54 protein-coding genes (2 of these 54 cut by a window edge) are annotated in these 56,873 nt (G+C 63.6%); 40 read left to right on the forward strand and 14 right to left on the reverse strand.

Annotated elements, in window-relative coordinates; all coding sequences use genetic code 11:
* A protein-coding gene (locus tag LY632_RS08005; RefSeq protein WP_234090621.1) for an SDR family NAD(P)-dependent oxidoreductase crosses the window boundary here: on the forward strand, positions 1-215 show its 3' end. Its footprint begins 520 nt before the window's first position; only the last 215 of its 735 coding nucleotides appear in the window; its start codon lies off the left edge, out of view; it ends in the stop codon at positions 213-215.
* On the opposite strand, the gene LY632_RS08010 is transcribed toward LY632_RS08005, so the two are convergent.
* Together LY632_RS08010 and LY632_RS08015 are read right to left on the reverse strand one after the other, a co-directional pair.
* Positions 212-1,012: an NTP transferase domain-containing protein gene (locus LY632_RS08010; protein ID WP_234090622.1), complete on the reverse strand. Its 801-nt coding sequence runs from the start codon at positions 1,010-1,012 to the stop codon at positions 212-214. The genes LY632_RS08005 and LY632_RS08010 overlap by 4 nt on opposite strands.
* 4 nt (positions 1,013-1,016) lie before the next feature.
* Entirely contained in the window at positions 1,017-2,021 is a 1,005-nt protein-coding gene (locus tag LY632_RS08015; protein WP_234090623.1) for a phosphoribosylglycinamide synthetase, read from the reverse strand.
* Between the two features lie 88 nt (positions 2,022-2,109).
* Here LY632_RS08015 and LY632_RS08020 point away from each other — a divergent pair, with 88 nt between their 5' ends.
* Complete coding sequence (locus LY632_RS08020; protein WP_234090624.1) at positions 2,110-3,573, forward strand: hypothetical protein; 1,464 nt, start codon at positions 2,110-2,112, stop codon at positions 3,571-3,573.
* Here LY632_RS08020 and LY632_RS08025 read toward each other — a convergent pair.
* Positions 3,570-4,466 (reverse strand): haloalkane dehalogenase, encoded by an 897-nt coding sequence (locus LY632_RS08025; protein WP_234090625.1) that lies wholly within the window; start codon positions 4,464-4,466, stop codon positions 3,570-3,572. The genes LY632_RS08020 and LY632_RS08025 overlap by 4 nt on opposite strands.
* Positions 4,467-4,534: 68 nt before the next feature.
* Here LY632_RS08025 and LY632_RS08030 point away from each other — a divergent pair, with 68 nt between their 5' ends.
* Positions 4,535-5,170, forward strand: a complete 636-nt coding sequence (locus LY632_RS08030; protein WP_234090626.1) for a class I SAM-dependent methyltransferase — start codon at positions 4,535-4,537, stop codon at positions 5,168-5,170.
* A gap of 27 nt (positions 5,171-5,197) precedes the next feature.
* Here the strand turns inward: LY632_RS08030 and LY632_RS08035 are convergent, their stop codons facing one another.
* Entirely contained in the window at positions 5,198-7,909 is a 2,712-nt protein-coding gene (locus LY632_RS08035) for a ribonuclease E/G (RefSeq protein ID WP_234090627.1), read from the reverse strand.
* Positions 7,910-8,355: 446 nt separating this feature from the next.
* Here LY632_RS08035 and LY632_RS08040 point away from each other — a divergent pair, with 446 nt between their 5' ends.
* The 5 genes from LY632_RS08040 to LY632_RS08060 all read left to right on the forward strand — a co-directional run bounded on the left by LY632_RS08040 (position 8,356) and on the right by LY632_RS08060 (position 15,231).
* Positions 8,356-9,225 (forward strand): N-acetylmuramoyl-L-alanine amidase, encoded by an 870-nt coding sequence (locus LY632_RS08040; protein WP_234093190.1) that lies wholly within the window; start codon positions 8,356-8,358, stop codon positions 9,223-9,225.
* 56 nt (positions 9,226-9,281) lie between these two features.
* Entirely contained in the window at positions 9,282-11,783 is a 2,502-nt protein-coding gene (locus tag LY632_RS08045; RefSeq protein WP_234090628.1) for a penicillin-binding protein 1A, read from the forward strand.
* Between the two features lie 64 nt (positions 11,784-11,847).
* Entirely contained in the window at positions 11,848-12,975 is a 1,128-nt protein-coding gene (gene prfB, locus LY632_RS08050; RefSeq protein ID WP_234090629.1) for a peptide chain release factor 2, read from the forward strand.
* A 65-nt stretch (positions 12,976-13,040) separates the two neighbouring features.
* On the forward strand, positions 13,041-13,805 hold the full coding sequence (locus LY632_RS08055) for a class I SAM-dependent methyltransferase (protein WP_370636483.1): 765 nt from the start codon (positions 13,041-13,043) through the stop codon (positions 13,803-13,805).
* Between the two features lie 19 nt (positions 13,806-13,824).
* A complete protein-coding gene (locus LY632_RS08060; RefSeq protein ID WP_234090630.1) occupies positions 13,825-15,231 on the forward strand; it encodes a nitronate monooxygenase family protein in 1,407 nt (468 codons plus the stop codon).
* 3 nt (positions 15,232-15,234) lie between these two features.
* On the opposite strand, the gene LY632_RS08065 is transcribed toward LY632_RS08060, so the two are convergent.
* Together LY632_RS08065 and LY632_RS08070 are read right to left on the reverse strand one after the other, a co-directional pair.
* On the reverse strand, positions 15,235-15,555 hold the full coding sequence (locus LY632_RS08065; protein ID WP_234090631.1) for a hypothetical protein: 321 nt from the start codon (positions 15,553-15,555) through the stop codon (positions 15,235-15,237).
* A gap of 82 nt (positions 15,556-15,637) precedes the next feature.
* Positions 15,638-16,663 carry a D-glycerate dehydrogenase gene (locus LY632_RS08070; protein WP_234090632.1) on the reverse strand — a complete coding sequence of 342 codons (1,026 nt, stop codon included), beginning with the start codon at positions 16,661-16,663 and terminating at the stop codon, positions 15,638-15,640.
* Between the two features lie 94 nt (positions 16,664-16,757).
* On the opposite strand from LY632_RS08070, the gene LY632_RS08075 reads away from it, so the two are divergent.
* Entirely contained in the window at positions 16,758-17,231 is a 474-nt protein-coding gene (locus LY632_RS08075; protein WP_234090633.1) for an SH3 domain-containing protein, read from the forward strand.
* A gap of 39 nt (positions 17,232-17,270) precedes the next feature.
* Here LY632_RS08075 and LY632_RS08080 read toward each other — a convergent pair whose 3' ends face one another.
* Together LY632_RS08080 and LY632_RS08085 are read right to left on the reverse strand one after the other, a co-directional pair.
* Positions 17,271-17,720, reverse strand: coding sequence for a hypothetical protein (locus LY632_RS08080; protein WP_234090634.1), 450 nt, complete (start codon positions 17,718-17,720; stop codon positions 17,271-17,273).
* 90 nt (positions 17,721-17,810) lie between these two features.
* The gene (locus tag LY632_RS08085; RefSeq protein WP_234090635.1) at positions 17,811-19,007 is read right to left on the reverse strand and encodes an acetyl-CoA C-acyltransferase; all 1,197 of its coding nucleotides are present in this window, start codon (positions 19,005-19,007) and stop codon (positions 17,811-17,813) included.
* Between the two features lie 174 nt (positions 19,008-19,181).
* On the opposite strand from LY632_RS08085, the gene LY632_RS08090 reads away from it, so the two are divergent.
* From LY632_RS08090 to LY632_RS08215, 26 genes are all read left to right on the forward strand, one after another.
* Positions 19,182-20,615: a coniferyl aldehyde dehydrogenase gene (locus LY632_RS08090; RefSeq protein ID WP_234090636.1), complete on the forward strand. Its 1,434-nt coding sequence runs from the start codon at positions 19,182-19,184 to the stop codon at positions 20,613-20,615.
* Entirely contained in the window at positions 20,612-21,865 is a 1,254-nt protein-coding gene (locus LY632_RS08095) for a hypothetical protein (RefSeq protein ID WP_234090637.1), read from the forward strand. Before LY632_RS08090 ends, LY632_RS08095 begins: the two co-directional genes overlap by 4 nt.
* Before the next feature lie 116 nt (positions 21,866-21,981).
* On the forward strand, positions 21,982-22,356 hold the full coding sequence (locus LY632_RS08100; RefSeq protein ID WP_234090638.1) for an NADH-quinone oxidoreductase subunit A: 375 nt from the start codon (positions 21,982-21,984) through the stop codon (positions 22,354-22,356).
* Between the two features lie 55 nt (positions 22,357-22,411).
* The gene (locus LY632_RS08105; protein WP_234093193.1) at positions 22,412-22,942 is read left to right on the forward strand and encodes an NADH-quinone oxidoreductase subunit B family protein; all 531 of its coding nucleotides are present in this window, start codon (positions 22,412-22,414) and stop codon (positions 22,940-22,942) included.
* Positions 22,939-23,727 (forward strand): NADH-quinone oxidoreductase subunit C, encoded by a 789-nt coding sequence (locus LY632_RS08110; protein WP_234090639.1) that lies wholly within the window; start codon positions 22,939-22,941, stop codon positions 23,725-23,727. The genes LY632_RS08105 and LY632_RS08110 overlap by 4 nt, the downstream gene beginning before the upstream one ends.
* Positions 23,727-24,272, forward strand: coding sequence for a hypothetical protein (locus LY632_RS08115; protein WP_234090640.1), 546 nt, complete (start codon positions 23,727-23,729; stop codon positions 24,270-24,272). Before LY632_RS08110 ends, LY632_RS08115 begins: the two co-directional genes overlap by 1 nt.
* A complete protein-coding gene (locus LY632_RS08120) occupies positions 24,269-25,480 on the forward strand; it encodes an NADH-quinone oxidoreductase subunit D (RefSeq protein ID WP_234090641.1) in 1,212 nt (403 codons plus the stop codon). The genes LY632_RS08115 and LY632_RS08120 overlap by 4 nt, the downstream gene beginning before the upstream one ends.
* A gap of 269 nt (positions 25,481-25,749) precedes the next feature.
* Complete coding sequence (locus tag LY632_RS08125) at positions 25,750-25,932, forward strand: hypothetical protein (RefSeq protein ID WP_234090642.1); 183 nt, start codon at positions 25,750-25,752, stop codon at positions 25,930-25,932.
* Positions 25,925-26,593, forward strand: coding sequence for an NADH-quinone oxidoreductase subunit NuoE (gene nuoE, locus LY632_RS08130; RefSeq protein WP_234090643.1), 669 nt, complete (start codon positions 25,925-25,927; stop codon positions 26,591-26,593). Before LY632_RS08125 ends, nuoE begins: the two co-directional genes overlap by 8 nt.
* A gap of 109 nt (positions 26,594-26,702) precedes the next feature.
* Positions 26,703-26,843, forward strand: a complete 141-nt coding sequence (locus LY632_RS08135) for a hypothetical protein (protein WP_234090644.1) — start codon at positions 26,703-26,705, stop codon at positions 26,841-26,843.
* Positions 26,843-28,135, forward strand: a complete 1,293-nt coding sequence (gene nuoF, locus LY632_RS08140) for an NADH-quinone oxidoreductase subunit NuoF (protein WP_234090645.1) — start codon at positions 26,843-26,845, stop codon at positions 28,133-28,135. The genes LY632_RS08135 and nuoF overlap by 1 nt, the downstream gene beginning before the upstream one ends.
* Positions 28,132-28,863 carry a hypothetical protein gene (locus LY632_RS08145; protein WP_234090646.1) on the forward strand — a complete coding sequence of 244 codons (732 nt, stop codon included), beginning with the start codon at positions 28,132-28,134 and terminating at the stop codon, positions 28,861-28,863. Before nuoF ends, LY632_RS08145 begins: the two co-directional genes overlap by 4 nt.
* Entirely contained in the window at positions 28,856-30,871 is a 2,016-nt protein-coding gene (gene nuoG / locus LY632_RS08150) for an NADH-quinone oxidoreductase subunit NuoG (protein WP_234090647.1), read from the forward strand. The genes LY632_RS08145 and nuoG overlap by 8 nt, the downstream gene beginning before the upstream one ends.
* Complete coding sequence (gene nuoH, locus LY632_RS08155; RefSeq protein WP_234090648.1) at positions 30,868-31,920, forward strand: NADH-quinone oxidoreductase subunit NuoH; 1,053 nt, start codon at positions 30,868-30,870, stop codon at positions 31,918-31,920. The genes nuoG and nuoH overlap by 4 nt, the downstream gene beginning before the upstream one ends.
* The gene (locus LY632_RS08160) at positions 31,917-32,381 is read left to right on the forward strand and encodes a hypothetical protein (RefSeq protein ID WP_234090649.1); all 465 of its coding nucleotides are present in this window, start codon (positions 31,917-31,919) and stop codon (positions 32,379-32,381) included. The genes nuoH and LY632_RS08160 overlap by 4 nt, the downstream gene beginning before the upstream one ends.
* Positions 32,378-32,887 (forward strand): hypothetical protein, encoded by a 510-nt coding sequence (locus LY632_RS08165; RefSeq protein WP_234090650.1) that lies wholly within the window; start codon positions 32,378-32,380, stop codon positions 32,885-32,887. The genes LY632_RS08160 and LY632_RS08165 overlap by 4 nt, the downstream gene beginning before the upstream one ends.
* A 1-nt stretch (position 32,888) precedes the next feature.
* Positions 32,889-33,377 carry an NADH-quinone oxidoreductase subunit NuoI gene (gene nuoI / locus LY632_RS08170; protein WP_234090651.1) on the forward strand — a complete coding sequence of 163 codons (489 nt, stop codon included), beginning with the start codon at positions 32,889-32,891 and terminating at the stop codon, positions 33,375-33,377.
* A 144-nt stretch (positions 33,378-33,521) separates the two neighbouring features.
* The gene (locus tag LY632_RS08175; RefSeq protein ID WP_234090652.1) at positions 33,522-34,142 is read left to right on the forward strand and encodes an NADH-quinone oxidoreductase subunit J; all 621 of its coding nucleotides are present in this window, start codon (positions 33,522-33,524) and stop codon (positions 34,140-34,142) included.
* 88 nt (positions 34,143-34,230) lie between these two features.
* Positions 34,231-34,536, forward strand: coding sequence for an NADH-quinone oxidoreductase subunit NuoK (nuoK, locus tag LY632_RS08180; protein WP_234090653.1), 306 nt, complete (start codon positions 34,231-34,233; stop codon positions 34,534-34,536).
* A 6-nt stretch (positions 34,537-34,542) separates the two neighbouring features.
* Complete coding sequence (gene nuoL / locus LY632_RS08185; protein WP_234090654.1) at positions 34,543-36,603, forward strand: NADH-quinone oxidoreductase subunit L; 2,061 nt, start codon at positions 34,543-34,545, stop codon at positions 36,601-36,603.
* Entirely contained in the window at positions 36,603-38,180 is a 1,578-nt protein-coding gene (locus tag LY632_RS08190) for an NADH-quinone oxidoreductase subunit M (protein WP_234090655.1), read from the forward strand. The genes nuoL and LY632_RS08190 overlap by 1 nt, the downstream gene beginning before the upstream one ends.
* Entirely contained in the window at positions 38,180-39,643 is a 1,464-nt protein-coding gene (nuoN, locus tag LY632_RS08195) for an NADH-quinone oxidoreductase subunit NuoN (protein WP_234090656.1), read from the forward strand. Before LY632_RS08190 ends, nuoN begins: the two co-directional genes overlap by 1 nt.
* Complete coding sequence (locus tag LY632_RS08200; RefSeq protein ID WP_234090657.1) at positions 39,640-40,350, forward strand: biotin--[acetyl-CoA-carboxylase] ligase; 711 nt, start codon at positions 39,640-39,642, stop codon at positions 40,348-40,350. The genes nuoN and LY632_RS08200 overlap by 4 nt, the downstream gene beginning before the upstream one ends.
* A 14-nt stretch (positions 40,351-40,364) precedes the next feature.
* Positions 40,365-41,150 carry a type III pantothenate kinase gene (locus LY632_RS08205; RefSeq protein WP_234090658.1) on the forward strand — a complete coding sequence of 262 codons (786 nt, stop codon included), beginning with the start codon at positions 40,365-40,367 and terminating at the stop codon, positions 41,148-41,150.
* 70 nt (positions 41,151-41,220) lie between these two features.
* Positions 41,221-42,801, forward strand: a complete 1,581-nt coding sequence (locus LY632_RS08210) for a ribonuclease J (protein WP_370636570.1) — start codon at positions 41,221-41,223, stop codon at positions 42,799-42,801.
* A gap of 15 nt (positions 42,802-42,816) precedes the next feature.
* The gene (locus LY632_RS08215) at positions 42,817-43,098 is read left to right on the forward strand and encodes a DUF1467 family protein (RefSeq protein WP_234090660.1); all 282 of its coding nucleotides are present in this window, start codon (positions 42,817-42,819) and stop codon (positions 43,096-43,098) included.
* A gap of 8 nt (positions 43,099-43,106) precedes the next feature.
* On the opposite strand, the gene LY632_RS08220 is transcribed toward LY632_RS08215, so the two are convergent.
* A complete protein-coding gene (locus LY632_RS08220; protein ID WP_234090661.1) occupies positions 43,107-45,737 on the reverse strand; it encodes an ATPase in 2,631 nt (876 codons plus the stop codon).
* Between the two features lie 70 nt (positions 45,738-45,807).
* On the opposite strand from LY632_RS08220, the gene LY632_RS08225 reads away from it, so the two are divergent.
* Genes LY632_RS08225 through LY632_RS08240 form a run of 4 tightly spaced genes read left to right on the forward strand, consistent with a single transcriptional unit; the run spans position 45,808 to position 49,742 of the window.
* A complete protein-coding gene (locus LY632_RS08225; RefSeq protein ID WP_234090662.1) occupies positions 45,808-46,107 on the forward strand; it encodes an Hpt domain-containing protein in 300 nt (99 codons plus the stop codon).
* 33 nt (positions 46,108-46,140) lie between these two features.
* Positions 46,141-47,355: a hypothetical protein gene (locus tag LY632_RS08230; RefSeq protein ID WP_234090663.1), complete on the forward strand. Its 1,215-nt coding sequence runs from the start codon at positions 46,141-46,143 to the stop codon at positions 47,353-47,355.
* Between the two features lie 23 nt (positions 47,356-47,378).
* Positions 47,379-48,356 (forward strand): hypothetical protein, encoded by a 978-nt coding sequence (locus LY632_RS08235; RefSeq protein WP_234090664.1) that lies wholly within the window; start codon positions 47,379-47,381, stop codon positions 48,354-48,356.
* A 3-nt stretch (positions 48,357-48,359) separates the two neighbouring features.
* Positions 48,360-49,742 (forward strand): HAMP domain-containing sensor histidine kinase, encoded by a 1,383-nt coding sequence (locus LY632_RS08240; protein WP_234090665.1) that lies wholly within the window; start codon positions 48,360-48,362, stop codon positions 49,740-49,742.
* Between the two features lie 36 nt (positions 49,743-49,778).
* Here LY632_RS08240 and LY632_RS08245 read toward each other — a convergent pair whose 3' ends face one another.
* Together LY632_RS08245 and gltX are read right to left on the reverse strand one after the other, a co-directional pair.
* Positions 49,779-51,062, reverse strand: a complete 1,284-nt coding sequence (locus LY632_RS08245; protein WP_234090666.1) for a citrate synthase — start codon at positions 51,060-51,062, stop codon at positions 49,779-49,781.
* 34 nt (positions 51,063-51,096) lie between these two features.
* Positions 51,097-52,524, reverse strand: a complete 1,428-nt coding sequence (gltX, locus tag LY632_RS08250) for a glutamate--tRNA ligase (protein ID WP_234090667.1) — start codon at positions 52,522-52,524, stop codon at positions 51,097-51,099.
* Between the two features lie 41 nt (positions 52,525-52,565).
* Here gltX and LY632_RS08255 point away from each other — a divergent pair, with 41 nt between their 5' ends.
* Positions 52,566-54,803, forward strand: a complete 2,238-nt coding sequence (locus LY632_RS08255) for a ComEC/Rec2 family competence protein (RefSeq protein ID WP_234093195.1) — start codon at positions 52,566-52,568, stop codon at positions 54,801-54,803.
* A gap of 48 nt (positions 54,804-54,851) precedes the next feature.
* Here the strand turns inward: LY632_RS08255 and lexA are convergent, their stop codons facing one another.
* The 3 genes from lexA to moaC form a co-directional block, all read right to left on the reverse strand.
* On the reverse strand, positions 54,852-55,532 hold the full coding sequence (gene lexA / locus LY632_RS08260; RefSeq protein WP_234090668.1) for a transcriptional repressor LexA: 681 nt from the start codon (positions 55,530-55,532) through the stop codon (positions 54,852-54,854).
* 84 nt (positions 55,533-55,616) lie between these two features.
* Entirely contained in the window at positions 55,617-56,807 is a 1,191-nt protein-coding gene (locus tag LY632_RS08265) for a molybdopterin molybdotransferase MoeA (protein ID WP_234090669.1), read from the reverse strand.
* Positions 56,804-56,873 carry the end of a cyclic pyranopterin monophosphate synthase MoaC gene (gene moaC / locus LY632_RS08270; RefSeq protein ID WP_234090670.1) on the reverse strand. Its footprint extends 401 nt past the window's final position, so 70 of the gene's 471 nt are visible here — the last part of the coding sequence; its start codon lies off the right edge, out of view — the gene reads right to left on this strand; its stop codon occupies positions 56,804-56,806. Before moaC ends, LY632_RS08265 begins: the two co-directional genes overlap by 4 nt.

The raw sequence follows: 56,873 nt of genomic DNA on the forward strand, positions 1-56,873 counted from the left end.
AGCTCGCTCGAACGCACAAGCAGGCGGTGGCAGTGTCATTGCATCCGGGGACGGTCGATACGGCCCTGTCCGAGCCGTTTCAGGCCAATCTGCCCGACGGCCAGCTGACGCAGGCCGACACGGCTGCGCGAAATCTGCTGACAGTGATCGAGAAACTCACGCCAGCCTGCAGCGGACACCAATTCGACTGGAGGGGCGAGCGGATACCGGACTAATTGTTTCGCACCGGCTTCCGGCTTGGCAGCAGTGCTTCGCACACGGCATAAGTCCGCTCGTTGTCGACATCGATGGCGAGACCGCCATCGGCGAAGAAGGTCGCCTCCATGGTGATGCCGAACCGCTTGCCGACGCGGCGGATCGCCGTGGGGGCGGATACCAGCTTGAGGCCCATCAGCAGGATGTTGAAATAGCCGAAGGCGCGGATCATGCGGTCGCGGTTCTTCTGGAACTGGCCGCCTTCGCGGAACGCCTCGGCTGCGACGAAGGCCTTGCGATTGGCGAGGCCGTAGATGTTGCAATTGGCATAGCCGCCGTCGCGGAACTGGTAGAAATTGCGCTGCCCTTCGCTGTGCGCGGCGCGGACATCGGCTTCGCGGGCGAGTGCCAGCGTGGCATCGACCCGGCTCAGCGCGCTGCGGATTTGCTCGAAACCTTCCGCGCTGAGCAGCACATTGTCCGCCGTGGTGATGATGAAGGGGCCTTCGTCATCGCCCGCTGCCGCTGTCACGCTGTCGACGATCCCGGTATGGGAGTCGACAAAGCGGATCGGCACGCCGCGCTCTGCGAACTGCGGCAGGAGCGCGCTGACTTCGCCCTGTGCCTCGGGCTCGATGGCGATGCGGATATCCGCCAGGTCGGGCTGCGCCGTGACCGTATCGAGCACCCACTCGATCAATGGCCGCCCGCAGATCGGGGCGAGGCACTTGTGCGACACGCCGGCCCGCTCGGCCAGCGGGTTGACGACCCCGGCGCGTTGGGCGGCGAGAATGATGACGATGGCTTTCGCGGTCACAGACTCAGCCCGTCAGCCCGTGGCGGCGCAGGCTCTCGGCCAGGATCGTCTCGATCAGCTGCTCCTGCGTCCACCCGGCCAGCACGGCGGCCTTGCCGAACACCTTCTGCGACCAGAGGTTGCAGTTGAGGTTGAGCTCGAGGAATGTCACCTCGCCTGTCTCTTCGTTGACGCGGAACTCGAAGCGGCCGTAGTCGAACGGGCGATAATCGTCCCACGCCTTGCGAGTGTAGTCCGCGATAACCTCGGTCATCTCGGGGTTCTCGAACGGATCGAGCGAGTATTTCTGGCTCCGGTCGACGAGGTCGCGCTTCTCATAATAGGTCCGCAGGTGCGACGGATCGGCCTGGCGGAAAATCATCATCGGCAGGATCTGCGGCTCGCCATTGACGGTGATGACCGGCACTTCGACGTCGCTGCCGTCGATGAAGGGTTCGACGATGGCATCGTGACCCAGCCCGTGCACCCCGTCGATGGCAGCCTTGACGCTGGCCCAGTCGGTCGCGTCATGCACGCCCCAGCTGGCCGAGCTGTTGTTGGGCTTGACCACGAAGCGCTTTCCTTCCGGGCATTTGGCCGGGTCGATGGGGGCACCCCGGCGATAGATTGCCCAGGGTGCGGTCGGCACCGCGGCATCGCGTACCGAACGCTTGGCCAGATGCTTGTCATCCGACAGGCCGCGCACGATCGGGCTGGCCCCGAGATAGGCGATCCCGGCCCGCTCGCACAGCAGCGGGCACAGCATTTCCGAGTTGAAGAAGCCGGCCCGGTTGAGCAGCGGGAAGACGAAATCGACATCTGGCTTGTCCCACAGGATGTCGAAATTGTCCGAGATAGTGAGGTTGAGCCCGAGCCCGGTCAGCACCTGCGACATTTCGCGGTGATAGAAGGCATGGTTGCCGTCTTCCGGGCTACCGGTGCCGTCCCACAGCGCGTTCTTGGCGAGGAACAACACGCGCAGTCGCTCCTTGGCGGCGGGATCGATGGTGAGGGGGGTAAGCTGTGACAATTGCGTGGAACCCGCGATATTGGAGTGAAAGCGCCGCATAGGTCTGCTAGGCGGCGCTTCCAAGCCGAATTTGAAAAGCCCGACCGCCGTGACCGCAGATTTCCCCGATATCCTGCCTGCCTATCGCGGCAACCCAGCCGCCGCCGATCTGATTGCCTTGCTCTCTTCCGGAGGGGACGCGCGAATCGTGCTCGACCCTGAAAGCGGGCTCAATCGATACCTTTCCGCGCCCTATCCGCGCCGCACGTTGGCCTTCGCCTCCTCGACCGCCAACGACATATCGGCTGCCGCGTTCGAGCATCTGCTGGCGCGGCAGGCGGCGGGAATGGCAGGTTATGCGGAGCAACTGGAAGGGCTCGGGCGGCGGGTGCTGGCCGCCTATAGCGTGACCAGCGCGGCCAGAGTGGTTTTTGCGCCTTCCGGGACCGATCTCGAGTTCGTGGCGCTGGCGGCGGTGGCCGGGCGCGGCAAGGCCGGCACGCATAATATCCTGCTGGGCGCGGACGAGGTCGGCAGCGGCTGCATCCATTCGGCACAAGGGCATTACTTCGCCAAGGAAACGGCGCTGGGAACGGCAACCGAGGTGGGCGAGCCGGTAGAGGGTCTTGGTCCGGTCTCGCTGGTCGACATCCCCGTCCGCTGCGGCGAGGGCGAGGCGCTGGGCAGTGCGGAAATCGCCGGACAGATCCGGACCGAGTTGGTCATCGCGCGCGGTCAGGGCAGACATGCGTTGTTGCATGTCGTCCACGGCTCCAAGACCGGGCTGATCCTGCCCAAGCTGGCGGAACTCGACGCGCTGATCGCCGAATTCGGTGAGGACATGACGCTGGTGGTCGATGCCTGTCAGGCGCGGATCACCTCGCAGGCGCTGCGCGACTATCTGGACCGCGGGGCGATCGTTTTCATCACCGGGTCGAAATTCATGGGCGGCCCGCCGTTTTCCGGCATGGCGCTGGTGCCGGATAGCATCATCGCGCGCGCCGCGCCGCTCCCGGCCGGTTTCGCGACGATCTTCCGCCGCGCCGAGTGGGGCGAGGGCTGGCAGGGCCGCGAGCAACTGGAAGACAGCGCCAACCCCGGCCTCGCGCTGCGGCTCGAAGCATCGGTGTTCGAGCTGGAGCGGTTCCAGGCGCTGGCCTTCGCCGAAGTAGAGCGGGTGATTCGCGTGTTCCAGCGCGCCATCGGCAGCCAGCTGATCGAGGGGCAGGGCTTCGCCATGGTGCAGCCCTATCCACCCGGCCGCGAAGGGCAGGCGAGCGAGCATCCGCTGGAGATGCAGACGCTGGCCACGCTCGATATCAGCCGCCACCCGCAGGCGCGCACCTTCGATGATGCACAGGCGCTCTATCGCTCGCTCGACAGGCTGGGATTGCGGCTCGGCCAGCCGGTCAAATGCGTCCGTTTGCCGGAAGGCGGCTGGGGCGGAACCTTGCGCGTTGGACTATCGATGCCGCAGGTGACCGAACTGTCGGCGCTCGATGACGGCGCTTTGGAGACGGCTCTGTCGGAACGGATCGGCCGCTTTGCCGAAGCGCTGAAGGTGCCTGCCTAAACCCCCGCCTTGCGCGCCGTATCGAGGATCGCATCGACGAAGCCTTGCGGATCGTCCTCCTGGATGAAGTGATGCCCATGCAGCGTGCGGTGCAGATCGTTGCTGCGCGCACCCGGCACCCGCTCCAGAAACGCCGCATCGCCGCCGCGGGTGATGGGATCCTGGTCCGAAAAGGCGCAGGTGAACGGCCGCTCGAACTGCTCCAGCACTTTCCATGCCTTGCGCTGGTCGGGCACGGCGACATTCTCGCCCAGTGGCACCAGCGAAGGGAAAATGCGCGCCCCGGCCTTGCTGGCGCGGTTGTGGAACGGCGCGTCATAGGCTGCGACTTCGGCGTCGCTCAGTGTGCGGGTGGTGGCGCGCTGCAGGATCTTGCCGATCGGGAAGATCGGGCTGTATTTGGAGAAGGCGCGCCATTTGGCAAAGGCCGGCGGCGGTTCCTGCCCGGCCGGCAGCCCGCCATTGGAGAGGACCACGCCGGCAAACCGTTCGGGCATGGCTGCAACCAGCCGCAGCCCCACCAGCGAGCCCCAGTCCTGGCAGGCAAGGATGACGTTGCGGAGGTCCAGCGCCTCGACCCAGTCGCGCATCCAGGCGACGTGACCGGCATAGCTGTAGTCGGACTTGGCCCCCAGCTTGTCCGACTTGCCGAAACCGATCAGGTCGGGTGCGAGCACGCGATAGCCCGCCTCCACCACCGGCGGAATCATGAAACGGTAGAGATAGCTCCAGCTCGGCTCGCCATGCATCATCAGCACCGGTGACGCATCCGGCGGGCCCTCGTCCACATAGTGGAGCCTTATGCCGCCGGGCAGCGCGTGGTAATGCGGCGCGAAGGGATAGTCCGGCAGACTGGTGAAGCGTTCTTCCGGCGTACGAATGATCTGCGGCATCTGTCCTCTCCCCTTTGCGGGCAATCTCTGCCACACAGTGAGGCAAGGGAGAAGGGGGAGAGATAGCGATGGGCATAGGGGAATGGTGGGACCGGCACGGCGTGCCGCGGGTAATCAAATTCGCTTGCGGGATGCCCGCGATCATGAAGCTGCGCAGCCAGGTGGTGCCGCTCGCCAGCGGCGGAGTGTTCGAGCTCGGCTGCGGCGGCGGGATCAACCAGCAGTTCTACAATGCCGCCGCCATCACCCGATACGCCGGGATCGACCCGGGCGGCAAGTTGCTCGAATACGCCCGCGTCGAAGCGGAGAAGAAGGGATGGCAGGCCGATATCCGTGACGGGATCGGCGAGGCTATTCCCTTCGAAGACAACAGCTTCGACACTGTTGTGTGCACCTATACAATGTGCTCGGTGCAGGATCAGGCGCAGGTCGTGCGCGAGATGCGGCGTATTCTGAAGCCAGGTGGACGACTGCTGTTCCTCGAGCATGGCCGCGCGCCGGATGCCGATGTGGCGCGGTTCCAGGACAGGCTCGAGCCGTGGTGGAAGCCCTTTGCCGGAGGCTGCCACCTGACCCGCCCGGTAACCGAAGCGGTCAGGGCAGGGGGCTTCGCGGTCGAACCGATGGGTGCGCGCTACCTGCCCAAGACTCCCAAGTCGATCGGCTGGAACGAATGGGGCGTAGGGGTCAAGGCAGGAGCCTGATCCCCACGCCCACTTATTCGCCAGCGTTTACTCGCCGAAAGTGCGCTGCCACCAGCCGCCGCGGCGCGGCGCCGCATCGGCTTGTGCAGGAGCTTCTGCCGCAGCCGGGGTTGCTTCTTCAGGTGCAGCCTCGCTGGCAGGTTCCTCTGCGGGGGCTGTTTCCTCGGTCTCGGCCTTCTTGCGGCGGGTCCGCTTGGGCTTGGCCGGAGCTTCCCCGGCTGCTTCAGCTTCGGCCGGAACCCCCTCGGAAGGAGCTTCGACTGCAGCCGCGGCCTCACCCTTCTTCTTGCGCGGAGCCCTGCGCTTGGGCTTTTCTTCGGTAACTTCTTCCGCAGCAGCCGCCTCGGCTTCGGCAGCCGGAGCTTCCTCGGTGGCCGCATCGGACTTCTTGCGGCGACTGCGCTTGGGCTTGGCCGGTTCTTCAGTTTCGGCCGGAGTTTCGGCTAGCTCGGCAGCGGCTGCAATTTCCTCGCCAGCTTCGGATTCGGCGTTGTCGCTATCGCCATTGGCATCGCTCGAACCTTCGGCGTCACCGCGACCGCGCCTGCGGCGGCCACCGCGGCGGCGACGCTTCCTGGGGCGCGCTTCGCCATTGTCGTCGCGAGCGGTTTCGGGCCGGTCCTCGCCATCGTCAGCGTCATCACTGTCCGCGTCATCAGCGCTTTCGTCAGTACGATCGTCACCGCGTTCCTTGTTGCGACCACGTCCGCCCCGACGGCGACGGCGGCGCTTGCCATTGCGGTCGCCATCCTCGCCGTCGCCTTCATGGCTCTGGCTACGGTCGTCTTCGTCCTCGTCCTCGTCCTCGGGCAGGTCGTCATCGTCCTCGATCACGATCGGGTCGAAGCGCGGCGCCTGTGCCGGGCGGGGTCCCGAACTGCCGACGCTCATCTTTGCGCCCTCTTCCTCGCCTTCGGGGATGACCTCGACGGTTACGCCGTAGCGTTGCTCGATTTCCTGCAGGTCGGCGCGCTTGGCGTTGAGCAGGTAGATGGAGGCTTCCATGCTCGCCTTGAGCGTGATGATGGTGCCTTTGCCCTTGGCCGCTTCGTCCTCGATCAGGCGCAGCGCGGAAAGGCCGGCGCTGGAGGCGGTACGAACGAGGCCGGTCCCGTCGCAATGCGGACAGTCGCGGGTGGTCGCTTCGAGCACGCCGGTGCGCAGGCGTTGGCGGCTCATTTCCATCAGGCCGAAGCCCGAGATGCGGCCAACCTGGATCCGCGCCCGGTCGTTCTTGAGCGCATCCTTCATCGCGCGTTCGACTTTGCGGATGTTGGAATTGTATTCCATGTCGATGAAGTCGATCACGACCAGCCCGGCCATATCGCGCAGGCGTAGCTGGCGGGCGATCTCCTTCGCCGCTTCGAGATTGGTCGCGGTGGCGGTCGCTTCGATCCCGTGCTCCTTGGTCGAGCGGCCCGAGTTGATATCGATCGAGACGAGCGCTTCGGTCGGGTTGATGACGAGATAGCCGCCGCTCTTGAGCTGCACCACCGGGTCATACATCGCCCGCAACTGGTCCTCCGCGCCATAGCGCTGGAACAGCGGCATCGGATCGGAATAGGGCTTCACCCGCCGTGCGTGGCTGGGCATCAGAAGCTTCATGAAGTCCTTGGCCGACTTGTAGCCGGCTTCGCCCTCGACGATGACTTCCTCGATTTCCTTGTTGTAGATGTCGCGGATCGCACGCTTGATCAGGTCGCTGTCCGAGTGGATCAGCGCCGGCGCGCTGGACGACAGCGTTTTCTCGCGGATCTCGTCCCACAGGCGGGCGAGATAGTCGAAGTCGCGCTTGATCTCCGGCTTGGTGCGCTGCAGCCCTGCCGTCCGGACGATCAGCCCCATGGTCTTGGGCAGGCTAAGGTCGGACACGATTTCCTTCAGGCGCTTGCGGTCGCCTGCACTCGAAATCTTGCGGCTGATCCCGCCGCCATGCGACGAGTTCGGCATCAGCACGGTGTAGCGGCCGGCGAGGCTGAGATAGGTGGTCAGGGCAGCGCCCTTGTTGCCACGCTCTTCCTTGACGACCTGCACCAGCATCACCTGGCGGCGCTGGATGACATCCTGGATCTTGTAGCGGCGGCGCAGCGCCTGGCGTTTGGCGCGGACTTCGTCGACTTCCTTGGCACGGGCACGCCCTCCCTTGCCACCCTTGCCCTGGCGGCGGCCGCGAGCACCGCGGCGATGACGCGGCTGTTCGCCATCCTCGTCGGAGGACTCGTCCTCACCATCTTCGTCGTCATCCTCGTCGTCGCCATCATCGTCTTCGAACTGGCCTTCTTCGATGGTGGCGACATCGTCTTTCTCGGACGTGTCGATTTCCTCGAGGCCGTCCTCGGCGAGGTCTTCGACCAGCGCTTCGGCCGACTGGCGGTCCTCGGCGTCGTATTCGTCGCCGGGCATCTCGCCGCGCTCTTCCTCTTCGGCACGCAGGCGGGCTTCTTCCTCGGCCGCTTCGGCCTCCTCGGCCAGTAGCGCTTCGCGGTCGGCCTGGGGGATCTGGTAGTAGTCGGGATGGATTTCGCTGAAGGCGAGGAAGCCATGGCGGTTGCCGCCGAAATCGACGAACGCCGCCTGCAGCGACGGTTCGACCCGCGTTACCTTGGCGAGATAGATGTTGCCCTTGATCTGCTTGTGTTCAGCAGATTCGAAATCGAATTCCTCAATCCGGTTGCCTTTGAGCACCGCCACCCGGGTTTCTTCCTGGTGGCGCGCATCGATTAGCATGCGCGTTGACATTGAATTTTCTCCATGCGCGCCCTGGTGCGGACCACGTCCGGGCCGCTGCGCGCAGATATGTGTGGGAACCGCCCCGGCGTGCGCCATGAGCGGAAGGGTGTGACCGGCCCGGATGCATACTCTGCATCGAAGCACGGGATTCTGTGTCTACGCCAACGAGCCTGCGCTGCTGTTGCGCCTGTCCGGGATGGGCAGCCCCCGTCGCCACGGCGCGGCAAGCGGTAGCTTGCGAGCCGGTATGCGGGGGATGGAGTCTCATCTGGTGTATCAACCTGTCTTCATTGGCCATTCGCTGGAAAGCGAACGGGGCCGAAGCGGGAGCCTGGGTACGCTTCAAGCGACACTATCAGGCAAACCTCCGGTCCCGCACGTGCTAGCATCGCGGGACAACTCGGGCAACTATATTGCGCAGTTAGCTGCGATAGACTTAACACCGCACCCAGATGATGTCGCTACGCGTCCAACTCTGGCTGGTGTTCCTCTTGCCCGTTGCCATCATGGCGGGCCTCTACGCTCTTGGCCTGAGCATACCGGTACCGCATCTGGGCCGCAGCTATGTCATCACCATCGACCTGCCCGATGCCAATCGCAATGTGGATCTGCCGAAGATTTACGGCCCGCAGGACCGTTCGCGGCCACTGGTAATCATCGATCCTGGGCACGGCGGGAAAGATCCGGGGGCGAGCGGGGTCGGGGTCCGGGAAAAGGACCTCGTTCTGGGCCTCGCGCTGGCGCTCAAGGATGCGCTGATAGAACAGGGTGGGGTCCGTGTGGCGTTGACCCGCGAGGATGACCGCTTCCTCGTTCTGCCTGAACGGCCGGAGATTGCACGCCTGCTCGACGCCGATCTGTTCATCTCGATCCATGCCGATTCCGCCGGCGAGATCAGCGGCATCAGCGGGGCAAGCATCTACACGCTGTCTTCCAAGGCTTCGAGCGAGGCGGCCGCGCTGTTCGCCGAGCGCGAGAACAACGCCGACCGCGTCAACGGCGTAGAGATTGCCGGGCAAAGTCACATTGTCAGCTCGATCCTGATCGAATTGGCGCAGCAGCGAGTTCAGGAAGAATCGGCCGAGTTCGCCGGTTTGATTGTCAGGGAAGGGCGCGGAACGCTGGGCTTCCATCCGCAGGCCCGGCGATCGGCCTCACTGGCGGTCCTGCGCGCGCCTGATGTGCCTGCGGTGCTCTACGAGTCGGGATACATCACCAACCCCGCAGACGCCGCTCGTCTTACATCTCTGGAAGGCAGACGCGCCTTCGCCGAGGTAATGGCGCGGGCCATCCGCATCTATTTCGCCCGGCAGACCCGCGAATAACGCGATGAAAGCCTATGGCGCGCCTCCGAAATGGCGTGCTAGGGCTTGCGCCAATCATGGTCGACACATCAGCCTTGCAGAACTTTCGCTATCGCATCCGGCGCGAGGCATCGGGCGCGTTCAACTGGGCCAAGCGCCAGTGGCATGAAAGCCGCTGGTTCCGGTGGGGCGTCATCTTCCTCGGCCTGGCGCTGGCAGGATGGCTGGTGCTGTGGGCACTTCTTGCGAAGGACCTGCCGGACGCCAAGACGTTGCTGGAATACGAACCGCCTTTGCCGACTGTCGTGCGCGGCATCGATGGCGAGATCGTCCATTCCTACGCCCGCGAGCGACGTGTTCAATTGCAATACGCGGATTTTCCGCAACAACTGATCGAAGCATATCTCGCGGCGGAGGATAAGACCTTTTTCAGCCATGGCGGGATCGATGCCGGTGGCCTGGTCGGCGCGGTGTTCGACTATATGAGCAAGCTCGGCTCGGGCGAGCGCGCGGTTGGCGGCTCGACCATCACGCAGCAGGTGGCAAAGAACATCCTGCTGACGAACGAATACTCGATCACGCGCAAGCTCAAGGAGATGCTGCTCGCCCGCCGCATCGAGGGTGTGCTGACGAAGCAGGAGATCCTCGAGCTCTATCTCAACGAAATTCCCCTCGGACGCCGGTCTTTCGGGGTTCAGGCCGCTTCGCGGGCCTATTTCGACAGGGACGTCGGCGATCTGGAATTGCACCAGGCGGCCTTCCTCGCGATCCTGCCAAAGGCACCGGAGACCTACAGTCGCGCGAAGTTTGCCGACAAGGCATTGGCCCGGCGCAATTTCGTGCTCGACCAGATGGTCGAGAGCGACTTCATCACGCCGGCGCAGGCAAGCGCTGCAAAGGCCAAACCCTTGGGCATCGTTACCCAGCGTAGCGAGCGGTCGGCCGATGCGGGCTATTTCCTCGAGGAAGTCCGTCGGCAGCTGATCGCACAGTTCGGCGAGACTGCCGATGACGGGGACAACAGCGTCTACGCTGGCGGGCTATGGGTGCGCACTTCGCTCGACATGGATATGCAGGACGCCGCCCGCGATGGATTGCGCCAGGGCCTGATGGGTTTCCACGGCGGACGCGGCTGGCGTGGACCGCTCGCTACGATCGACCCGGATAAGGGTGACATGGCGCAGCAGCTTGCGAGCTCCAATCTCTCGATCAACTTTCAGAACTGGCGTATCGGTGTCGTCACCGCCCGCGCCGGCAGCAGCGCAACGATTGCCTTCGCTGATGGAAGCACAGCGCCGCTTGGCGGGTTGCCGGACGCGATCAAGGTCGGCCATGTCACAGCGGTATCGCCTGAAGGCAATGGCTACCGGGTCCGCGCGGTGCCGGAAGTTTCCGGAGCGGTCGTGGTGCAGGACCCGATGACCGGTCGCGTGCTGGCCATGCAGGGCGGCTTCGACAGCCGACTGGGTTCCTTCAACCGAGCCACCCAGGCAGAGCGGCAACCGGGATCGACGATCAAGCCTTTTGTCTATGCGACGGGTCTGGAGAACGGCTTCACTCCTTCGACCCAGGTCGAAAATTCGAGCTACTGCTACTACCAGGGCTCGCAACTCGGCGAGAAGTGCTTCCGGGGCGGGCGCGGAGGGCAGTATCCGCTGCGCTACGGGCTCGAGCAGTCGCAGAATATCATGACCGTCCAGATTGCGATGGAATCGGGCATGCCCAAAGTGATCGATACCTTCAAGGACATGAATATCGGTGAGTATCCGCCCTATCCTGCCTTTGCGCTGGGGGCAGGGGAGACCACCCCGTTGAAGATGGTGACCGCCTATTCAGCGCTGGCCAACCACGGACGGCTCAACACGCCCAGCCTGATCGATTTCGTGCAGGATCGCAGCGGCAAGGTTATCTGGCGCGCCGACAATCGTGTGTGCACCGGCTGTGCAATGGACGAATGGGACGGCAAGCCGATGCCGCGGCTCAAGCCTGCGGGCAAGCAGGCCATGGATCCGCGGACCGCATTCCAGGTCATGCATATGCTCGAAGGCGTAATCGAGCGCGGCACCGGCAGGCGGCTCAAGGATCTGGGCCTGCCGCTTTTCGGCAAGACCGGGACCACCACCGGGCCGACCGACACCTGGTTCATCGGCGGCACCCAGCAATATATCGTCGGCGCCTATGTCGGTTACGACCAGCCACGCAACCTAGGTGGTTACGAGGGCGCCTCGCTCGCTGCGCCGATCGTGAAGCGGGTCATCTCCGACACGCGCAAGCGCTGGCGCGATGATCCGGCGATTGCCCCGACAGGTGTCCGCATGGTCCGTGTCGATCGTCGCACTGGCAAGCAGGTCTTCGAAGGCTGGCCGACAGAAGGCGAAGACTCCGCTGTGATCTGGGAGGCCTTCAAGCCCGACACCGAACCACCGCGGTCGACTGCTGCCGACGAGATCGAAGCGCGCCGCAAGGAAATCCTCGAGATCATCCGCCGGGGCAGTTCATCGAACGCCCGGGCCCAGAGCGAGGCCAGGGAGGCCGAAGGGCTCGAGGACTTTGTCGAAGAGCAGGGCGGGATTTATTAGCGCCCGCACTTTCGCTAAGCGTCCGCGCACCACCTGACTGCCAGAGTTTCTGAAGGAATTTTCCATGCGTGCCGAAGGGCAGGCCCATATCGACCGGATCAATGCCGCGCTATCGCTGGTGCGCCAGTCGCTTGACTGGGACCGCGCCCTGCGCCGTCTCGACGAGCTCAACGCGCGCGTCCAGGACCCCAAGCTGTGGGACAACCCCAAGGAAGCCCAGGCGATAAGTCGTGAGCAGAAGCTGCTGGAAAACGCCGTCGGGACCGTCAACCAGATCACACAGGAGATGGCCGACGCCATCGAATTCGTCGAACTGGGCGAGGCCGAGGGCGATGATGAAGTGGTGGCGGAAGGTCTCGCCAGCCTTGCCGCGCTGGCCGACCGCGCGGACGCCGACAAGGTCCAGGCACTGCTCTCGGGCGAGGCCGACGCCAATGACAGCTATATCGAGATCCATGCCGGGGCCGGCGGAACCGAGAGTCAGGACTGGGCCGAAATGCTCATGCGCATGTACGCCCGGTGGGCCGAAAAGCGCGGCTACAAGGTCGAGACGGTCGAATACCAGGCCGGCGAGCAAGCCGGCATCAAGAGCGCTACACTGCTCATCAAGGGCGAGAACGCCTACGGCTATGCCAAGACCGAGAGCGGCGTTCACCGCCTTGTCCGGATCAGCCCCTACGACAGCTCGGCCCGGCGCCACACCAGTTTCAGCTCGGTCTGGGTCTATCCGGTGATCGACGACGAGGTCGATATCCAGATCAACGAAAGCGACCTCAAGATCGATACCTACCGTGCCTCGGGCGCGGGCGGCCAGCACGTCAATACCACCGACTCGGCGGTGCGCATCACCCATATGCCGACCGGGATCGTCGTCGCCAGTCAGAACGACCGCAGCCAGCACAAGAATCGCGCCACGGCGATGAACATGCTGAAAGCGCGCCTGTTCGAGCGCGAGATGGCGGAACGCGAGGCAGCGGCGAGCGGCGAATATGCCGAGAAGACGGAGATCGGCTGGGGCCACCAGATCCGCAGCTACGTCCTGCAGCCCTACCAGATGGTCAAGGATCTGCGCACCGGCGTCACCTCCAGTTCGCCGGACGACGTTCTCGATGGCGCGCTCGATCCTTACATCTCCGCCGCGCTGGCGCAGCGGGTGACGGGCGAAAAAGTCGATATCGACGACGTGGAATAGTATCGACTGCAGGCGGCAATTCGCCTTTTGCCTGGCGACATTTCACCCGCTAGGAGATCAGGACGATGAAGCTGTTTCACGCGCCTTTTCTCACCGCACTCGTGGCTGCGTCGACCATGGCCGGATGCGATCGAGGCCCCGCACCTGCTGACGCTGACCGCCCCGAGACCGCGCTGGAATTCCCATTGCCCGACCGGCCCGTTTCCGAGCTCGGCCGGAACGAATTCAGCACGGAGACCCAACGCGACTCCGTTGATGAAGCGCGCAAGGTCATGGACTTTGCACAGATCACCCCCGGTATGACCGTGGCCGATATCGGCGCAGGGGAGGGGTATTACACCGTACGCCTGGCGCAGCGTGTGGGGCAGGACGGACGTGTGTTGGCGCAGGATATCGACCAAGAAGCACTCCAGCGGCTCGGCCAGCGGGTCGAGAAGGAGCGGCTCGACAATGTCTCGATCAAGCTCGGCGGGATCGACGATCCGCGGCTGCCCGAGAACAGCTTCGACCGTGTCTTCATGGTCCACATGTATCATGAAGTGACCGAACCTTACGCCTTCCTGTGGCGGCTGTGGCCGTCGCTCAAGGCGGGCGGCAAAGCGATCGTGGTCGATGTCGACCGGCCGACTGACCAGCACGGGATCGATCCCTTCCTGCTCAAATGCGAATTCGAGCAGGTCGGCTTCGAGCTGGAGACGTTCCGCGATTCCCCCGAACTGGCGGGGTACTATGCAGAATTTCGCCGAGCGGCTACGAGGCCGGAGCCGGGTGCAATAAAGCCCTGCAAAGGGGCAGCAGCCAAGTCCGCAAAAGTCAGCGCGGCAAAGTAACGCAGGAATTGGAAATTAAATGACATTCAAGGGTTTGCAGCCGATTGTGTATGGCGGCAAGGAAGTGTGGCCGCTGGTCGAAGGCGGCAAGGGCGTGTCGGCGACCAATCACATGAGCTCGGGCGCATGGGCCGCAGCCGGCGGCATCGGCACGGTCAGCGCCGTCAATGCCGACAGCTATGACGAAGACGGCAATCCGATCCCCCAGGTCTATCCGCAGGCGACACGCAAGGAACGTTTCGAACAGCTAGTTCGCTATGCGATTGATGGCGCGACCGAGCAGGTCAACCGCGCTTACGAAATTGCGGACGGCAGGGGCGCGATCAACATCAACGTGCTGTGGGAACAGGGCGGTGCGCAGCAAGTGCTCGAAGGCGTACTCGCGAATTGCGGCGACAAGATCACCGGCGTGACCTGCGGGGCGGGTATGCCCTACAAGCTGGCGGAAATCGCCCAGCGCTTCAACGTTCATTACTTGCCGATCGTCAGCTCGGCCCGCGCCTTTCGCGCCCTTTGGAAGCGCAGCTATTCCAAGGTGCCCGAATTGCTCGCAGCGGTGGTTTACGAAGACCCCTGGCTCGCCGGTGGACACAATGGTCTCTCCAATGCCGAGGACCCGACCAAACCGGAAGATCCCTATCCCCGGGTCAAGGCGCTGCGCGAAACCATGCGGGCCGAAGGCGTGAGCGAGGATACCGCCATCGTCATGGCCGGCGGAGTGTGGTTCCTGCGTGAATGGAACGACTGGATCGACAATCCCGAACTCGGCAAGATCGCCTTCCAGTTCGGCACGCGCCCGCTGCTGACGCAGGAAAGCCCGATCCCGCAGGTGTGGAAGGACATGCTGCGCACGGTCGAGCCGGGCGATGTGCTGCTGCACAAGTTCAGCCCCACGGGTTTCTATTCCAGCGCGGTCAAGACGCCGTTCCTCTATGACCTGATGCACCGCAGCGAGCGGCAGATTCCGATCTTCAAGCGCGACGAGGAAGAAGGCACCGTGCCGCTCAGCGATCACGGCAAGGCCAAGTATTTCTGGGTCCACCCGGGCGATCAGCGCAAGGCACAATCGTGGATGCACGAGGGTTTTACCGAGCCGCTCAAGACGCCGGACAACACCGTGGTCTTCGTTACGCCTGAAAGTGCGGAGCAGATCCGCGCCGACCAGCAGGGTTGTATGGGCTGTCTCAGTCACTGCCAGTTTTCGAGCTGGAAGGATCATGACGATCACACGACGGGACGCTTGGCCGATCCGCGCAGCTTCTGCATCCAGAAGACGCTGCAGGACATTGCCCATGGCGGCGACCCGGACAACAACCTCGCCTTTGCCGGTCATGCGGCCTATCGCTTCAAGCAGGACCCGTTCTATTCCAACAACTTCACGCCGACAGTGAAGCAGCTGGTCGAGCGGATTCTGACGGGGGATTGAGGACTAGACGCAGTCGCCGAAGGTGGGCTTCCCGTCGCGGGCGAGCATCTCGTCCATGTCATTGTCCAGCTCGGCAGGTTCGACCTCGCGAAAGGCACCGTAGAAGTCGTAATCGTCGCCTGCGTCGCACAGGTCGGGGCGCCCCTTCTGGATGTTCTCGTCGTCTTTGAAGGCGGTGAGCCAGTCCCCCGTCCCGTCGGTATTGCGGATGATGTAGGCGTCGATCCGCTCTACATATCCCTTCAGCCGCAGCTGGTAGTCGGGATCCAAGCCGGCATGGCAAAGGCGGCCCTGTTCCTCGGCAAAGTAGATAAAGCCGCCCATACACAGGACGCCTGAGCCGGCTGGTACTTCCGGCCTCGTTGCTGATATGCAGCCGAGTGAAACTGCGAGCATTAGGAAGAACTTACGCATGACTGACGAGCGCGTCGAGCACCTGGTCCGGCGGCCTGTGCCCGTCGGCCCAGAAGCGGATATTGGCGATGACCTTCTCGCCCGAGGCCTCGCGACCCTCGGCGGTGGCGCTGCCGATATGGGGGAGGGTCATCACATTGGGATGAGCCAGCAGGCGCGGATCGACATGCGGCTCGTCTGGGTAGACGTCGAGCCCTGCGCCTACGAGCTTGCCGGCCTCCAGCGCTGCGATCAGCGCTTCGTAATCGACGAGGTCGCCGCGGGCCGTGTTGATGACCGCCGCACTCGGTTTCATCAGCGCAATCCGGCGGGCATCGATCATGTGGTGCGTGTCCGCCCCGGCAGGACAGTGCAGCGAGAGGATATCCGCCTCCGCCACCAATTCATCGAGTGTTTCGACATAGCGCGCGCCGAACATGCTCTCGACCGCGCGGGGTAACGGCTTGCGGTTGTGGTAGGCGATCTCCAGCCCGAAGGCGCGGGCCCGGTGGGCAACGGCCTGGCCGATCCGGCCCATGCCGACGATCCCCAGCACCTTGCCCCCGATCTGCCGCCCCAACATCGCAGATGGGGCCCAGCCGGTCCATTCGCCCCGCCGGATCAGCGCGACTCCGTCCCGAATGCGCCGCGGCACGCCGATGATCATGGTCATGGCGAGATCGGCGGTATCGTCTGTAAAGACCCCCGGCGTGTTGGTGACCATGATCTTGCGCTTCGCCGCAGAGGCAAGGTCGATATGCTCGGTCCCGGCGCCGAAATTGGCGATCAGCTTCAGCCGCTCGCCCGCGCCTTCGATCAATTCGGCATCGATCCGGTCGGTGACGGTCGGGACCAGCACGTCGCAATCGGCCATGGCCGTAGCCAGCTGTTCGCGCGTCAGCGGCACATCATCGGGATTGAGCGTGGCGTCGAACAGTTCAGCCATGCGGGCCTCGATCGTTGGCATCAGGTGGCGGGTCACGATGACCCGGGGCTTGCCCTCGACGCGGCGGGTGGTGGTGTTGTGCGTGTCGCTCATCTGTCCCGTGATTGAACACTGGCGCGATTTCGGTCAAGGCGCGGCGTGCAAACTCTTGCGGGGAAGGGTTTGTTTACCATAAGGCTAGCCCGCAATGTTCCGGAACGCCGCTTTACTCCTGCTTGCCTTTGGTCTTGGCGCCTGTGGTTCGGCCAATGCGCAACAACAGGAAACGCCCTATTGGGCTACCATCGACACGACGGAGCTCAACATGCGGGTCGGGCCCAGCACCGAATACAAGATCGAGTGGGTCTATCGCCGCAAGGGCCTGCCGCTGAAGGTGCTGCGAGTAAAGGACGATGGCTGGCGCTATGTCGAGGATCACGAGGGGGCGAAGGGCTGGGTCAACAAGAACCTGCTCGATCCCGAGCGTGGTGCGTTGGTGATCGGCGAAGACCCTGCGCCGATGCGCGCGGCCCCGACCGACAATTCCTCGCTCAAATGGAGCCTCGCGCCCGGCGTGGTCGGCCAGCTGGGACCATGTGAGGCCGGCTGGTGTGCCTTCAGCGTCGGCAACCGCGAGGGCTATGTTCCCGCAGACCGCCTGTGGGGCGCGGGCGAACCTTGAGCAAAGGGGCGGCCACCTTGGCCACCCCTTCGTTCCGGATTACTCGGCCGGTTCCTGCGCCGGAGCAACGGGGGCTTCCTCAGCAGCGGTTGCTTTCGGCTTGACGGTAACCGACCCGCCCTTGTCTGACGTCGCGGTAAACGAACCATCTGCCGCAGGGGCGCTTTCCGTATAGCACTCTTCTTCGGCTCCTTCAGCCTTCGGCGTGAAGCAGGTCTTGCCGTCCTTGACCGCCCAAGTGCCTTCGGCAACGACCTTTCCGTCCGCGTCCAGATCCGAATAGGTGCCATCGGCGTTGATGATCGAAGTGCCGACCGAACCGTCTTCACCCGTGACCTCGTAGGTGCCCGGACCCGAACCATTCGCCACAGCCGGGGCCGCCGCCGTTTCTTCCGCTGCCGGTTCGGGCGCGGGTGCAGGGGCCGGCTTGCTGCAAGCCGCCACCGCAACCAATCCCACCAACAGTGGTGTTACCAGAACATTCTTCATGACAAGTCTCTCCCATCCCCAATAGGCGACCCGGCGGAGCGAATAGCACGCCTGGCGAGAGGAGAGAAAAGGATTCGGTGCCGGCAGGCCTCAGACCAGCTCGACCGCCACCGCCGTCGCTTCGCCGCCGCCGATACAGAGCGAGGCGACGCCGCGCGTTTTGCCCAGGCTCTTGAGCGCATTGAGCAGGGTCACGATGATGCGGGTGCCGCTGGCCCCGATCGGGTGACCTAGCGCGGTAGCACCGCCATTGACGTTGATCCGGTCGTGCGGGATGCCGATGTCGCGCATGGCGAACATGGCAACGCAGGCGAAGGCTTCGTTGACTTCCCACAGGTCGACATCGTCGACCGACCAGCCGGCCCGCTCGAGCACCTTGTTGATCGCGCCCACAGGGGCAGTGGTGAAGTCCTTCGGCTCCTGTGCATGGGCGGCGAGCGCGACGATCTTCGCCACCGGGGCCTGGCCATTGGCGATGGCGAGGCTTTCGCGGGTCAGGACGACAGCGGCGGCACCGTCCGAGATCGAGGAGGAAGTCGCCGCTGTGATGGTGCCGTCCTTGGCAAAGGCCGGGCGCAGCTGCGGGATCTTGTCGGGCTTGCCCTTGCCGGGCTGCTCATCGGTGGCAACCGTCACTTCGCCTGCGCGGGTGGTGAAGGTGACGGGCACGACTTCGCCATCGAAAGCGCCGCTGGAAATGGCTTCGTTGGCGCGGCGCAGCGACTCGATGGAATAGTTGTCCTGCTCTTCGCGCGTCAGCTGGTAGTCATTGGCGGTGTCCTGCGCGAAGGTGCCCATGGCGCGGCCTTCCTCATAGGCGTCTTCCAGCCCGTCGAGGAACATGTGGTCATAGGCGGTATCATGCCCGATGCGCGCGCCGCTGCGGTGCTTCTTGAGCAGGTAAGGGGCGTTGGTCATGCTCTCCATCCCGCCGGCGATGACATAGTCGACCGAACCGCTGGCGAGCGCCTCGGCACCCATGATAACGGTCTGCATGCCGCTGCCGCAGACTTTGTTGACGGTGGTTGCCTGAACCGACTTGGGCAGGCCGGCCTTGAGCGCGGCCTGCCGCGCCGGCGCCTGGCCGAGCCCGGCAGGAAGCACACAGCCCATATAGGCGCGGTCGAACTTCTCGCCCGGGACGCCCGAACGCTCGACCGCCGCCTTGACGGCAGTGGCGCCCAGGTCGGTCGCGGAAACATCGGCCAGCGCGCCCTGCATCCCGCCCATCGGAGTGCGGGCATAGGAGAGGATCACGACCGGATCGGATGCGGAAAACTGTGCCATGGCTGGGGGCCTTTCATTGCGGGTTCCAGATTGCCGCCGTCCCTAATGCTGCACTGCGGCAATGGCAAACAGGATACGTTTGCAGGCGGCCAAGCGGCGCTCAAAGGCGCACTTGTCTTTGGCGAGTGGATGGGGGAGATAGGTCCCAAAGCGAAACCCGAGAGGAGAGTCCCGATGGCAGACGACAAGAAGGCGCAGATGGAAGCGATCCTGCAAAAGCAGCGCGCATCCTTCACAGCGGCCCGCCCCGAACCATTGAGCCAGCGCCGCGACCGCATCCAGCGCGCCATTGCGATGTTGGTCGATCACGGTGAGGAATTGGCCCGGGCCATGGCATCGGACTTCGGCAACCGCAGCCACGAGGCCTCGATGATCACCGACATCACCGGTACGATCGGTTTCGGCAAGTATTGTCTCAAGCACTTGGACAAATGGGCCAAGGCCGAGAAGCGTTCGGTGCGTTTCCCGCTTGGATTGCTGGGGGCCAAGGCGGAACTGCGTTATGAGCCCAAGGGTGTGATCGGTATCCTCTCGCCCTGGAACTTCCCGGTAAACCTCTCCATCGGACCGCTGATGCAGGTCCTGGCCGCCGGCAACAGGGCGATGATCAAGCCGAGCGAGTTCACCGAGCGGACCAGCGAGCTGACGGCAGAACTCGTGGCGAAGTATTTCGCCGAGGAAGAAGTTGCGGTAATTACCGGGAGCCCGGAAGTTGCGGCCGCATTCTCGTCGCTGCAGTTCGACCACCTGGTATTCACCGGCTCGACCGCGACCGGGCGCCGGGTGATGGAGGTGGCGGGGCGCAACCTCGTGCCGGTGACTCTGGAGCTGGGCGGCAAGTCGCCGGTGTTCCTTGGCCGCAGCGCCAATTTCGAGCAGGCGGGCGAGCGTATCGCATTGGGCAAGATGCTCAACGCCGGGCAGATCTGCCTCGCGCCCGACTATATGTATGTACCCGAGGACAAGGAGCAGGATGCGGTCAACTCGGTGCGTCAGGCGGCGCACAACATGTATCCGACGCTGCTCGACAATGATGACTACACCTCGATTGTCACCGACCGGCATTATGACCGGTTGCAGACCATGGTCGCCGATGCGCGCGACAAGGGCGCCGAGGTGATCGAGGTCAATCCAGCGAACGAGGACTTCTCCTCCACCAATGCGCGCAAGATGCCCCTTACCATCCTGCGCAACGTCAATGACGATATGATGGCGATGCAGGAGGAAATCTTCGGCCCGGTGCTGCCGGTCAAGACATACAAGAACATCGATGAAGCGATCGATTTCGTGAACGAGCGCGACCGGCCTCTGGGCCTCTACTACTTCGGCGCGGACAGCGGCGAGCGCGAGCACGTGCTGAAGCGGACGATTTCGGGCGGGGTCACTGTCAATGACGTGATCATGCATGTTTCGATGGAGGACCTTCCCTTCGGCGGGGTCGGGCCGAGCGGGATCGGCTCGTACCACGGGCCGGAAGGTTTCAAGGAATTCAGCCACGCCCGCAGTGTTTATACCCAACCCAAGGTGGATGTTGCCAAGCTTGCCGGGCTCAAGCCGCCCTATGGCGACGTCACCCGCAAGACCATCGCCCGGGAGATGAAGAAGTGAGACATGCCGCGCTGGCGCTGCTGCTGACCACGTGCCTGGCGGCACCTGCAAGCGCGGGCGAACTGATCCCGCCGATCGAGGAATGGCAATTCGTCACCGAGGAGACGGGCCAGCTTGCGACGGTCGAGGAATTGCAGGCGCTGGCGGAGAGATACCCCGATAGCGCGTCGGTCTACCGCCGGCTGCTTGGCGCGCAACTTGAAGCCGGCGATCCGGAGGCCGTGGATACGGCGCTCACCCTGGTCGAGCGTGGCTATGCCTTCAGCGATGCCGGAGCCGATGCAATTGCGGCAGCGATTGGCGACGAAGAAACGAAGGAGTTGTTCCTCGCTGTCAATGAAGTGAGTAAGGAGCGAGTTGGGAGCAGCACACTCGTCGCGAACGTTCCCGCCGATGCCATGCTGGTGGAAGGTGTCGCAGTCGACCCCGTCAACGGCCGGCTCATGGTCAGCACCGTGGTCTCGCGCAAGCTGTTCCGCCCCGACGACGGCGGGGCGTGGGAAGCAATTGAAATCGAAAATGCAGGCAGCCTTTCCGCAATGGTGCCAGACCCGGACCGAGGCCTGATCTGGATTGCCTCGGGCGAGTTCGACGAGACCCCTGGTGACCCGGCCTATGCCGCCGCGCTCGGCTTCGATCCGGCCACGGGCAGGGTTGCAAGAACGCTGTATGCCAACGGGTTCGTTCCGCTCGGAGATATCGCGGTGGGGGACGATGGCCGCGTTTTCGCAGCCAACCCGGTCGCGGGCGAAATCCATTACGCCGATCCTGACAGTGAGGAAGGTTTTCGCGCGCTAGTGGGAGCAGGTGTGTTTCGCTCGCCGCAGGGGATGGTCAAGGTTCCGGAGCAAAACCGGTTGATCGTCAGCGATTACAGCTACGGTCTTGCCATGCTCGACTGGGACAGCGGCAAGCTCTGGCGGATCGGCAATGCCACCGGCGAATGGCTCGATGGGATCGATGCGCTGCTGCGGTATGGCAACAGCCTGATTGCGGTCCAGAACGGTCTCCAGCCCAAACGTATCGTCAAGCTGGACATGACCGAGGACTGGCTGGCGGTCACCAAGGCAACTGTGCTCGAAGCCGCCAGTCCCGACTGGACCGAGCCGGTCGGCGCGACGATTGACAGGGATCGCCTGCTCTATGTCGCAACCGGCCAGTGGGACGTTTTCGGCGAGGGCGGGGCGGTGCGCGAGGGCAACCAGCCAAAGCCGACCGATATCCGCGCTATCGACCTTTCCGGGAATTGACCGGAACTGGTGTGATTTGCACGGTTTGGTGAGGGATTTGCGGGCTTCCCGGCCTTGCGCCGCGCGCCACAGCGGCCTAGGGGCGGGCGCAACTTTGCCCCTAAAGGGAATCGCCTGTGGTCGATCTGTCGCAATACCTGCCGATCCTCATCTTCCTGTTCATCGCGGTGGCGCTGTCGGCGCTGTTCGTGTTCCTGCCCATGGGTGTCTCGTACCTGACCGGTACGCACCAACCCAATGCCGAGAAGAACAGCGAATATGAATGCGGCTTTCCGGCTTTCGAAGACCCGCGCAGCCAGTTCGATGTGCGGTTCTATCTCGTCGCAATTCTCTTTATCATCTTCGACCTTGAGGCCGCGTTCCTGTTTCCCTGGGCGGTCAGCCTCGATCTGACCGGCTGGGCCGGCTGGACCACGATGATGATCTTCCTCGGCGAACTGGCCATCGGCCTGGCCTACGCATGGAAGAAGGGCGCGCTGGAGTGGGAATGATATGAGTACCGCCAACACGACACTGGCCGGGCTGACGCCCGCCACCATCGGCCAGATGCCGACCGCCCGTCCGGGCGAAGTGCGGCAGCCCGACGCCGCCTATTTCCGCGCGCTGCAGACCGAGGTCAACGACAAGGGCTTCCTCGTCACCAGTACCGAGGAGCTGTTCCAGTGGGCCCGCACCGGCTCGCTGTGGTGGATGACCTTCGGCCTCGCCTGCTGCGCGGTCGAGATGATCCACGTCAACATGCCGCGCTATGACATGGAACGCTTCGGCGTCGTTCCGCGCGCCAGCCCGCGCCAGTCGGACGTAATGATCGTGGCCGGCACGCTGTGCAACAAGATGGCCCCCGCACTGCGCAAGGTTTACGACCAGATGTCGGAGCCGAAGTACGTGATCAGCATGGGCAGCTGCGCCAATGGCGGCGGCTATTACCACTACAGCTACTCTGTCGTGCGCGGCTGCGATCGTATCGTCCCCGTCGATATCTATGTGCCCGGTTGCCCGCCGACAGCTGAGGCGCTGCTTTACGGCGTGATGCAGCTCCAGCGGAAGATCCGCCGCGAAGGGACGATTGAACGATGAGTGTCGTCCACTCCGCACCCCGTATCGCCTCCAACGAAGGTGTGCTCGACACGCTGACCAAGGCGCTTGGCGACATGGTCGTTGCGTCGAAGGAAGAGTATGGCGAGATCGTCATCACTGTCGCGCGCGACCGGATCGAGGACGCGCTGCGCGATTTGCGGGACAATCACGCCTACCAGCAGCTGGTCGAGATGGCCGGGGTCGACTACCCGGATCGGCCTGAGCGGTTCGAAGTGGTCTACATGCTTCTGAGCCTGACGAAGAACCACCGCATCATGGTCAAGCTCAGCGCGGCCGATAGCACCCCGGTACCGACCGTCACCACGCTGTGGCCCAACGCCGGCTGGCTCGAGCGCGAAGTGTTCGACATGTACGGCGTGCTGTTCAGCGGCAATCCGGACCTGCGCCGCATCCTGACCGACTACGGCTTCGAAGGGCATCCCTTCCGCAAGGACTTCCCGCTTACTGGTTATACCGAGCTGCGCTATTCCGAAGAAGAAAAGCGCGTTGTCTATGAGCCGGTCGAACTTGCGCAGGACCTGCGGCAGTTCGATTTCCTCTCGCCATGGGAAGGCCCGGACTATGTCCTGCCTGGTGACGAGAAGGCGCGGGTAACGCCGCCCGATCCGGGTTCTCCTCCCGTCGATACGCCCAAGACCACGGAAAAGCCTTCGCAGACGGGTGCCGGCGCCAAGACCGATGCCAAGGCTGCCGAGACGAGCGAAGCCGATCCCCCTGCCATGGAGGAAGGTGAGGGTGAAGCGAAGGACGGCGGGAAGGACTGATGCTGCCTGCGCGTATCCTTTTCCTGGCTGTAACGGGCGGGGCTTTGACCCTGACGGCCTGTGCACCTGAAGGTGCGCAAGAAAGCGCTGACGACTTTGCCAGCCGGATTGGTGCGTCCGAGGGCGCATCCTCTCCGACTACGGCAGAGGTCGAAGCCATGGCCAATCAGCCCAACGCCCCCGTTTCGCAAATCCCGGCAGGCACGGATGTGAAGTTCCTTCAGCGTCTCGGCGATATCGCCAATGTCGACCTCGGCCCGCGCACCGGTGGCTGCACTTTCCAGGAAGTCGGGCGCGAGGTGTTCTATGTCTCGGGCCACTCGCTGGGCGGCAAGGGCGTGGTCCGCGTCGGGGGCCAGCTGGTGACGGTCGATGCCAAGGGCGGCCTCGGCCCGATCTGGGCAGGCACCACTTACTCCGCTCCCGGTATCAGCATCAGCGTGGCCCCCGCGGCCGGCAACCAGGCCCGGCGTCCGGCCAATATGGTCGTGACCGACGCCAAGGGCGAAACCCAGAGCTACAGCGGCGATTGGATCTGCGGATGAGCGTGCAACTCGAAGAGTCCCCGACCACCGGCGACGAGGTCATCAGCAACTACACCATCAACTTCGGGCCGCAGCACCCGGCGGCGCACGGCGTGCTGCGCATGGTGATGGAGCTTGATGGCGAGATCATCGAACGGATCGACCCGCATGTCGGCCTGCTCCACCGCGGGACCGAGAAGCTGATCGAGCACAAGACCTACCTCCAGGCGCTGCCCTATTTTGACCGGCTCGATTACTGCAGCCCGCTGTGCATGGAGCACAGCTATGTGCTCGCGATCGAGAAGCTGCTCAATCTCGAAGTGCCGATCCGCGCGCAATATCTGCGCGTGCTGTTCGCCGAGCTGACCCGCATCTGCAACCACATGCTCAACATCGGGGCGCATGTGATGGATGTCGGCGCGATGACGCCGAACCTGTGGGTGTTCGAACTGCGCGAGGATTGCCTCAACTTTTTCGAACGCGCCAGCGGTGCGCGCATGCACAGCGCCTGGTTCCGTCCCGGCGGTGTGCACCAGGACGTGCCCGAAAAGCTGCTAGTCGATATCGGCGACTGGCTCGACACCCGCCTGCCGGAACTGTTCGGCGACGCCATGAGCCTCGTCATGGACAACCGCATCTTCAAGCAGCGCAATGTCGATATCGCTGTCGTCAGCAAGGACGATGCCGTCGCCTGGGGCTTCAGCGGCCCGATGATCCGTGCAGCGGGCATCCCGTGGGATATCCGCAAGAGCCAGCCCTACGAAGTTTATGACCGGATGGAGTTCGACATTCCCGTCGGCACCAATTCGGACTGCTATGACCGCTTTATGGTGCGGGTGAAGGAAGTCTACGAAAGCGCCAAGATCATCAAGCAGTGCATAGCCCAGATGCCTTCAGGCCCCGTTGCCAGCACCGACGGCAAGATCTCGCCCCCCAAGCGCGGCGAGATGAAGCAGTCGATGGAAAGCCTGATCCACCACTTCAAGCTCTACACCGAAGGCTTCAAGGTCCCGGCAGGCGAGGTCTATGTCGCGACCGAAAGCCCCAAGGGCGAATTCGGCGTCTATCTCGTCAGCGATGGCACCAACAAGCCGTATCGCTGCAAGATCCGCCCGACCGCTTTCAGCCACCTCCAAGCGATGGACTTCATGTCCAAAGGCCACATGCTGCCCGACGCGACGGCCATCCTCGGCGCGATCGACGTGGTGTTCGGGGAGTGTGACCGGTGATGCTGCGCCTTCTCAAATTCGCCCGATCACTTCCGCGGCCGCTGCACTACTTTTTTGCGCTGCTCAGCAATGGCACCCATGCAGCGCCCAATGCGAAGGCCAGGAACAAAGGTCAGACCCATGGCTGATCGTCATCTAGCCGCCAAGCTACCCGGGTTTTGCGAGCCATTCTTCGTCATTGCGAGGAGTCGCAGGCGACGCGGCAATCCAGAGGGCGAAATGCTGGATTGCTTCGCTGCGCTCGCAATCACGAGTGGGGGGCGACGCGCATGATCCTCCGCGAACTCTTCATCTTCATCGCGGCGTTCGCGGCATTCGCTTCGGCGGTTGCAGCCTACCTTGCCGTGTTTCATGGGGCATCGAGCCTCAAGGAAGTCCTTTCGACGGCGGGTGCCGCTGTCATCGGCCTCTATGTCGGCCGCTATCTGCAACACAGGTTGAACCATGGCTGATCGTCATCTCGCCCCCGATACCCCCGAACTGCGCGCGCGCTGGGGTGGCTTTGAATTTACGCCTGAAGTCAAGGCCAAGGCCGACTGGCACATCGCCAAGTATCCCGAAGGGCGTCAGCGTTCGGCGGTGATGCCGCTGCTCGACCTTGCCCAGCGGCAGGTTGGCGAAGAGACCGGCACTCAAGGCTGGCTGCCGCTGCCGGTGATAGAATATGTCGCCAAGTATCTCGACATGCCGGTGATCCGGGTGGTCGAGGTTGCAACGTTCTATTTCATGTATAACCTTGTTCCGGTTGGGAAATACCACGTCCAGGTTTGCGGCACCACGCCCTGCATGCTGCGCGGCAGCGACGATATCATCGCCGCTTGCAAGAAGCGCGGGATGGTGAAGGGCGGTGTATCGGAAGACGGGTTGTGGACCCTGACCGAAGTCGAATGCATGGGCAATTGCGCCACCGCGCCGATGGTCCAGATCAATGACGACAATTACGAGGACCTGACCGTCGAGCGGCTCGATGCGGTGCTCGATGCGCTGGCCAAGGGCGAAACGCCCAAGGCCGGGACACAGGAGCCGGGCAAGCACACCAGCGAACCTTCGGGCGGGCCGACCACGCTGAAAGAGATGGTCAGCGCCAATCACGATTACCGGAAGGAATGGTGATGCGAGGGTTCCACGTCATCCCAGCGAAAGCTGGGATCGCTCTCCTCCTGGCTCAGGACTTGCGGCACCAGACCCCAGCTTTCGCTGGGGTGACGGAAGGGGGTCAGTAATGGACATCCTTACCATTCTCGTCGCCCTCGCGCTCCTGGTCGTGGCCTGGAAGGTCATCACCGGCATGATCAAGTTCGGCGTCATGGCGCTGATCGTGATCGTCGCGGGCTATATGCTGTTTAACGGAGGGTTCGCCTGATGCTGGCCGATAAGGATCGCATCTTTACCAACCTCTATGGCTTCCAGGACTGGGGCCTGAAGGCGGCGCAGAAGCGCGGGGACTGGGATGACACCAAGGCCCTGATCGCGCGCGGGCAGGACGCCATCATCGAGGAAGTGAAGGCTTCGGGCCTGCGCGGGCGCGGCGGTGCGGGCTTCCCGACCGGCCTCAAGTGGTCGTTCATGCCCAAGGAAAGCAAGGACGGTCGTCCCAGCTTCCTCGTCATCAACGCCGACGAATCCGAACCCGGTTCCTGCAAGGACCGCGAGATCATCCGCCACGATCCGCACAAGCTGATCGAAGGTTCGCTGGTCGCCGGTTTCGCCATGCGCGCACGGGCGGCCTATATCTACATCCGCGGCGAATACATCCGCGAGGCCGAGACGCTGCAAAAGGCGATCGACGAGGCCTATGCGGCGGGCCTGCTGGGCAAGAACGCGGCCAAAAGCGGCTACGACTTCGACGTGTTCATGCACCGCGGCGCGGGCGCATACATCTGCGGTGAAGAAACCGCGATGATCGAAAGCCTCGAAGGCAAGAAGGGCCAGCCGCGGCTCAAGCCGCCGTTCCCGGCGGGTGCGGGCCTCTATGGCTGCCCGACCACGGTCAACAATGTCGAGAGCATCGCGGTCGTCCCCACGATCCTGCGGCGCGGGGCGAGTTGGTTCAGCAGCTTCGGGCGCGAGAACAACAAGGGCACCAAGCTGTTCCAGATCAGCGGGCATGTGAACAAGCCTTGCGTGGTCGAGGAAGCGCTCAGCATCCCGTTCAGCGAGCTGATCGAGAAGCATTGCGGCGGCATTCGCGGCGGCAAGGACAACCTGCTGGCCGTGATCCCCGGCGGCTCGTCGGTTCCGCTGGTTCCGGCCGGGCAGATCTGGGACGCGCCGATGGATTTCGACGGGCTCAAGGATCTCGGCTCGGGCCTCGGCACGGCGGGCGTGATCGTGATGGACAAGTCGACCGACATCGTCCGCGCCATCAGCCGCATCAGTTATTTCTACAAGCACGAAAGCTGCGGCCAGTGCACCCCCTGCCGCGAAGGCACCGGCTGGATGTGGCGCATGATGGAACGCCTGCGCACCGGCGATGCTGCGGTCGAGGAAATCGACATGCTGCAGCAGGTCACCAAGCAGGTCGAAGGGCACACGATTTGCGCGCTGGGCGACGCGGCGGCCTGGCCAATCCAGGGTCTGATCCGCCACTTCCGGCCTGAGCTGGAACGCCGCATCGAAGAACACAACGCGAAGTTCGCGGAGGCGGCGGAATGATCCGGTTTGCAATCCTGATCTGTGCGTTGATCCTGCCCGGGGCTGCTCTGGCCCAGCGCCAGACGAGCGGCATGGGCTTCCGCCTCGGGCAGGAAGTGAAGGATTATCGCGACGTCGGTGACGAAATGAAACCGCAGGAAATGCTTCTGGTTACTGCGCGCTGCGTAGCGAAGAAGAAGCCCGAAGGGGCGCGCGCCTATCTGAGTGCGCTTCCTGCTACGGAGGCGGAGGCTTCCGCATTCGAGGAATTGGGCAAGACGCTCAATCGCTGCATTCCCGACATGGATTTCTCAAACGTGGGCAACGCCCAATCCGTCCGGGGCACGCGTACGCTTTCATTCGACCATGGGTCGCTCCGCGGCGCACTCGCGGAGGGGCTGATCCGCGAAGAGCAAATCGTACTCGAGCCGGCAAGAATGGAACTGGGCGATGACGGCATGTACGTTGCCGAGCGTTTTTTCGGCGAGCGTTCTCCCGATTTGGAGCGGGTCTTCGCTTTGGGTTTTGCCGGGTGCGTGATGGGCCACAATGCAGCGGCTTTCCCGGAATTGATGGAAACCGCTCCAGCGTCGCCCGAGGAACGCGAGGTGGTAGTCGCCATGTCCCAAAGCTTTGGGCAGTGCATCATGGAAGGTCAGACCCTGGCGCTCGACGTTCCCACACTGCGCAACCAACTTGCCGAAGTAGTCTATTACGCCAATATGATCGGAGCTGGTCCCGATGCCTAAAGTCACCGTAGACGGCCAGGAAATCGAGGTTCCGGACGGCGCGACCGTCCTGCAGGCTTGCGAGCTGGCGGGGAAGGAAATCCCCCGCTTCTGCTATCACGAGCGGCTGAGCATTGCGGGCAATTGCCGCATGTGCCTGGTCGAAGTGAAGCCGGGGCCGCCCAAGCCGCAGGCGAGCTGTGCGCTGCCGACCAGCGAAGGCCAGGAAATCCGCACCGACACCGAAATGGTCAAGAAGGCCCGCGAAGGGGTGATGGAGTTCCTCCTCATCAACCACCCGCTCGATTGCCCGATCTGCGATCAGGGCGGCGAATGCGACCTGCAGGACCAGGCCGTGGCCTATGGCCGTGGCGGCAGCCGCTACCAGATGAACAAGCGGGCGGTGACCGAGAAATACATGGGCCCGCTGATCAAGACGATCATGACCCGCTGCATCCACTGTACCCGCTGCGTGCGTTTCTCCGAAGAGATCGCCGGCGTGGACGAAATCGGCGCGCTCTATCGCGGCGAGGATATGCAGATCACCACCTACCTCGAGCAGGCAGCTGCGCACGAGCTGTCGGCCAATGTGATCGACCTGTGCCCGGTCGGCGCGCTGACCAGCCGTCCCTATGCTTTCGAGGCCCGTCCGTGGGAGCTGAAGCGCACGCTCAGCATCGACGTGTCGGACGCGGTCGGCGCCAATATCTCGCTCCATTCCAAGGGCCGCGAAGTCATGCGCGCGCTGCCCCGCATCAATGACGAGGTCAACGAGGAGTGGCTGAGCGACAAGGGCCGCTTCATGGTCGACGGCCTGACCAAGCGCCGCCTCGACAAGGTCTTCATGCGCAAGCGGGGCAAGTTGCAACCCGCCGGTTGGGACGAGGCCTTCAGGGCCATCGCCAAGCAGCTAAAGGGCGACATTTCCAGCTTCGCCGCCGTCGCGGGCGACATGGTCGATTGCGAGACCATGTTCGCGGCCAAGGCGCTGCTCAAGGCCTGCGGTTCGACGCTTGTCGAGGGCCGCCAGACCGGCATGGACTATGACGTGTCGAACCTCGCCGCGGTCAACTTCAACAGCACGTTGGCCGGGATCGAGACTGCGGATGCAATCCTGATCGTCGGCAGTCACGTCCGCTGGGAAGCGCCGCTGGTCAATGTCCGCCTGCGCAAGGCAGTGAAGCGCGGGGCCAAGGTCTACATCATCGGCCCGGCGTGGGAGCCGACCTATCCGGCGACCTTCCTCGGCAGCGACCTCTCGCTGCTGTCGAAGCTTCCCAAGGAAGTCACCGACGCCTTCAAGGGTGCCGAGCGGCCCGCCATCATCATGGGCGGCGCGGCGCTGGCCAGGGGCGCGCTCCATGCCGGCCTCGCCGCGGCGGAGAAGCTCAAGGTCGTCCGTGACGGTTGGAACGGCTTCAACGTGCTGCACTTCTCGGCTGCGCGCATGGGCGGACTGATGCTCGGCTTCGCGCAGAAAGGCGGCATGGCGGATATCGTCGCGGCCCAGCCCAAGGTCGTGCTGAGCCTCGGCGCGGACGAGATGAACTTCGAACCCTTCGCCGATGCGCTCAAGGTCTATATCGGCCACCACGGCGACAAGGGCGCGCATGCGGCGGACATCGTCCTGCCGGCGGCGAGCTATGCCGAGAAGGACGGGACCTACGTCAACACCGAAGGCCGGGTGCAATATGCCGAGAAGGCCGTCTTCGCCCCGGGCGATGCCCGCGAAGACTGGACCATCCTACGCGCGCTGGCCGATGCCATCGGCGTGACGGTGGGCTTCGATAGCTATGCCGAATTGCAGGCCGCGATGATCGCTGAAGTCCCCGCTCTGGGCGAGGAAGGCCTGGCCGATCTCGGCGCATTGCCGAAGGCGGACAGCAAGGTGAAGGCGGAAGGCGTTATCGAGGCCTATCCGATTCTGGACTTCTACCTCACCAACCCCATCGCCCGCGCCAGCGAGGTAATGCAGCGCTGCTCGGACGAGCTGCTGCATGGCGAAGACATGGCGGAGGCGGCGGAATGACCAAGTTTTTCCAATCCCTTGGCCTGACCTACGAAGCCGCCTGGTTTACCGCGACCATTGCGGGGGTCCTGCTGATCGCCCTGCCGCTGATGCTGGCGGTGGCGATGATCATCTATGTCGATCGCAAGGTGCTGGCCGCGATCATGCTGCGGCGCGGGCCCAATGTCGTCGGCCCGTTCGGTCTGCTGCAAAGCTTTGCCGACGGGCTCAAGGTGATGCTGCAGGAAACCATCATTCCTTCGGCCGCCAACAAGGGCATCTTCATCATTGCCCCGATCGTCACCTTCACCGTGGCGCTGGCGGCCTGGGCTGTGATTCCGTTCGATGCGGGCGTGGTGCTGGCCAACATCAATGTCGGCCTGCTCTATGTCCTCGCGATCAGCTCGCTGTCGGTTTACGGCATCGTCATGGCGGGCTGGGCGAGCAACTCCAAGTACCCGTTCTTCAGCGCCATTCGCGCTGCGGCGCAGATGATCTCCTACGAAGTCTCGATTGGTTTCGTGCTGATCTGCGTGGTTCTCTATGCCGGTAGCTTCAACCTGACCGAGATCGTCGAGGCCCAGCGTGGCCACGGCTTCGGGATCGTCAATGGGTACTGGTTCAACCTGCTGCTGTTCCCGATGTGGGTGGTGTTCTTCATCTCAGGCCTCGCCGAAACCCAGCGCGCCCCGTTCGACCTGACCGAGGCCGAGTCCGAGCTCGTCGCCGGGTACCAGACCGAATACAGCTCGATGTCCTTCGCGCTCTACTGGCTGGGCGAATATGCCAACATCCTGCTGATGTGCTGCCTCAACACGATCCTGTTCTTCGGCGGCTGGCTGCCCCCGATGGAAGTGGACCTGATCCCGTGGTTCGATATTCCGGGCATCATCTGGTTCCTCGGCAAGACTTTCGCGGTATTCTTCCTCTTCAGCTGGATCTGGGCGACCGTGCCGCGTTACCGCTATGACCAGCTGATGCGGTTGGGGTGGAAGGTGTTCCTGCCGCTCAGCCTGCTGTTCGTGGTCCTGACCAGCGGGTACCTCATGCTGACGAGGTATGGGGTATGATTGGTCCCGTTCTCCTCCTCGCCATGCAGATGATCCAGACGCTGCCGCCGCCGACGGCTGAAGTGACGACCCCGGCGCAGTGGAACTGCACCTTCGACCGGGCAAATGACGAGTCCTTCTGGCTCGGCGGTACCTTCCCCGAGGTGCCGGCCGGCTGGGATGTCAACACCGCGATGCCGACGAGCATCGAGGGCAATGGTCCGGCTCCGTTGATCGGCAAGGTCGAGATGAAGCCGTTCTCGGCCAACGCGCTCTACCGCCGTTATTATGTCGTCGCGCGGGCGCCTGAGGGCGGGCACTACAACATGATGTTCCTATTGCTGGCTGATGACACCGGCATGGCAACCATCGAAAAATGGACTCCGGGTACCAATGGTGAACCGGGCACAATCCGCGCCTTTGCCACGGGCCGCTGCGATGCGACCTTCGGACCGGCGGATGACGGAGGCGCGGGGCAATGATCCGTCCCGGTTTTCTGATACTTGTCGGCAGCTTCGCCTTGGCTGCAACGTCGGCCGCGGCTGCTGACACGGTGCTGGTGTGCGAACAGACCGGCGGTTCTATGGCGGACAAGAGCGGAGAGGTGCCGAACAAGACGTTCACGCTGTCGTTTGCGCAAAAGGGCTCCAAGCTGAGCAATATTGCGGTCGAAGACCCGCAGCTGGTGCTCAATCCGCTTGGCGACATTCCCGTCTATTCGAGTGGTTCTAGCCGTGACGGCTCGTTCACGATTACCAAGACCGAACCGGCCGCACCCAAGCCGCTCAAGATGGCTGGCAAGGTCGGCAGGGACAATACGCTGAACTTCACCGAAAAGAGCCTGTCGCTGGCGCTCAACCTTGTCCCTAGCGCTGCAGATGGCACTTACGATTTCACATTCAGCGGCTCGCGCCTCATCGGAGGCTCCTTCCGCGCGATGTTCGAGGGCGAGGGCGTGTGCCGCCCGCAGGCCCTGACAGAGGAATAGCATGAGCACCGTCGCCCACCTCATCAAGTCGTTCACCCTGTGGGAATTCGTCAAGGCACATGCCCTGACGTTGAAGTATTTCTTCAAGCCCAAGGCCACGATCAACTATCCGTTCGAGAAGAACCCGCTGAGCCCGCGCTTCCGCGGCGAGCATGCTCTGCGCCGTTATCCCAATGGTGAGGAGCGCTGCATCGCCTGCAAACTGTGCGAGGCGATCTGCCCGGCGCAGGCCATCACCATCGAATCCGAACCGCGCGAGGACGGAAGCCGCCGTACGACACGTTACGACATCGATATGACCAAGTGCATCTATTGCGGCTTCTGCCAGGAAGCCTGCCCGGTCGATGCCATCGTCGAAGGTCCGAACTTCGAATACGCCACCGAAACCCGCGAGGAGCTGCTTTATGACAAGGCCAAGTTGCTCGCCAATGGTGACAAGTGGGAGCGGGCCATTGCCGCAAACCTTGAAGCCGATGCGCCGTATCGCTAGGGGGCCGCGCGTGACCGGGGCAGTCTTTCAATCTTTCCACGTCGCCCCGGCGAAGGCCGGGGCCCAGCAAACGGAAGTGGTTCGCATGACGCCAGTCTATCTGGACCCCGGCCTGCGCCGGGGTGACGATTTGGGGGAATCGTCATGATTCAAGCCATCGCCTTCTATATGTTCGCCGTGCTGCTGGTCGCCAGCGGCGTGCTGACGATCATGAGCCGCAACCCGGTGCATTCGGTATTGTGGCTGATCCTCGCCTTCTTCAATGCGGCCGGACTGATGGTCATCGTGGGGGCAGAGTTCATCGCCATGCTGCTGGTGATCGTCTACGTCGGCGCCGTCGCGGTGCTGTTCCTGTTCGTCGTCATGATGCTCGACATCGACTTTGCCGAGCTGCGCGCCGGCTTCATCAGCAATTTCCCGCTCGGCATCGCTGTCGCCGTGATCCTGTTGGCCGAGCTGGTGCTTGGCATCGGGGCCTATCGCGCCGGTGTGCTGCGCCTCGGCACGCCTGATGGCAGCGCCGCGCCGCTGACGGGTGAGAGCAATATCGAGAACGTCGGCGAGCTGCTTTATACCGATTACCTGTTCCTGTTCGAAACGGCCGGGATCATCCTGCTGGTGGCCATGGTCGGCGCGATCATCCTGACCCACCGCGATCTGAAGACCACGCGCGGCCACCAGAACATCGCCAAGCAGGTCCGCCGCCGGCCCGAGGATGCCACCGTCATGAAGCAGCCCACCGTGGGCGAGGGGGTCGAGCTATGATCGATTCCTCAGTCCCGTTCGCCCTGAGCCTGTCGGAGGGCATGGGCGCAAGATGCTTCGACAAGCTCAGCATGAACGGAGGCCGCACATGATCGGCATCGAACACTATATCGTCGTCAGCGCGATCCTGTTCGTGCTGGGTGTGCTGGGCATCTTCCTCAACCGGAAGAACATCATCGTCATCCTGATGGCGATCGAACTGATCCTGCTGAGCGTCAACATCAACCTCGTCGCCTTCAGTGCCTTCCTCGGCGATCTGACGGGGCAGGTCTTCGCCATGTTCGTGCTGACCGTCGCCGCGGCCGAGGCTGCGATCGGGCTCGCGATCCTGGTGATCTATTTCCGTGGCCGCGGGACCATCGCGGTCGACGATGTCGACAGGCTGAAGGGGTAAGAACCAGTGTCCTCCATCCTGATCATCGTTTTCGGGCCATTGCTGGCATCCATCGTCGCTGGGCTCACCAACAAGTCCGCACCCAGCGTCTTTGCCAAGGGACTGACGACTGGAGCGCTGTTTCTGTCGGCTGCGCTGAGCTGGCCGATCTTCATCGGCTTCATCACCGGGGCCAACGAGGCCAGCGTCGTGCCGGTGCTGCAATGGGTGCAGTCCGGCGCGCTGAGTTTCGACTGGGCGCTGCGGGTCGACACGCTGACGGCGGTGATGCTGGTGGTGATCACCACCGTCTCCGCACTCGTCCACCTCTACAGCTGGGGCTATATGGACGAGGATCCGGATCAGCCGCGTTTCTTCGCCTATCTCTCCCTGTTCACCTTCGCCATGCTGATGCTGGTGACCGCCGATAATCTGGTGCAGATGTTCTTCGGCTGGGAAGGCGTCGGCCTCGCCAGTTACCTGCTGATCGGCTTCTGGTTCAAGAAGCCCAGCGCCAACGCTGCCGCGATCAAGGCCTTCGTGGTCAACCGCGTGGGCGACCTCGGCTTCATGCTCGGCATTTTCGGTACCTTCCTGGTGTTCGGCACCGTGTCGATCCCCGCCATCCTCGAGGCCGCGCCCGGCATGAGCGGGGCGACCATCGGCGCCTTCGGCTACCGCTTCCACACGATGGATATCCTGTGCATCCTGCTGTTCATCGGCGCGATGGGCAAATCGGCGCAGCTGGGCCTCCACACCTGGTTGCCGGACGCGATGGAAGGCCCGACCCCGGTCTCCGCGCTGATTCACGCCGCGACCATGGTGACCGCGGGCGTTTTCATGGTCTGCCGCCTGTCGCCCATGTTCGAGACTGCCCCGGTCGCGCTCGGCATCGTCACCTTCATCGGTGCTGCCACCTGCATCTTCGCCGCTACTGTCGGCACGACGCAGTGGGACATCAAGCGGGTCATCGCCTATTCGACCTGTAGCCAGCTCGGCTACATGTTCTTCGCCGCCGGCGTAGGCGCCTATGGCGCGGCGATGTTCCACCTGTTCACCCACGCCTTCTTCAAGGCGCTACTGTTCCTCGGTGCCGGCTCGGTCATCCATGCGATGCACCACGAGCAGGATATGCGCTATTACGGCGGCCTGCGGAAGCACATTCCGCTGACCTTCTGGGCGATGATGATGGGCACGCTGGCGATTACCGGCGTCGGCATCTACGACCTGCATCTCGGCTTTGCCGGGTTCTGGTCGAAGGATGCGATCATCGAAGTCGCCTTCGCGCGGGGCACCGATGTCGCCCAGTTCGCGTTCTGGATGGGCGTGTTCGCTGCGCTGCTGACCAGCTTCTACAGCTGGCGCCTGATGTTCCTGACATTCTGGGGCAAGCCGCGCTGGATCGAGAGCGAGCATATCCAGCACGCGGTCCATCATGGCCATGACGATCCCGATGCCCACAATCTGCCTGTGCAAGAGGATGCCGGCCGCGACGTGCATCATCACGTCCCGTCGACGGATTACGCGCCGGGCACTGGCGGCTATCACCCGCACGAAAGCCCGCTCAACATGCTGGTGCCGCTCGGCGTGCTGTCAATTGGTGCGATTGCGGCCGGGCAGGTGTTTGCGCCCTATTTCCTCGACAGTGCGGACTTCTGGGCCGGGTCGATCTTCTATAACGATGCGCTGATCCATGCGATGCACAGCGTGCCGACGTTGGTCAAATATGCTGCCTTTATCGTCATGGTTCTGGGGCTGCTGATCGCCTGGTACGGCTACATCCGCAACACTTCGTTCCCGGCCAAGGTCGCCGAGCAATTGGGGCCGGTCTACAAGTTCCTCTACAACAAATGGTACTTCGACGAGCTCTACAACGAGCTGTTCGTCAAACCGGCGTTCTGGCTGGGCCGCAAGTTCTGGAAGATCGTGGATATCGGCGTGATCGACCGCTTCGGACCCGATGGCGCGGCGGCCGTCGTCATGCAGGGCTCGGGCGCGGCCAAGCGCTTCCAGTCCGGTTATCTCTATAGCTACGCGCTGGTCATGCTGCTCGGCCTGATCGCGGCGGTTACCTGGGTGCTGATGTAATGGAAGGCTTCCCGATCCTTACCCTCATGCTCCTTGTGCCGCTCGTCGCGGCGACAGCGTGTTTCTTCGTCAACGCGCAGACCGCGCGGCTGCTGGCGCTGAGCGCTACGCTGATCGACCTCGCGCTCGGCATCGTGCTGTGGGCGAATTACGATATCGGCGGCGCGCAGTGGCAGTTCACCGAGCAGGCCAACCTGTTTGCGGGCTTCGAATACCGCCTCGGCATCGACGGCATTGCGTTGATGCTGATCATGCTCAGCGTGTTCCTGATGCCGATCTGCATCCTTGCCAGCTGGGAAGCGATCGAGAAGCGCGTCGGCGAATACATGGCCGCGTTCCTGATCATGGAAACGCTGATGATCGGCGTTTTCGCGGCGCAGGACCTGTTCCTGTTCTACATCTTCTTCGAAGCCGGCCTGATCCCGATGTACCTGATCATCGGCATCTGGGGCGGGGCGGACCGCATCTATGCCAGCTTCAAGTTCTTCCTCTACACGCTCATCGGCTCGGTGCTGATGCTGATCGCCATGCTGTGGATGGTGAACCAGGCAGGTACCTCTTACATCCCGACGCTGATGCAATACGATTTCCCGGCCGAGGCGCAGACGTGGCTGTGGCTCGCCTTCTTCGCCAGCTTCGCGGTGAAGGTGCCGATGTTCCCGTTCCACACCTGGCTCCCTGCCGCGCACGTGCAGGCCCCTACTGCGGGCTCGGTGATCCTGGCGGGCGTGCTGCTCAAGCTCGGCGGCTATGGCTTCATCCGCTTCAGCCTGCCGATGTTCCCCGAGGCTTCAGCGCAGTTCACCACGCTGGTCTTCGCCCTGAGCATGGTGGCGGTCATCTACACCTCGCTCGTGGCGCTGGTGCAAGAGGATATGAAGAAGCTGATCGCCTACAGCTCGGTCGCGCACATGGCGATCGTGACGGCGGGCCTGTTCGCCTTCAATGTCCAGGGCCTCGAAGGGGCGATGATCGTGATGCTGAGCCACGGCCTCGTTTCGGGCGCGCTGTTCTTGTGCGTGGGCGTGATTTACGATCGGCTGCATACGCGTGAAATCAGCCGTTACGGTGGCCTCGCCATCAACATGCCCAAGTATGCGCTGTTCTTCCTGCTCTTCACCATGGCCAGCATCGGCCTGCCGGGCACCAGCGGCTTCGTCGCCGAGTTCCTGAGCCTTGCCGGCGTGTACCAGGTGTCGAGCACGGTAACGCTGTTCCTGACCACCGGGATCATCCTTGGTGCGGGCTATATGCTCTATCTCTACCGCCGGGTGGTGTTCGGTGCGCAGGTCAATCAAGATGCCGCCGCCATGACCGACCTTACGCCGCGCGAATGGGCGATCCTTGCCCCGATTGCCGCGGCGGTGCTGTGGATGGGCGTCTATCCCGAAAGCTTCCTCGCCCCGATGCGGGCCGACATTGCCGCTCTGGAGGCCCGCGTCGCGCGCGCCGCCCCTGACGGCGATGCCAAGCTGGCCGCGGGCGAACCCCGCGAACACAACGCCAATTACATCGAACACCACTCTAAATCACCGGAAGACTCCGCCAAACCCGAAGGCGCGGAGGGAGCACACTGATGGACCTCAACGCATCCCTTGCGCTGATTGCGCCTGAGATCCTGCTCAGCCTCTCTGGGCTCGTGCTGCTGCTGGGCGCGGCGTGGATGGGCGACAAGTCCTCGCGGCTGGTGAGCATTCTTGCCGCCACCGCCATCGGTGCTGCTGCCGTGATGACAGTCCCGGCGCTGGTCAGCGGCGCTGCCGGGCAGGGAGTGGCAGCGTTCGGCGGGCAGTTCTTCGCTGATAGCTTTGCCGCCTTTGCCAAGCTGCTGATCTACATCGCCGCGATCGGCGCGCTGATGGTGGCGCCGACCTTCTTCGACCGCCTCGGCGCGATGAAGCCCGAGTATCCGGTGCTGGTGCTGTTCGCCACGCTGGGCATGGGCATCATGGTTTCGGCGGGCGATTTCATCACGCTCTACATCGGACTCGAACTCAACAGCCTGTCGGCCTATGTGCTGGCGAGCTTCCTCCGTAATGACACGCGCTCGGCCGAGGCAGGCCTCAAGTACTTCGTACTTGGCGCGCTGGCTTCCGGCATCCTGCTTTACGGTATGAGCCTGGTCTATGGCTTCACCGGCACGACCAGCTTCGAAGGCGTGCGCATGGCACTGTCGGACGAGATGTCGACCGGGGCGCTGTTCGGGGTGATCTTCGTCCTGGCCGGCCTCGCCTTCAAGATTGCCGCCGTGCCGTTCCATATGTGGACGCCTGACGTCTACGAAGGCGCGCCGACCCCGGTGACGACCTTCTTCGCCACGGCACCCAAGGTTGCCGCCGTTGCCCTGACGGCCCGCGTCGCGCTCGATGCCTTCGGTGACCAGACTGCGGCGTGGCGCCAGATCGTGATCTTCGCGGCGCTCGCTTCGATCGTGGTCGGGGCACTGGGCGCGATCGGCCAGAACAACCTGAAGCGGCTGCTGGCCTATTCCTCGATCAACAACGTCGGCTTCATCCTGATCGGCCTCGCAGCCGCATCCGTCGCGGGCCTCAGCGCCATGCTGACCTATCTCGCGATCTATGTCGTGATGTCGCTCGGCAGCTTTGCCGCGCTGCTGATGCTGCGGGCCGAGGACGGGACGCCGCTCGAGACCTTTGACGACATCGCCGGGCTGTCGACCACTCGCCCCGCGCTGGCCTGGTGCCTGCTGGCGCTGATGTTCAGTCTCGCGGGCATTCCGCCACTGCTGGGCTTCTGGGGCAAGTTCGTAGTGTTCCAGGCTGCCGTCGAGGCGGACCTGGTGCTGCTCGCCGCGCTCGGTATCGCGGCCAGCGTGATCGGCGCGTTCTACTACATCAAGTTCGTCAAGGTGATGTTCTTCGATGAGCCTGCCGACCGCATCAAGGGTGCGAGCGACCACGCGCATTGGGCAATCCTGTTCATCGCCACTGTGCTGATCTCGCCGCTCGGTTACTTTCTGACCAAGTGGCTGGGCACGCTGACCGATAGCGCGGCGGCCGCGCTGTTTGTGGCCGCTTGATCCGGACCGTCGCCGAAACCGGCTCCACCAATGCCGATCTGATCGCCCGCGTCGGCGCAGGCGAACGGGTGCCCGAAGGCGATTGGCTGATCGCCGACCGCCAGACCGCCGGGCGCGGCAGGCAGGGGCGGATATGGTTCGACGGGCACGGCAACTTCATGGGCTCGACCGTGGTGCATCCAGCTGCGGGTGATCCGCCCGCACATACACTGGCATTGGTGACGGGACTGGCGGTCTATGAAGCGGTGCAGCCGCTGTGCCCGAACCCTGCGGCCCTGATGCTCAAATGGCCCAATGATGTGCTGCTGGGCGGAGCCAAGCTGTGCGGCATACTGCTGGAGCGGGCGGGGCAGGCGGTGGTGGTCGGCATTGGCGTCAACCTCGCTGCCGCACCCGATTTGCCTGACCGCAAGACAGTGGCGCTGGCATCATTCGGCCCGGCCCCTGACCGGGACGCTTTTGCCGCAGCGCTGGCAGCCTCGCTCGATCGCGAGCTGGATCGCTGGCGCAGTTTCGGCCTTGCCCCGATCATTCGCCGCTGGCTGGCGGTCGGCACCCCTGAGGGAACTGCGCTCTCGGTTCACGAACCCGACGGAAGCGTGGTGCAGGGCCACTTTGCCGGACTCGATGGCGAAGGAACCCTGCGGCTGCGCTTGGAAGACGGCGCGGTCCGTGTCATTCACGCTGGCGACGTGATGCTCGTGTGAAGGAGACGCTTAAGATGCTGCTCGCCATTGATGCCGGTAACACCAATGTCGTCTTCGCGCTGTTCGAGGGGCGGGAAATCCGCGCCCGCTGGCGCATCGCGACCGATCCGCGTCGTACAGGCGACGAATATGCCGTATGGCTGCTCCAGCTTCTCTCGATCGAAGGCGTCGCCAAGAGCGACATCACACAGATCATCGTAGGTTCGGTCGTCCCCCGAGCGGTCCATAACCTGACGGTCCTTTGCGAAAAATACTTCGGCGTCGAGCCGCTAATTTCGGGGCAGGGCAAGGCTGAGTGGGGCATCGTTGTCGATGTCGACCAGCCCAATTCGCTGGGGGCCGACCGCGCGCTCAACACCATTGCCGCCCATGCCAAATACGAAGGCGACCTGATCGTCATCGACTTCGGCACCGCCACCACTTTCGACGCGGTCGATTTCACCGGGGCCTATAAGGGAGGCATTATCGCTCCGGGGATCAATCTCTCTCTGGACGCATTGGTCAGCAATACGGCCAAGCTGCCGCGCATCGCGATCGAGAGCCCGCAGAGCGACAGCGTCATTGGTCGCAACACCGAAAGCCAGATGCTGATCGGCGTGTTCTGGGGTTATGTCGCCATGATGGAAGGGCTGATCGCCCGGATGCGCAAGGAAATCGGCCGCCCCGCAAAGGTGATTGCCACCGGCGGACTGGCGATCCTGTTTGACGAACACACCGAGATATTCGACGCGGTCGATACCGACCTCACACTTGATGGCCTCGCCATCCTCGCCGAACGGGCGAGCAAACAAGCGGAATAACGTGAAGAACGATTACACCCCCGAAGACGAACTGCTTTTCCTCGCCCTTGGCGGCTCTGCCGAGATCGGCATGAACGTCAATCTCTATGGCTGTCAGGGCAAGTGGCTGATGGTTGACCTCGGAATGACCTTCGGTGCGAACGAATACCCCGGCACCGAACTGGTCTTTGCTGACCTTGATTTCATCGAGGAACGGGCGGACGACCTGATCGGTGTCGTGCTGACCCACGCACATGAGGACCATATCGGCGCGGTGCCCTATTTCGCTGCCGACCTCGGCGTGCCGCTCTATGCAACGCCCTTCACGGCCGAGTTGGTCCGACGCAAGCTTCAGGAGGCCGATCTCCTCGATGAAGTCGAAGTTGTCGTCATCGAGGAAGATCATGGCGAGATCGAGCTTGGGCCGTTCACCGTAACCTATCTCCCGCTCGCGCACTCGATTGCCGAAGGCAACGCACTGCTGATCGACACGCCCTTTGGCCGGGTGTTCCACACCGGCGACTGGAAGCTCGACGAGGATCCGATCATCGGCGAGCCGACCACCGAGGAGGAATTGCGCCAGATCGGCGACGACGGCGTGCTGGCGCTGGTGTGCGACAGCACCAATGTGTTCAATCCAAATTCCAGCGGATCGGAAGGCGCGGTCTACAAGGGCCTGCTCGACGAGGTAAGCAAGTGGTCCGGGCGGCGGGTACTGGTGACCACCTTCGCTTCCAATGTCGCGCGCCTGCAGACGCTGGGCGAAGTAGCCAAGGCAACCGGGCGCGAGCTGTGCATTGCCGGGCGCTCGCTCGATCGGATCATCGATGTCGCCAAGCAGTCGGGATATTTGCAGGATTTCCCGAATGTGGTCGACTGGGATACGGCAATGGGCCTGCCTCGCGGGCAAGTGCTGATCCTCGCGACCGGCGGGCAGGGTGAGCCGCGCGCGGCGCTGGCCCGCATTGCCGAGGAGAACCACCCGCTGGAGCTGTCGAGCGGCGACGTGGTGCTGTTCTCCAGCCGCCAGATCCCCGGCAACGAGCTCAGCATCGGGGTGATCCAGAACCGGCTCGCCGCGCGCGGGATCGTGATGGTGACCGACCGGCAGAGCATGATCCATGTCTCCGGTCATCCTGGTCGCCCGGAACTTGCCGCGCTCTACAGTTGGCTGCGGCCGGAGATCCTCGTCCCCGTCCATGGCGAGATCCGTCACATGCAGGAACAGGCGCGGTTTGGGAAAGAAAACGGCATCCCGCACAACATCTTCCAGGCCAATGGCGACATCGTGCGACTGGCCCCGGGCACGCCGGGACGGGTTGCGCAGGTACACACCGGCAGGCTGCTGCTGGACGGCGACATTATCGTCCCGGCCGATGGCGAGAGCATAGTCATGCGCCGCCGCCTGGCGCACAACGGGGTCGTAGTGGTGGTGCTCGATGCCAAGGGACGCCCGCAGGTTGAAGGGTTGGGGCTGCCGCTGGATGAGGACTACCCGGCCTTTGTCGAGGAAGCGCAGGCCGATATCGTCGATGCCCTGAAGAAGCTGCGCGGCAAGGATACCGGCAGCAGGGAAGCGATCATCGAAGCCGCGCGCCTCGCCGCGCGGCGGGCGGCAACCCGCTGGTCAGGCAAGAAGCCGCAGGTCAAAGTCATGCTGGCGGAAGCCTGAGGAAGGGAATCGATCATGGCCTGGACATCGATTATCGCCATCTATGCCCTGTTCTGGGTGATGAGCGCCTTCATCCTGCTTCCCTTCGGGGTGAAGACGGCCGACGAGGCGGGCGTGGCCAAAGTGCCAGGTCAGGCCGACAGTGCGCCAGTCAATTTCCGTCCTGCCAAGGTCGCCTTGCGCGCCACTTTGGTCGCAGTGGTGTTCACCACGCTATGGGTCCTCAATTGGGAGTACGGCTGGGTCGGGGTCGAGGTGATCGACTTGTTCGGCATGGCTCAGCGTAGCGCGGGTTAGGGCGCAGCTTACTCGGTCCGCAATCGCTCGATTGCCTGCGCCAGCGCGACGTAAAGCTTGCCCATATCGCTGCTGAGCAAGGTTACGCCGATGGCATTGCCGTCACGCGTCGAGAGCATGGTCCGCAGCATCGCTTCGAAATCGTGAATGTAGCGGCTTACATGGTCCCGGAAGTCCACGTCGGCGTCATAGAGTTCCGCAATCTCGCGTGCTTCGGTGTTGGAAAGCAGGCTGACCGCGCGGCGGGTAAAGATGCCTCGATCCCCGCGCAGGTAGCTGGCCCAAGCGGTATCCGTGACATCGGTCGACAGCGACTTCGCAATGTCGATAGCGTTGGAATTGAGCGCCTCTGTAATCAATGCCACCCGACGGGCAAAATCATTGTCGACCTGCTCCTGCGCGCGTTCGCGGGCACGCTCGACGCGGTTCTCGAGATTGCCGGCGAGCTCGTTCACCAACGAAAGCTGGTCGCGCAATTGCACCGCTGCCTCGCGTGCCGAGGCGGCCGAGCGGGTGGCCGCTTCGTCGAGCGCGGCAATGGCCTGGTCCGAATTCTGGCGAACCGCCCGGTCGATGGTCTCCGCCGCACGCGAGCCGATGCCTTGCGCGATCTTCTCAATGGTTTCGCTGCTTTCCTCGCCAGCTAGCGCAAGGGCTTCGCGCACCTTGTCTTCGAGCAAGGTGATCGCCTCGCGCAACTGCTCTTGCGAGCTTTCGGAGATCCGCTGACCGTCTTCCTCCAGCATCCCCAGTGCCTCGCGCAGGCTGGTGATCTCGGCACTGTAGTCGGCGCTCAGGGCCTTGAGGCGAGCGTGCAACGCTCCGGTCCGTATCTGCAGGGACTCGCCACTGTCATTGGCGGCGATGACATAGTTGGAGATCGATACCGACCGGGCCACGCTTTCCGACAGCATTGCCCCAAGAGTTTCGGTCGATTGCCGCGCAGCCTCGAGACGTTGCTCGGCCACGCCGATAGCGTTCGGCAAATCGTTCCTGCTGTGTTGCACGCTCGCCTGGATGAGTTCGAGCAAGCGCACGCAGGCTTCGGTCATATCGGCCACGACAGACTGGGTCGCGGCCATGTCGGCCCGGCTTGAAGCAAGGTCCTTTGCCATGGCCAGCGTGGTTTCGAGCAAGCCTTCCTGTGCCGTACGGCTTTCGCCCAGAAGGCCTTCGATCTGTGCGGTAAGTTCGGCCACCTTGGCGGTCGCAGCTTCGGTGCTGGTCTGCAGGGCGAGGGCATGCTCGGCCTGTCGGGCCCGGCGGGCCTCCAGCTCGCTATCGATGGCCGCGAGTTGCTCTTGCAATGCGGTAAGCGCAGCTGCCTCGCTGGCTTCCAACTGGGCTCGCCGCTCGTCGAGCTGTCCTGCAAAGATTGCATTGCGCTCGGCGATATTGGCATCAATGCGCGCAGCCTCGTCTCGGAGCTCCTGCTGTTTCTTGCCGGCAGCTGCGAGAAACTGGTCATCGATCGACCGAATCTGCTCTACGGCCTCGGTCAGCCGTTGCTGCATTCCGTCGATCTGCCCGATCCACAGCGCCTTTGCTTCTTCCTCGCCTTGGCGGATAGCGCGGGCAATGGTCTCGCTCTCGTTGCGCAAGCCAGTAAGGCGGGCGCGCATCGATTTGAGCGCTTCCTCTTCCTGTTCCTCCAGCATGCCGCGGGTCGAGCCGAGTTCTTCCGCCAGCTGGTTCGCCCGGCGCCGCAAAGCGGCCAGGCTGTGGACCTCGCGGCTGTCGAGTTCACCGCGAAATTCCTCGCTTGCCTCGCGCAGGGCGGCAAAGCGGGCAGAGGTGATTTCCTCCATCTTGACCGCTTGCGCTTCGAAAGCGGCGAGAGTGGCCTCGACTTTTTCGCTCAATGCAGCGACCTGCCGCTCGCTCGCGGCACCGAACTCGTTGAGTCGGGCAAAGCCGCTCACCAGCCGCTCGATCTGGCCCTCGGCCGTGCCGCCGGCATTGCCGATCTGGTTGGCAACATCGCGCGCCGAATTGGCAATCACAGGCAGGTCGCCACGTAGCTTGTCCATGTTCTCCATGGCGATAGCGCTGACGCTGGCGATCTGTTCGACCTGGGCGGAATTGTTGCGAACCAGTAATTGCAGCCTGTCGGCATGCTCGCTGAGCCGTTCGCTAGCGATGCGGCCGAGAGATTCCAGCTCGAGACCCTGCGAGGCAAGAAATTCCCGCGCCAGGCTCAACTCTCGATTTACCGTTGTCAGGCGCTGTTCGAGCAGCGCAGATTCCGACGACAAGGCCGAGGCTGCCTCGGCATAGCGGCGCGCGGCAAGGGTGCTGTTGCGCTGGAACAGCACCCAGAGGGCGAGCACTACCAGTACCGGGATGGCCCATTGACCGATCCAGCCGGTCCATTGCTGCGGTGTCGTCCCGGCGAGCAAAGCAGCGCGGTTGGCCCAGGCGAAGAACACTGTCCAGGCAGCAATGGCGAGGAGCGCTGCGGCTGGAACGAGCCAGCCGAAAGTGCGCCGTGCAGGCTCTTCGGCCCACTCATCTTCCCAGCTGTCCTCCAGCACCAGATCATCCTCGGCGGCCGCAACGGCGCCGTTCTCTGCCGGTGTTTGCGCCGTGCCATCGCCGCCCGAAGCGCCGACTGCCCTGATATGATGACCCCCGCTCATGGCCGGGAATCTACCACTTTTGCGTCACGATTAAACCCCGCTTTAACCTTAACGCGATAGACCGAGTGTCATGGCCTTTGAAAATGGTGCCTTTTCCGCCACGCTGGCGGCTGCTGCAGGGGGCGATGCCGCCCTGCATGCAGAGTTGCGCCTGGCCTTTCGCGAGAGCGTGGCGCAGCAGATCGATCTGCTTTCGCGCGCCCGTTGCGACGGCAACTGGCTGGTCGCAGCGCAGCGGATCAAGGGGCTCGCCGCGAGCTTTCATGCCGAACCGCTTATGGTACTGGCCGAAGAAGCTGTGTCCAGTGCGCCTGGCGATCCGGTCGTTTTGCGCAAGCTTGACCGTTTCCTCGCCGAGTTCGACGAATAGCGCAAAAGCCGGGGCAGGCTCCGCTGCTCTCGCTTGGATTTCGTATGGCCTGCGCCTATCGCTGCAACCGCGATGGGATCGGACGATACTTCTCGGATAGCCTTGCTTTCGCTCGGTCCGGCCACGGGCATCGGTGGCAATCGACGCGTCGTGGGCGGGGTGAGCGTGCTGGAGCGGCAGGTCGACGTTGCGCTGGCATTGGGATGCGGGAGGATTTGGCTGTCGACGCCCGAACAGGACGGTCTGGCAATCCGGGCGCAACGGATGGCCGAGGCTGGCGGGGCACAGTTTCGCCTGATCCAGCGCGGTCGGCAATTGCTCGGTAGCTTGCGCCAACAGGATGAACTGCTGGTGCTGGCAGAAGGTCTCGTGGCCGGTGAGAGTAAGGCGCTTGAACCTCTCTCCGGTGGTCCCGTGATTCTTACTATTCCGGCGGCAACGGGCATGGCAGGCGGTTTCGAACGGCTCGATCGTGACCACTGTTGGGCGGGCGGAATGGTCCTGCCCGGGCGGGTCATCGAGCGGCTCGATGAATTGGGTGGGGATATCGAGCCAGTCTCCGCCCTGTTGCGCGCAGGCCGGGCGGCACGAGTGCGTGAGCGAGCGATTCCGGAACCGTGGGCGGCGACTGGCCAGTGGTCGCTCTCGACGGATCGTGTGCCGGTGGCCGATAGCGGTGTGGATGCAGGGGGTTCTTCCTATCTGCAACGATTCGTGACTGAACCGATTGGCGCATGGTTGGTCGGTCGACCGCGGCTTGCCTTGGCCACACTCGGTTCGGGCGCGCTTGCCGCGATTGGCGCACTCGCGTGCCTGTACCTGGCATTGCCAGCGTTCTCATTGTTGCTGGTGGCGCTTTCCTGTTGCTTGTTGCAATGTGGGGTTCTTTCGAAAAAGCAGGGCGATGCGCGGGTCTTCTCGGCGCCGAAGCCGGGTCGGCTGGATGCCCTCCTGCCCATGGTTGCGGAACCGGTGGGTGCTCTGGCGTTGGCCTCCGGCCTCCACACGCAATTCGGTTGGTCTTCCACGCTTTACATCGCATTGTTGACGGTGGCGACGTGGTTGCTCGCAGGGCTCGGCAAGCATCGCATGGCCGAACTTTTTACCGACCGCGTCGCCCTCTGGCTCGGAACTGGCCTCGGTGGTCTGGCAGGTTTCTGGATCGCAGGCCCGGCCCTCGCCAGCGCGCTGTCTCTGGCCGCGATTTTGCTTAACATGCGCAACCAGCCAGCAATAACGCAGGCTTAACTATGCTGCGTTAAGCGTGGCCGATGATCGAGGCTGCTATGACCAATGCTGAAACCCCTGTGTCCGCCGAGGCACCTGTCGAAGCGATCCTGCGCAATGAGCTCGCGCATGGCGATGTCATGCTCGGCACGATCGGGCCGATCCTTGGCCACTTGATCGCCAACCACGACCACTCGTTGTTCAGCGACGAGATCGTGGCCCGAATCCGCGGCATGGTGAATGGCATCGCCCAGCAGTTGCTCGAACTCCAGGCCGGTGAAACCGACGAGGTCGATCCGCATGGTTTCGCCATCCGGAACGCGGAAGATTTGGCCGAGATGATCGCGGCCGATCCGGCGTTTCTGACCCATTGCCACGGCCTCGCCATCGAATGCCATCTGGCCGAGCGGCTGCGCGGGCGCAACGCGATCGATCCGGTGCTTTCACCCCTGATGCAGTCGTTGGTTGCGTCCGACGATCCGGCGACTGCCGCGCTGGCAATGCAGGCGCTGGCTTCGCAAGCCCGTTTCGTACAGCGCCAGAAGCGCATGCAGCTGCCGCTTGCCGAGCTTCCTGCCGACCTGTTCCACCACGCATTGATGACCTGGCGCAGCTATGCCGGTGGCCTCGATACGGCTTTGGTGGGCCGGATCGAGACGCGAATGCGCAAGGATTTCGACGAAAGTAGCAGCCGTCTCGGCTTGCTTTCGCGCTTGGTCGAAGGGATGGGCGGGGGTGCCCGTGCTGCGTTGTCGGTTTCGCATGCCGGCGTTGCACTGTTCCTGACCGCCCTGGCTTCGTCTTCGCAGCAGGAGCGTGACGTCGTTGCACTTTCGACCAACGACCGCCAGCTGGCCCGCCTTGCCCTCGCACTGCGCAGTTCTGGTCTCAGTCCGAAGGAGGTCGAGGAGCAGTTTCTCTACCTCCATCCCGAGATTTCGCTGCCGGAAGGCTTCTCGCAGCTGCGGGTCGACCGGGCACAGGCGATGCTCGCCGCCTCGGGCGGATGGCGGACAAGCTGATCCGTGAGCCGCGTTTCCGATTCCATTCTTGCCAAGGCACGCACTGACGCAGACGACCGGCTGGTCGAAGCGGACGAGCCCCTTGCACGGCTCCAGCGCGCCTGCGGCGGTGAACTGCCGGGCGCGATTGCCATTCACGAGCTGCGCCAGCTGGTCCGCAAGGCCCGTTCGATGGACCTGCGTCTCGCCCGCACGATCCGCGCCTTCGACGGCAATGACCGCATCACGGCGTGGGTCGAAGTTGTTCCTTACGAAGGAAAGAACGAACGCGGCTGTTCCATCTCTGTCGCGACCTGGCAGGTTTCGGCGCCCGTCAGCGGGACCGAAGACGATGCCGCCGCCCGCCGCGACGCCATCGACAATGCCTTGGCCGAACTGCATGCCCGGCTCGATCCGCAACAGCGCATCCTGACAGTCGATACCGAAGCGGAGGACCTGCAATCACTGGTCCGCCGGATCGAAGCCGATCCGGGCAAAGCATGGACAGACTTCGTCAGCATTCCAGGCAACCTGCACGCCCAGCCATTGCACTGGCGCCTGCTCGATCAGGCCCGCTGCGAGGTTGAGGGTAGTCCGCGCCAATGGACCGTGCGCCTTATCCCCATCGGCGAACCTGTTCCGGGCAGCGAAGGCTTCGAGCTCTACCTCGTCGCCAACCGCGCCTGGGCCAAGCGCGGCGATCGTCGACGTAGCCAGAACCAAGAAGTGCAGGCCCGGCTCGGCCGTGACCTGTCGCCGGTGTTGCGCCAGCCGATCTCGCGCATTATCGCCAATGCAGAGACAATCCGCACCAAACTCGCCGGGCCGCTGGCCGATGAATACAGCGACTATGCCGCCGATATCGCTGCCGCGGGTCAGCACCTGCTCTCGCTGATCGACGACCTCGCGGATCTGGAAGTGATCGAGGCAGAGGGCTTTTCGACCGCCCCCGACAGGATCGACCTGGTCGATGTCGTGCGGCAAGCGGCGGGCATCCTCGGGGTTACTGCGCAGGAAAAGGGCATCACCATCGAGATGCCCGATCGCGACAAGCGCTGCCCGGCGGTGGGCGAATTCCGCCGCGTGTTGCAGGTGTTGCTCAATCTCATCGGCAATGCGATCCGCTATTCGCCGCAAGGTTCGCAAATCCGGGTCGAACTGGCGCGCAACGGCAAGGTCGCCGGGGCGCGGGTGATCGACCAGGGACCGGGTATCGACAAGGCCCAGCAAGCGGCGATCTTCGAGAAGTTCGAACGGCTTGGCCGCAGCGGTGACGGCGGGTCCGGGCTTGGTCTGTACATCTCTCGCCGCTTGGCGCGAGCGATGGGCGGCGACCTCAAAGTCAAAAGCGAGCCGGGCGAAGGGGCGACCTTCACTCTCACCCTGCCGGTCAATTCCGAAACGTGAAAGCCGGACTGCTTCCGCAGCCCGGCTCCCGAAATCTTATCGCTGGCCGATCGGAACGTAGTCACGTTCGGTCGGGCCGGTGTAGAGCTGGCGTGGACGGCCGATGACCTGGCCGGGGTCGCTGATCATTTCGTTCCACTGCGCCACCCAGCCGACGGTGCGGGCGAGGGCGAACAGAGCGGTGAACATGGTGGTCGGGAAGCCGATCGAGCTGAGGATGATGCCGGAATAGAAGTCCACGTTAGGGAACAGCTTCTTTTCCTTGAAGTAATCGTCGTTCAGCGCAATTTCCTCGAGCGCGAGCGCGGTCTCGAACACCGGATCGCTGGTCTTGAGCGCTTCGAACACTTCGCGCAGCGTCTGCTGCATCACGGTCGCGCGCGGGTCGTAGTTCTTGTAGACGCGGTGGCCGAAGCCCATCAGGCGGAACGGATCGTTCTTGTCCTTGGCCCGCTCGATATAGTGCGGGATCCGGTCAGGGGTGCCGATTTCCTGCAACATGTTGAGCGCAGCTTCGTTGGCACCGCCATGGGCCGGACCCCACAGGCAGGCGATGCCCGCCGCGATGCAGGCAAACGGGTTCGCGCCCGACGAACCGGCGAGACGCACGGTCGAGGTCGAGGCGTTCTGCTCGTGGTCGGCATGGAGGATGAAGATCCGGTCCATCGCCTTTTCGATAGCCGGGTGCAGTTCGTATTCTTCCGCCGGCACACCGAAGGTCATGCGCAGGAAGTTGCCGGTGTAGCTCAGGTCGTTCTGCGGATAGAGGAACGGCTGCCCGATGGAGTATTTGTAGGCCATCGCAGCAATGGTCGGCATCTTGGCGATCAGGCGGTGGCTGCTGATCTTGCGGTGTTCCGGGTCGGAGATGTCGGTGCTGTCATGATAGAACGCCGACAGCGCGCCCACCACGCCGCACATGATCGCCATCGGGTGCGCATCGCGGCGGAAGCCACGATAGAAAGTCATCAGCTGCTCGTGCAGCATGGTGTGGCGGGTGATCGTGTAGCTGAAGTCGTCGAGTTCGGCCTGGTTGGGCAGTTCGCCATTGAGGAGCAAGTAGCTGACTTCCATGAAGCTGGAATGTTCGGCCAGCTGGCCGATCGGATAGCCGCGATGGAGCAGGATGCCTTCGTCACCGTCGATATAGGTCAGCGCGCTTTCGCAGCTGGCGGTCGACTTGTAGCCGGGGTCGAAGGTGAAAGCGCCGGTCGCGCCATAGAGCTTGCGGATATCGACAACGTCGGGTCCGGTCGTGCCCTTGAGCACCGGGAATTCATGGGACTGGCCGTTCAGCTCCAGCTTTGCCGTATCTGCCATTGTCGTTCTCCTACAATCTGTCCTTGCTCGTATCCTATTCGGCGGGCGTCACCTGGGCGTTAATTCGCGCCAGGGACTCCTCCCTGCCGAGCAGGACGAGCACATCGAAAATACCAGGGGACGTGGTCGTCCCCGTCAAAGCTGCGCGCATGGGTTGCGCCAGCCTGCCGAGACCCAGTTCAAGGCTCTCGGCGAGCGCCTTCGTAGTGGCTTCGAGGGCCTCGATTGTCCAGTCATTTTCCGCCTGTAACGCGGCGGAAATCTTGCTCAATATTGCGCGCCCATCGCCTTCCAGCAGGGAGGCCGCCTTATCGGTCATGGTCAGCGGGCGCTTGGCGAACAGGAAGCCGGCGCCTTCGGCCAGCTCGTTGATATCCTTGGCCCGTACCTTGAGCTCCGGCATGGCCCGCGTCAGCAGGGCGACATCGGCGTCTTCGGCCAACTTCTCGGCCACCAGCGCCGCCAACCGGGCATTATCGGCCTCGCGGATATAGTGCCCGTTGAGGTTGAGCAGCTTCTTGGTGTCAAAGCGCGAGGGGCTCTTGCCGACGCCTTCAAGGGTAAAGACCTCGGCCGCCTCTTCCTTGGTGAATTCCTCGCGGTCGCCATAGCCCCAGCCGAGGCGGAGCAGGTAATTGAACAATGCTTCGGGCAGCACGCCCATCTCGTCGCGATAGCTTTCGACCCCGACGGCGCCGTGACGCTTTGACAGCTTGGCCCCGTCCGGGCCGTGGATCAGCGGGACATGGGCATACACCGGGTCCGGCCACTTGCCCTCGATCTGGTCCATGGCGCGGATGATAGGCAGCTGACGGAAGGCATTGTTGAGGTGATCATCGCCTCGGATGATGTGGGTGACGCCCATGTCATGATCGTCGACCACCACGGCCAGCATATACGTCGGCGTGCCATCGGCGCGCAACAGCACGTAGTCGTCGATTTCCTCGTTGCGGACGGTGACCTTGCCCTGGACTTTGTCTTCGATGACGGTTTCGCCCTCGTTGGGAGTCTTGAGGCGGATTACAAAGGGTGTCCCTTCAGGCGCTTCCGAAGGATCGCGGTCACGCCAGCGGCCGTCATAACGCTGTGGCAGTTTCTTGGCGCGCTGCTCCTCGCGCATGGCTTCGAGTTCTTCGGGCGTGGCGAAGCATTTGTACGCATGGCCTTCCGCCAGCAACTGTCGCGCGACATCGGCATGGCGCTCGGCGCGGTCGGACTGGAACAGCGGCGGGGCATCGAAATCGAGCCCGAGCCAGTCGAGCCCCTCGATGATCTTGTCGATCGCATCCTGCGTGCTGCGCTTGCGGTCGGTGTCCTCGATCCGCAGCAGGACCTTGCCGCCGTGGTGACGGGCGAACAGCCAGTTGAACAGCGCCGTGCGCGCGCCTCCAAGGTGCAGATAGCCGGTGGGAGACGGCGCAAAGCGGGTTACCACCGGCGCTGCACCACTATTGCTTGCCATCTTGCGTGGCTTCCTTTCCTATTCGGTCCATGGTGACCCGTATGACACCAGCAGTTCCGCTCGCCGGGGGTGAGCCGGGGGGCGGCCCCGGGTCAGGCCATGCTGCATTGCAGCAGAGCCATTGGCACTCACGCTGGCGCTTGTCCAGCAAAGTGGCGTGGATGGATCAGGAACTTGGCGCTGCGGGGTTCGACCGAGCCCCGTGGATTGCGGTGACGCTGGCTGCCGGGATAGGGCTGTGGTTCTGGTTGCCGGGACCCACGCCGTGGATCGCTGCGATTGCCTTCTCGGCGCTACTGGCCGCTTCCGGGATGTTCCTGCTCCGACGAGGCGCATTGCCGCATATTGCCATGGCAATGTTGGCGATGGGCCTGGCGAGTGGTCTCGGAACGGGCCTGATCTGGGCGCGCTCAGCCATGGTCGGGGCAGAACCGATCGCTGCGCCGACAGTGCAATGGTACCAGGGCAAGGTGCTGGAGCGCGAGGATCAGCCCGCCGAGGAACGGATCAGGCTGGTAATGGCGGTGCGCGATGCCGCAACCGGGCAAGCGCAGAAAATCCGCGTCAATGTCCCGCAGGAGCAGGCATTATCGGAATTGCGCGAAGGTGCGGTGCTGCGGCTGAGGGCGCGGCTGATGCTACCGGGTGCGCCGCTGGTGCCGGGTGCCTATAATTTTGCCCGACGGGCATGGTTCGACGGCCTCGCGGCGACCGGATCGGTGATCGGCGATATCGAAGTGGTGGCGACGCCGCCGCCGGCGAGCGGGATCGCCTCGGTGCAGCGGACTTTGTCCGGGCATGTCAGGGAACGGCTGGGCGGATCGGCCGGAACCATCGCTGCTGCCTTTGCCAGCGGGGACCGGGGCGCGATCTCGGACGCCGACGAAGAGGCCATGCGCGATGCCGGGTTGACCCACTTGCTGTCGATCAGCGGCCTGCATGTCAGCGCCATTATCGCAGCGGCCTACCTGCTGGCGATCAAATTGCTGGCGCTCTGGCCATGGCTGGCCCTGCGGGCCCGGTTGCCGGTCGTGGCGGCGGCGGTGGGTGCGGCGGCGGGGATCGGTTATACCTTGCTGACGGGGGCAGAGGTGCCGACGGTGCGAAGCTGCGCCGCAGCGGTGCTGGTGCTGATTGCGTTGGCATTGGGCAGGGAGGCGCTGTCGCTGCGGATGGTAGCTGTGGCGGCGGGCTTCGTCCTGCTGTTATGGCCGGAATCGCTGGTGGGGCCGAGTTTCCAGATGTCGTTCAGCGCGGTGCTGGCAATTGTCGCCTTGCACAATTCCGCTCCGGTCAAGGCTTTTCTCGCGCCGCGTGAAGAGAGCTGGCTAGCGCACGGCGGCAGGCGTGTAGCGATGTTGCTGGTAACCGGGCTGGTGATCGAGATCGCGTTGATGCCGATCGTTTTGTTCCACTTCCACCGGGCGGGTATCTACGGTGCGCTGGCCAATGTCGTGGCGATCCCGCTGGTTACATTCATTTCCATGCCGCTGATCGCCATTGCACTGGCATTCGACCTTGTCGGGGCGGGCGCGCCGTTCTGGTGGCTCGCGGGGCAATCGCTCGATCTGTTGCTTGGTATCGCGCATCTGACGTCGGACCAGCCGGGCGCGGTCAAGCTGATGCCGCAAATGGAGCTGGGGACCTTGGCACTGTTCGTCTTTGGCGGGCTGTGGCTGGCGTTGTGGCAGGGGCGCAAGCGGCTGGTGGGACTGGTCCCCGCAGGTGTGGCGGCGGCGATGTTGGCCCTCACGCCGACGCCGGACGTGCTGGTCTCGGGCGACGGGCGGCATGTCGGGATTGTCGAGGACGGTCGGCTGATCATGCTGCGCGAGGGTAGGTCGGACTATGCGCGCGAGAACCTGATGGAACTGGCCGGGATGGAAGGCGAGCCGGTCGCGATCACCGACTGGCCGGGCGCACGATGCAGTCGCGACTTCTGCGTGCTCACGCTCAGGCGGGGCGGGCGGCCGTGGCACATCATGATGGCACGCAGCCGCGAGCGGATCGAGGAACGGGCCCTGGCGGCGGCCTGCGAGCGGGCGGATATCGTCATTGCCGACCGCTGGTTGCCGCGCTCATGTCAGCCCTTGTGGCTCAAGGTGGACCGCAAATTTCTCGGACTGTCCGGCGGGCTGGCGCTGTTCCTTGAGCAGGAGCGCTTCGACAGCGTGGCCATGAGCGAGGGGCAGCATGGCTGGTGGAAACCGGTCGAGCCGGGACCCTACAGGCCACGCGAAAAGGGAGAAGTGCCGGAAAAAATGGGGGAGCGGCGGTGAGGCGGGCGTGCCTCGCTGCGGGGACAGGACCGCTCCCCGCGGGGTAACCTAGTGATACCGGCGCAGCAACCCGGCGAGCTTGCCTTGAACCTCGACCTGATGCGGCTCGTACACCTGTGGCGCGTAGGAACCATTGGCCGGATCGAGCACGATCTTGCCGTTCTCGCGGCGCAGGTACTTGAGCGTCGCTTCCTCGTTGTTGACCAGCGCGACCACGATCTCGCCGTCGCGGGCCGTGCTGGTGCTGCGCACGAGGGCATAGTCGCCGTCGAAGATTCCCGCCTCGATCATCGAGTCGCCGGATACCTCGAGCGCGTAGTGATCACCAGGGCCGAGCAGCGCAGCAGGCACCGGCATCGACGTCTGCCCTTCGAGCGCCTCGATCGGCACGCCAGCGGCGATACGGCCATGGAGCGGGACCTCGATAATGTCGTTGGCCGGCTGGAGCGCTGCCTTGGGTGCAGCCATGCGGGCGCCGACAATGTCGTTGACAGGCTTGCCGCCGCCGACCGCATCCTCGGGCTGCTTGAGCACTTCGAGCGCGCGGGCGCGGTTGGGCAGGCGGCGGATGAAGCCGCGTTCCTCCAGGGCGGAAATCAGGCGGTGGACGCCAGACTTGCTCTTGAGGTCGAGTGCTTCCTTCATTTCCTCGAACGAAGGCGAAATTCCGGTGTCCTCCAGCTTCTGCTGGATGAAGCGGATCAGTTCGTGCTGCTTGGCGGTCAGCATGTCCGGCGGCTCCCTATGGCCTGTTCCCATTTCGATCGCTGATGCGAACGAATGCGGAACAAGTAGGCAACCCGATTCGGCAAGTCAAGCAATTCCGCCAGTTTCCAACAGGTAGCACGGAACAGACGTTCCCGCTTTGGTCACGTCGGTTTGAGTGGGCCGGTCGATCAGTAGGTTCGATCGGGCCAGCGTCAGCAGCGCGCTGCTGTCGCGTTGGTGTGCAGGGATGACGCCGTCCGGTCCCAGGAACCCGCGCAGGAACTCGCGCCGTGCGCCGCCTTCAGGGCATTCCACTGCCAGCGGGAGCATGATCGGCTGGGGCAGGCAGTCCGCCGCGCCGAGAAGGTGGCGCAGCGCGGGGAGCATGAACAGCACCGCTGTGACATAGGCCGAAACCGGATTGCCCGGCAGGCCCAGCACCAGCTGCCTGCCACGACGGGCGACCATCAGCGGCTTTCCCGGACGCATGGCGACTTTCCAGAAGTCGAGTTCCGCCCCCACGGCCAACAACGCTGGCCGGGCGAGATCGTGATCGCCCACCGAAGCCCCGCCGGTCAATACAAGCAGGTCGGCATCGCTCTGCGCCTCGAGCGCGGCGACAATGGCATCGAGCCGGTCTGGCAAGGGCGCGCCCAGTGTAAGCTTGCACGGCAGCGCCGCGGCCATAGCGCCGAGCATCGCACCGTTGCTGGCCGGAATCTGATGCACTGCACAGGCCGCGGGATCGCTCGCCAGTTCGTCGCCGCTGTCGAAGATGGCCACGGTGGGCACTCGCCTGACCGGAACGGCCGAATGACCTGCCGAACGCACCAGCGCCAGCTGTGCCGGGCCCATCAGGGTTCCGCTCGGGAGCAGTGTGTCACCCGCCGCGAACTCGAACCCCTTGCGGCGGATATGCTGCCCGAGGACCGGCTCTTCGGCGGCGGTCACGCGGTCTCCCTCGACCACGACATCCTCCTGGATCAGGATGCGGTCCGCACCTTCCGGCAGGATCGCTCCGGTCGAGATGCGGACACATTGGCATGCTGTAAGGGCACCGGTGAATGGCTCGCCGCAGCGGCTCTCGCCAATCTTGTGCCATGGTCCCGGACCGGCCACCGCATAGCCGTCCATGGCCGAGAGATCCGCCGGGGGCTGCGTTCGCGCCGCCAGCAGTGTCTCAGCCAGATAGCGACCGACCGCCTGCTCGACCGGCACGCCCTCCACCGGCAGCGGCGCGATCAGCGCCAGCATCCGCGCCTGCGCTTCCTCGACGGTGAGCATTGATGCGCTCATTCCGCCAGCCAGTGGCCCGACTTTCCGCCGCGCTTCTCGATCAGACGGACCCCTTCTATGACCATG

The organism is Erythrobacter sp. SDW2, from assembly GCF_021431965.1.
In the GTDB taxonomy this organism is placed as follows: domain Bacteria; phylum Pseudomonadota; class Alphaproteobacteria; order Sphingomonadales; family Sphingomonadaceae; genus Parerythrobacter.

Excerpts from the sequence above, each read along its gene's own strand:
- LY632_RS08025 (WP_234090625.1), bottom strand. The coding sequence starts at position 4,466 with ATGCCGCAGATCATTCGTACGCCGGAAGAACGCTTCACCAGTCTGCCG.
- LY632_RS08030 (WP_234090626.1), top strand. The coding sequence starts at position 4,535 with ATGGGCATAGGGGAATGGTGGGACCGGCACGGCGTGCCGCGGGTAATC.
- LY632_RS08035 (WP_234090627.1), bottom strand. The coding sequence starts at position 7,909 with ATGTCAACGCGCATGCTAATCGATGCGCGCCACCAGGAAGAAACCCGG.
- LY632_RS08040 (WP_234093190.1), top strand. The coding sequence starts at position 8,356 with ATGTCGCTACGCGTCCAACTCTGGCTGGTGTTCCTCTTGCCCGTTGCC.
- LY632_RS08045 (WP_234090628.1), top strand. The coding sequence starts at position 9,282 with ATGGTCGACACATCAGCCTTGCAGAACTTTCGCTATCGCATCCGGCGC.
- prfB (WP_234090629.1), top strand. The coding sequence starts at position 11,848 with ATGCGTGCCGAAGGGCAGGCCCATATCGACCGGATCAATGCCGCGCTA.
- LY632_RS08055 (WP_370636483.1), top strand. The coding sequence starts at position 13,041 with ATGAAGCTGTTTCACGCGCCTTTTCTCACCGCACTCGTGGCTGCGTCG.
- LY632_RS08060 (WP_234090630.1), top strand. The coding sequence starts at position 13,825 with ATGACATTCAAGGGTTTGCAGCCGATTGTGTATGGCGGCAAGGAAGTG.
- LY632_RS08065 (WP_234090631.1), bottom strand. The coding sequence starts at position 15,555 with ATGGGCGGCTTTATCTACTTTGCCGAGGAACAGGGCCGCCTTTGCCAT.
- LY632_RS08070 (WP_234090632.1), bottom strand. The coding sequence starts at position 16,663 with ATGAGCGACACGCACAACACCACCACCCGCCGCGTCGAGGGCAAGCCC.
- LY632_RS08075 (WP_234090633.1), top strand. The coding sequence starts at position 16,758 with ATGTTCCGGAACGCCGCTTTACTCCTGCTTGCCTTTGGTCTTGGCGCC.
- LY632_RS08080 (WP_234090634.1), bottom strand. The coding sequence starts at position 17,720 with ATGAAGAATGTTCTGGTAACACCACTGTTGGTGGGATTGGTTGCGGTG.
- LY632_RS08085 (WP_234090635.1), bottom strand. The coding sequence starts at position 19,007 with ATGGCACAGTTTTCCGCATCCGATCCGGTCGTGATCCTCTCCTATGCC.
- LY632_RS08090 (WP_234090636.1), top strand. The coding sequence starts at position 19,182 with ATGGCAGACGACAAGAAGGCGCAGATGGAAGCGATCCTGCAAAAGCAG.
- LY632_RS08105 (WP_234093193.1), top strand. The coding sequence starts at position 22,412 with ATGCCGACCGCCCGTCCGGGCGAAGTGCGGCAGCCCGACGCCGCCTAT.
- LY632_RS08110 (WP_234090639.1), top strand. The coding sequence starts at position 22,939 with ATGAGTGTCGTCCACTCCGCACCCCGTATCGCCTCCAACGAAGGTGTG.
- LY632_RS08115 (WP_234090640.1), top strand. The coding sequence starts at position 23,727 with ATGCTGCCTGCGCGTATCCTTTTCCTGGCTGTAACGGGCGGGGCTTTG.
- LY632_RS08120 (WP_234090641.1), top strand. The coding sequence starts at position 24,269 with ATGAGCGTGCAACTCGAAGAGTCCCCGACCACCGGCGACGAGGTCATC.
- LY632_RS08125 (WP_234090642.1), top strand. The coding sequence starts at position 25,750 with ATGATCCTCCGCGAACTCTTCATCTTCATCGCGGCGTTCGCGGCATTC.
- nuoE (WP_234090643.1), top strand. The coding sequence starts at position 25,925 with ATGGCTGATCGTCATCTCGCCCCCGATACCCCCGAACTGCGCGCGCGC.
- LY632_RS08135 (WP_234090644.1), top strand. The coding sequence starts at position 26,703 with ATGGACATCCTTACCATTCTCGTCGCCCTCGCGCTCCTGGTCGTGGCC.
- nuoF (WP_234090645.1), top strand. The coding sequence starts at position 26,843 with ATGCTGGCCGATAAGGATCGCATCTTTACCAACCTCTATGGCTTCCAG.
- LY632_RS08145 (WP_234090646.1), top strand. The coding sequence starts at position 28,132 with ATGATCCGGTTTGCAATCCTGATCTGTGCGTTGATCCTGCCCGGGGCT.
- nuoG (WP_234090647.1), top strand. The coding sequence starts at position 28,856 with ATGCCTAAAGTCACCGTAGACGGCCAGGAAATCGAGGTTCCGGACGGC.
- nuoH (WP_234090648.1), top strand. The coding sequence starts at position 30,868 with ATGACCAAGTTTTTCCAATCCCTTGGCCTGACCTACGAAGCCGCCTGG.
- LY632_RS08160 (WP_234090649.1), top strand. The coding sequence starts at position 31,917 with ATGATTGGTCCCGTTCTCCTCCTCGCCATGCAGATGATCCAGACGCTG.
- LY632_RS08165 (WP_234090650.1), top strand. The coding sequence starts at position 32,378 with ATGATCCGTCCCGGTTTTCTGATACTTGTCGGCAGCTTCGCCTTGGCT.
- nuoI (WP_234090651.1), top strand. The coding sequence starts at position 32,889 with ATGAGCACCGTCGCCCACCTCATCAAGTCGTTCACCCTGTGGGAATTC.
- LY632_RS08175 (WP_234090652.1), top strand. The coding sequence starts at position 33,522 with ATGATTCAAGCCATCGCCTTCTATATGTTCGCCGTGCTGCTGGTCGCC.
- nuoK (WP_234090653.1), top strand. The coding sequence starts at position 34,231 with ATGATCGGCATCGAACACTATATCGTCGTCAGCGCGATCCTGTTCGTG.
- LY632_RS08190 (WP_234090655.1), top strand. The coding sequence starts at position 36,603 with ATGGAAGGCTTCCCGATCCTTACCCTCATGCTCCTTGTGCCGCTCGTC.
- nuoN (WP_234090656.1), top strand. The coding sequence starts at position 38,180 with ATGGACCTCAACGCATCCCTTGCGCTGATTGCGCCTGAGATCCTGCTC.
- LY632_RS08205 (WP_234090658.1), top strand. The coding sequence starts at position 40,365 with ATGCTGCTCGCCATTGATGCCGGTAACACCAATGTCGTCTTCGCGCTG.
- LY632_RS08210 (WP_370636570.1), top strand. The coding sequence starts at position 41,221 with ATGAACGTCAATCTCTATGGCTGTCAGGGCAAGTGGCTGATGGTTGAC.
- LY632_RS08215 (WP_234090660.1), top strand. The coding sequence starts at position 42,817 with ATGGCCTGGACATCGATTATCGCCATCTATGCCCTGTTCTGGGTGATG.
- LY632_RS08220 (WP_234090661.1), bottom strand. The coding sequence starts at position 45,737 with ATGAGCGGGGGTCATCATATCAGGGCAGTCGGCGCTTCGGGCGGCGAT.
- LY632_RS08225 (WP_234090662.1), top strand. The coding sequence starts at position 45,808 with ATGGCCTTTGAAAATGGTGCCTTTTCCGCCACGCTGGCGGCTGCTGCA.
- LY632_RS08235 (WP_234090664.1), top strand. The coding sequence starts at position 47,379 with ATGATCGAGGCTGCTATGACCAATGCTGAAACCCCTGTGTCCGCCGAG.
- LY632_RS08245 (WP_234090666.1), bottom strand. The coding sequence starts at position 51,062 with ATGGCAGATACGGCAAAGCTGGAGCTGAACGGCCAGTCCCATGAATTC.
- gltX (WP_234090667.1), bottom strand. The coding sequence starts at position 52,524 with ATGGCAAGCAATAGTGGTGCAGCGCCGGTGGTAACCCGCTTTGCGCCG.
- LY632_RS08255 (WP_234093195.1), top strand. The coding sequence starts at position 52,566 with ATGACACCAGCAGTTCCGCTCGCCGGGGGTGAGCCGGGGGGCGGCCCC.
- lexA (WP_234090668.1), bottom strand. The coding sequence starts at position 55,532 with ATGCTGACCGCCAAGCAGCACGAACTGATCCGCTTCATCCAGCAGAAG.
- LY632_RS08265 (WP_234090669.1), bottom strand. The coding sequence starts at position 56,807 with ATGAGCGCATCAATGCTCACCGTCGAGGAAGCGCAGGCGCGGATGCTG.